48 protein-coding genes and 2 tRNA genes (2 of these 50 only partly in view) are annotated in these 57,671 nt (G+C 36.4%); 17 read left to right on the plus strand and 33 right to left on the minus strand.

Annotation, left to right across the window (positions count from 1 at the left end; translation table 11 throughout):
* Positions 1-1,120, minus strand: the 5' portion of a protein-coding gene (locus GGR42_RS07105; protein ID WP_167962290.1) for a c-type cytochrome. The gene continues 215 nt to the left of window position 1, outside the view; only the first 1,120 of its 1,335 coding nucleotides appear in the window; it begins with the start codon at positions 1,118-1,120; its stop codon lies beyond the left edge, outside the window.
* Positions 1,121-1,352: 232 nt separating this feature from the next.
* Here GGR42_RS07105 and GGR42_RS07110 point away from each other — a divergent pair, with 232 nt between their 5' ends.
* Positions 1,353-1,724 carry an SPOR domain-containing protein gene (locus tag GGR42_RS07110; protein WP_167962292.1) on the plus strand — a complete coding sequence of 124 codons (372 nt, stop codon included), beginning with the start codon at positions 1,353-1,355 and terminating at the stop codon, positions 1,722-1,724.
* Positions 1,725-1,766: 42 nt separating this feature from the next.
* Here GGR42_RS07110 and infB read toward each other — a convergent pair whose 3' ends face one another.
* The 3 genes from infB to rimP are packed head-to-tail and all read right to left on the minus strand — an operon-like array spanning position 1,767 to position 6,210.
* Entirely contained in the window at positions 1,767-4,460 is a 2,694-nt protein-coding gene (gene infB / locus GGR42_RS07115) for a translation initiation factor IF-2 (RefSeq protein WP_167962294.1), read from the minus strand.
* A gap of 43 nt (positions 4,461-4,503) precedes the next feature.
* Positions 4,504-5,736, minus strand: coding sequence for a transcription termination factor NusA (nusA, locus tag GGR42_RS07120; RefSeq protein WP_167962296.1), 1,233 nt, complete (start codon positions 5,734-5,736; stop codon positions 4,504-4,506).
* A gap of 12 nt (positions 5,737-5,748) precedes the next feature.
* Positions 5,749-6,210: a ribosome assembly cofactor RimP gene (rimP, locus tag GGR42_RS07125; protein ID WP_167962298.1), complete on the minus strand. Its 462-nt coding sequence runs from the start codon at positions 6,208-6,210 to the stop codon at positions 5,749-5,751.
* Positions 6,211-6,406: 196 nt separating this feature from the next.
* On the opposite strand from rimP, the gene GGR42_RS07130 reads away from it, so the two are divergent.
* Positions 6,407-7,675 (plus strand): cation:proton antiporter domain-containing protein, encoded by a 1,269-nt coding sequence (locus GGR42_RS07130; RefSeq protein WP_167962300.1) that lies wholly within the window; start codon positions 6,407-6,409, stop codon positions 7,673-7,675.
* A gap of 65 nt (positions 7,676-7,740) precedes the next feature.
* On the opposite strand, the gene GGR42_RS07135 is transcribed toward GGR42_RS07130, so the two are convergent.
* Together GGR42_RS07135 and GGR42_RS07140 are read right to left on the minus strand one after the other, a co-directional pair.
* Positions 7,741-8,022 (minus strand): hypothetical protein, encoded by a 282-nt coding sequence (locus GGR42_RS07135; RefSeq protein WP_209023934.1) that lies wholly within the window; start codon positions 8,020-8,022, stop codon positions 7,741-7,743.
* Between the two features lie 234 nt (positions 8,023-8,256).
* A tRNA-Gln gene (locus tag GGR42_RS07140) sits at positions 8,257-8,328 on the minus strand.
* Positions 8,329-8,521: 193 nt separating this feature from the next.
* Between GGR42_RS07140 and GGR42_RS07145 the strand changes: the two genes are divergently transcribed.
* The gene (locus GGR42_RS07145) at positions 8,522-11,860 is read left to right on the plus strand and encodes a glycosyltransferase family 117 protein (protein WP_167962302.1); all 3,339 of its coding nucleotides are present in this window, start codon (positions 8,522-8,524) and stop codon (positions 11,858-11,860) included.
* A gap of 28 nt (positions 11,861-11,888) precedes the next feature.
* On the opposite strand, the gene GGR42_RS07150 is transcribed toward GGR42_RS07145, so the two are convergent.
* The 3 genes from GGR42_RS07150 to GGR42_RS07160 all read right to left on the minus strand — a co-directional run bounded on the left by GGR42_RS07150 (position 11,889) and on the right by GGR42_RS07160 (position 14,284).
* Positions 11,889-12,185 (minus strand): thioredoxin family protein, encoded by a 297-nt coding sequence (locus GGR42_RS07150; protein WP_167962304.1) that lies wholly within the window; start codon positions 12,183-12,185, stop codon positions 11,889-11,891.
* A gap of 91 nt (positions 12,186-12,276) precedes the next feature.
* Positions 12,277-13,503, minus strand: a complete 1,227-nt coding sequence (locus tag GGR42_RS07155; RefSeq protein WP_167962306.1) for a metallophosphoesterase — start codon at positions 13,501-13,503, stop codon at positions 12,277-12,279.
* A gap of 58 nt (positions 13,504-13,561) precedes the next feature.
* Positions 13,562-14,284 (minus strand): copper homeostasis protein CutC, encoded by a 723-nt coding sequence (locus GGR42_RS07160; RefSeq protein ID WP_167962308.1) that lies wholly within the window; start codon positions 14,282-14,284, stop codon positions 13,562-13,564.
* Positions 14,285-14,317: 33 nt separating this feature from the next.
* Between GGR42_RS07160 and GGR42_RS07165 the strand changes: the two genes are divergently transcribed.
* Positions 14,318-15,310 (plus strand): isoaspartyl peptidase/L-asparaginase family protein, encoded by a 993-nt coding sequence (locus GGR42_RS07165; RefSeq protein ID WP_167962310.1) that lies wholly within the window; start codon positions 14,318-14,320, stop codon positions 15,308-15,310.
* 56 nt (positions 15,311-15,366) lie between these two features.
* On the plus strand, positions 15,367-18,198 hold the full coding sequence (gene polA, locus GGR42_RS07170; protein ID WP_167962312.1) for a DNA polymerase I: 2,832 nt from the start codon (positions 15,367-15,369) through the stop codon (positions 18,196-18,198).
* On the opposite strand, the gene GGR42_RS07175 is transcribed toward polA, so the two are convergent.
* From GGR42_RS07175 to GGR42_RS07205, 7 genes are all read right to left on the minus strand, one after another.
* Positions 18,195-19,325 carry a DUF4249 domain-containing protein gene (locus GGR42_RS07175; RefSeq protein WP_167962314.1) on the minus strand — a complete coding sequence of 377 codons (1,131 nt, stop codon included), beginning with the start codon at positions 19,323-19,325 and terminating at the stop codon, positions 18,195-18,197. The genes polA and GGR42_RS07175 overlap by 4 nt on opposite strands.
* 11 nt (positions 19,326-19,336) lie before the next feature.
* Complete coding sequence (locus GGR42_RS07180) at positions 19,337-21,751, minus strand: TonB-dependent receptor (protein WP_167962316.1); 2,415 nt, start codon at positions 21,749-21,751, stop codon at positions 19,337-19,339.
* A 15-nt stretch (positions 21,752-21,766) separates the two neighbouring features.
* Complete coding sequence (locus GGR42_RS07185; RefSeq protein WP_167962318.1) at positions 21,767-22,948, minus strand: DUF4249 domain-containing protein; 1,182 nt, start codon at positions 22,946-22,948, stop codon at positions 21,767-21,769.
* A gap of 200 nt (positions 22,949-23,148) precedes the next feature.
* Positions 23,149-25,545: a TonB-dependent receptor gene (locus GGR42_RS07190; RefSeq protein ID WP_245201408.1), complete on the minus strand. Its 2,397-nt coding sequence runs from the start codon at positions 25,543-25,545 to the stop codon at positions 23,149-23,151.
* A gap of 32 nt (positions 25,546-25,577) precedes the next feature.
* Positions 25,578-26,702, minus strand: coding sequence for a DUF4249 domain-containing protein (locus GGR42_RS07195; protein WP_167962322.1), 1,125 nt, complete (start codon positions 26,700-26,702; stop codon positions 25,578-25,580).
* 153 nt (positions 26,703-26,855) lie between these two features.
* The gene (locus GGR42_RS07200) at positions 26,856-27,356 is read right to left on the minus strand and encodes a lipocalin family protein (RefSeq protein ID WP_167962324.1); all 501 of its coding nucleotides are present in this window, start codon (positions 27,354-27,356) and stop codon (positions 26,856-26,858) included.
* 75 nt (positions 27,357-27,431) lie between these two features.
* A complete protein-coding gene (locus GGR42_RS07205) occupies positions 27,432-30,080 on the minus strand; it encodes a DUF5916 domain-containing protein (RefSeq protein ID WP_167962326.1) in 2,649 nt (882 codons plus the stop codon).
* 232 nt (positions 30,081-30,312) lie between these two features.
* Between GGR42_RS07205 and rplM the strand changes: the two genes are divergently transcribed.
* The 4 genes from rplM (at position 30,313) to tsf (ending at position 33,399) form a co-directional block, all read left to right on the plus strand.
* Positions 30,313-30,768 (plus strand): 50S ribosomal protein L13, encoded by a 456-nt coding sequence (gene rplM / locus GGR42_RS07210; protein WP_167962328.1) that lies wholly within the window; start codon positions 30,313-30,315, stop codon positions 30,766-30,768.
* The gene (rpsI, locus tag GGR42_RS07215; protein WP_167962330.1) at positions 30,768-31,154 is read left to right on the plus strand and encodes a 30S ribosomal protein S9; all 387 of its coding nucleotides are present in this window, start codon (positions 30,768-30,770) and stop codon (positions 31,152-31,154) included. The genes rplM and rpsI overlap by 1 nt, the downstream gene beginning before the upstream one ends.
* A gap of 240 nt (positions 31,155-31,394) precedes the next feature.
* Entirely contained in the window at positions 31,395-32,480 is a 1,086-nt protein-coding gene (rpsB, locus tag GGR42_RS07220) for a 30S ribosomal protein S2 (protein WP_167962332.1), read from the plus strand.
* A 94-nt stretch (positions 32,481-32,574) separates the two neighbouring features.
* Positions 32,575-33,399 carry a translation elongation factor Ts gene (tsf, locus tag GGR42_RS07225; protein WP_167962334.1) on the plus strand — a complete coding sequence of 275 codons (825 nt, stop codon included), beginning with the start codon at positions 32,575-32,577 and terminating at the stop codon, positions 33,397-33,399.
* 74 nt (positions 33,400-33,473) lie between these two features.
* Here the strand turns inward: tsf and GGR42_RS07230 are convergent, their stop codons facing one another.
* Positions 33,474-35,345 (minus strand): M61 family metallopeptidase, encoded by a 1,872-nt coding sequence (locus GGR42_RS07230; protein WP_167962336.1) that lies wholly within the window; start codon positions 35,343-35,345, stop codon positions 33,474-33,476.
* 157 nt (positions 35,346-35,502) lie between these two features.
* Between GGR42_RS07230 and pyrH the strand changes: the two genes are divergently transcribed.
* The 6 genes from pyrH to GGR42_RS07260 all read left to right on the plus strand — a co-directional run bounded on the left by pyrH (position 35,503) and on the right by GGR42_RS07260 (position 42,914).
* Positions 35,503-36,210 carry a UMP kinase gene (gene pyrH / locus GGR42_RS07235; protein ID WP_167962338.1) on the plus strand — a complete coding sequence of 236 codons (708 nt, stop codon included), beginning with the start codon at positions 35,503-35,505 and terminating at the stop codon, positions 36,208-36,210.
* A 41-nt stretch (positions 36,211-36,251) separates the two neighbouring features.
* Positions 36,252-36,809 (plus strand): ribosome recycling factor, encoded by a 558-nt coding sequence (frr, locus tag GGR42_RS07240; protein ID WP_167962340.1) that lies wholly within the window; start codon positions 36,252-36,254, stop codon positions 36,807-36,809.
* Positions 36,810-36,890: 81 nt separating this feature from the next.
* Positions 36,891-39,293 carry an efflux RND transporter permease subunit gene (locus GGR42_RS07245; RefSeq protein WP_167962342.1) on the plus strand — a complete coding sequence of 801 codons (2,403 nt, stop codon included), beginning with the start codon at positions 36,891-36,893 and terminating at the stop codon, positions 39,291-39,293.
* 82 nt (positions 39,294-39,375) lie between these two features.
* Entirely contained in the window at positions 39,376-40,809 is a 1,434-nt protein-coding gene (gene asnS, locus GGR42_RS07250; protein ID WP_317169689.1) for an asparagine--tRNA ligase, read from the plus strand.
* Between the two features lie 42 nt (positions 40,810-40,851).
* Positions 40,852-42,309 (plus strand): RNA polymerase factor sigma-54, encoded by a 1,458-nt coding sequence (rpoN, locus tag GGR42_RS07255; RefSeq protein ID WP_167962346.1) that lies wholly within the window; start codon positions 40,852-40,854, stop codon positions 42,307-42,309.
* Complete coding sequence (locus GGR42_RS07260; RefSeq protein ID WP_167962348.1) at positions 42,309-42,914, plus strand: phosphatase PAP2 family protein; 606 nt, start codon at positions 42,309-42,311, stop codon at positions 42,912-42,914. The genes rpoN and GGR42_RS07260 overlap by 1 nt, the downstream gene beginning before the upstream one ends.
* A gap of 15 nt (positions 42,915-42,929) precedes the next feature.
* On the opposite strand, the gene GGR42_RS07265 is transcribed toward GGR42_RS07260, so the two are convergent.
* From GGR42_RS07265 to GGR42_RS07310, 10 genes are all read right to left on the minus strand, one after another.
* Entirely contained in the window at positions 42,930-43,412 is a 483-nt protein-coding gene (locus GGR42_RS07265) for an ExbD/TolR family protein (protein WP_167962350.1), read from the minus strand.
* Positions 43,413-43,425: 13 nt separating this feature from the next.
* The gene (locus GGR42_RS07270) at positions 43,426-44,055 is read right to left on the minus strand and encodes an ExbD/TolR family protein (protein WP_167962352.1); all 630 of its coding nucleotides are present in this window, start codon (positions 44,053-44,055) and stop codon (positions 43,426-43,428) included.
* 142 nt (positions 44,056-44,197) lie between these two features.
* On the minus strand, positions 44,198-44,881 hold the full coding sequence (locus tag GGR42_RS07275) for a porin family protein (RefSeq protein WP_167962354.1): 684 nt from the start codon (positions 44,879-44,881) through the stop codon (positions 44,198-44,200).
* Positions 44,882-44,972: 91 nt separating this feature from the next.
* Complete coding sequence (locus GGR42_RS07280; protein ID WP_167962356.1) at positions 44,973-45,455, minus strand: ExbD/TolR family protein; 483 nt, start codon at positions 45,453-45,455, stop codon at positions 44,973-44,975.
* A 25-nt stretch (positions 45,456-45,480) separates the two neighbouring features.
* Positions 45,481-46,101, minus strand: coding sequence for an ExbD/TolR family protein (locus GGR42_RS07285; RefSeq protein ID WP_167962358.1), 621 nt, complete (start codon positions 46,099-46,101; stop codon positions 45,481-45,483).
* 15 nt (positions 46,102-46,116) lie between these two features.
* Entirely contained in the window at positions 46,117-46,557 is a 441-nt protein-coding gene (locus GGR42_RS07290; RefSeq protein ID WP_167962360.1) for a hypothetical protein, read from the minus strand.
* 24 nt (positions 46,558-46,581) lie between these two features.
* Positions 46,582-47,328, minus strand: a complete 747-nt coding sequence (locus tag GGR42_RS07295; protein ID WP_167962362.1) for a MotA/TolQ/ExbB proton channel family protein — start codon at positions 47,326-47,328, stop codon at positions 46,582-46,584.
* Positions 47,329-47,406: 78 nt separating this feature from the next.
* A tRNA-Ser gene (locus GGR42_RS07300) sits at positions 47,407-47,494 on the minus strand.
* Positions 47,495-47,561: 67 nt separating this feature from the next.
* A complete protein-coding gene (locus GGR42_RS07305) occupies positions 47,562-48,590 on the minus strand; it encodes an asparaginase (RefSeq protein WP_167962364.1) in 1,029 nt (342 codons plus the stop codon).
* A gap of 10 nt (positions 48,591-48,600) precedes the next feature.
* Positions 48,601-49,368 carry a TatD family hydrolase gene (locus GGR42_RS07310; protein WP_167962366.1) on the minus strand — a complete coding sequence of 256 codons (768 nt, stop codon included), beginning with the start codon at positions 49,366-49,368 and terminating at the stop codon, positions 48,601-48,603.
* Between the two features lie 37 nt (positions 49,369-49,405).
* Here GGR42_RS07310 and GGR42_RS07315 point away from each other — a divergent pair, with 37 nt between their 5' ends.
* Positions 49,406-49,864 (plus strand): retropepsin-like aspartic protease family protein, encoded by a 459-nt coding sequence (locus tag GGR42_RS07315; RefSeq protein ID WP_167962368.1) that lies wholly within the window; start codon positions 49,406-49,408, stop codon positions 49,862-49,864.
* A gap of 28 nt (positions 49,865-49,892) precedes the next feature.
* Here GGR42_RS07315 and odhB read toward each other — a convergent pair whose 3' ends face one another.
* Both odhB and GGR42_RS07325 read right to left on the minus strand, forming a co-directional pair.
* Positions 49,893-51,101 carry a 2-oxoglutarate dehydrogenase complex dihydrolipoyllysine-residue succinyltransferase gene (odhB, locus tag GGR42_RS07320; protein WP_167962370.1) on the minus strand — a complete coding sequence of 403 codons (1,209 nt, stop codon included), beginning with the start codon at positions 51,099-51,101 and terminating at the stop codon, positions 49,893-49,895.
* A 29-nt stretch (positions 51,102-51,130) separates the two neighbouring features.
* Complete coding sequence (locus tag GGR42_RS07325; protein ID WP_167962372.1) at positions 51,131-53,881, minus strand: 2-oxoglutarate dehydrogenase E1 component; 2,751 nt, start codon at positions 53,879-53,881, stop codon at positions 51,131-51,133.
* Positions 53,882-53,982: 101 nt separating this feature from the next.
* Between GGR42_RS07325 and GGR42_RS07330 the strand changes: the two genes are divergently transcribed.
* Positions 53,983-54,408, plus strand: coding sequence for an alpha-ketoglutarate decarboxylase (locus tag GGR42_RS07330; RefSeq protein WP_245201409.1), 426 nt, complete (start codon positions 53,983-53,985; stop codon positions 54,406-54,408).
* A 92-nt stretch (positions 54,409-54,500) separates the two neighbouring features.
* Here the strand turns inward: GGR42_RS07330 and GGR42_RS07335 are convergent, their stop codons facing one another.
* The 4 genes in view from GGR42_RS07335 to GGR42_RS07350 are tightly spaced (at most 33 nt apart) and all read right to left on the minus strand, a layout consistent with a single transcriptional unit that may run on beyond the window.
* On the minus strand, positions 54,501-54,857 hold the full coding sequence (locus GGR42_RS07335) for a hypothetical protein (RefSeq protein WP_167962374.1): 357 nt from the start codon (positions 54,855-54,857) through the stop codon (positions 54,501-54,503).
* A gap of 33 nt (positions 54,858-54,890) precedes the next feature.
* Positions 54,891-56,168: a metal-dependent hydrolase family protein gene (locus tag GGR42_RS07340; RefSeq protein ID WP_167962376.1), complete on the minus strand. Its 1,278-nt coding sequence runs from the start codon at positions 56,166-56,168 to the stop codon at positions 54,891-54,893.
* A 4-nt stretch (positions 56,169-56,172) separates the two neighbouring features.
* Positions 56,173-57,189, minus strand: a complete 1,017-nt coding sequence (galE, locus tag GGR42_RS07345) for a UDP-glucose 4-epimerase GalE (protein WP_167962378.1) — start codon at positions 57,187-57,189, stop codon at positions 56,173-56,175.
* 3 nt (positions 57,190-57,192) lie between these two features.
* A protein-coding gene (locus GGR42_RS07350) for a DegT/DnrJ/EryC1/StrS family aminotransferase (RefSeq protein ID WP_167962380.1) crosses the window boundary here: on the minus strand, positions 57,193-57,671 show its final stretch. It continues 670 nt past the right edge of the window; the window shows 479 of its 1,149 coding nt (coding positions 671-1,149); its start codon lies beyond the right edge, outside the window; the stop codon is at positions 57,193-57,195.

Genomic DNA, 57,671 nt, shown 5'->3' on the forward strand with positions numbered 1-57,671 from the left:
TTTGACACTCAATTCCAGCAACAGAAACATGTTGTGAATGATTGAAATAGGCAAAATCCGGTAAATTGTGAATCCTTACCCATTCAACAGCTTTAGACTCACCTGAATATTTTTGATTTTCTTCATCCCATCCCACGGCAGCGTACAATTTCTTGATCTCTCCAGTGTAAAAATCATTGGTATACCCATTCGCAATATCCTCCTTACTAGGCCCTTCAGGATTACCTTGATATTGATAAATAGATTTATGACAGTTCATACATACATTTAAAGCAGGTATACCCGAAGTCTTGGAAACCCTTGCCGAAGAGTGACAATATTTACACTCTATCTTATTATCGCCAGCATGCACCTTATGAGAAAAATGAATTGGTTGAACAGGTGCGTATCCTTGATCCACCCCAACCTGCATCATCCAACCATACGCAAAATAGGCACTTCCCAATAAAAGAAAAATAGCCGTAACCAATACCAAAAATTGGTTCTTCACAAAAGCTTTCCAAATAGGCAATCTTTTCTCCTTTTCTTTTTCCAAATCAACACCATTGGCCGCAGCAATACGCCTTAAGGTTTTGTTCACCAAAAACAGCATTAACACCAAAAGACCAAAAATAAGTGCCAAGGCCCCCAAAATCAATTCATTTGAAATCCCAGAAGACCCTGTGGTAGCAGAACCATTGACCACTCCCGTTGCAGCTGCCACTGGAGTAGCCGGCTCTGCAGCAGTATAAGCCAGAATATGGTCTATGTCCTCATTGGAAAGCGTAGGAAATGGCGTCATTGCCGCCTGATTATATTCATTGTACACCTTATTGGCGTAAGCATCCCCAGATTTAATTACTCCAGGACTATTTTTTATCCAGGCATTTAGCCATTCGCGATCCAATCCTTCATCTTCAGAAAGACGAGTTTCCACATTGCGCAAGGCCGGCCCTGTCATCTTACGGTCTAGTGAGTGACAAGCAGCACAGTTTTGATTAAACAATTGTTTTCCCTTAGCTGGATCTCCAGCAGAAGTAGCATCTTGCGCAAAAAGAGAGGCTGAGAAAAACAGCAGAAACGCTACTAAGTTGATACCTAAATTTTTAGAAATTTGATTGCGGTACGGAACCTTTTTCATATTAAAAATATTTCTATCGAAATCTTGGCACGATATTTTGTGTCATATAGATATTCAACACATTTCTCGTCGTTAAAATTGACGACAAAAGTACGACATAGACTTTATTTGGGAAATGTTAAGGGATTGATAATTTATAATTTATAATAATTCTAAATAGAGTTGGATTTATTGGTTTGAAAATTAAAAAATTACATTTGTAGCATCAATATTTTTTATTAAAAAAAGAAGAATGAAAACATTTATAAAAGTACTTGTAATTTGCTGTTTTACATCTTTTGGTTTGGCACAGGAAGGTGTTGTTACCATTGAGCAAGATGAAAAAATAGACAAACTATTGGACATCTATAAATCAGTCAACGAAAGCTCAGAACTATATAGAATACAGGTGTTTTTTGGTTCTCACAGTGGAGCCCAAGAAATTAAATCACAGGTAGAGATAGATTTTCCGGGATGGTACTCCAAAATAGATTTTGAATCTCCAAGTTATAGGGTTAGAGTAGGTCGTTTTTCTACAAAACTAGAAGCAGAGCGAAGGCTTATTGAGGTACGAAAAAAATACCCGAGTGCAATGCTCTTAAAACCAGAAAAAACGACCAAATAGGTCGTTTTTTTCTTTTATATCTGTAAGATTTATAATTAAACCTTATAATTTTTTCTTTACAGCAACTTCTTGGAAGGATTCAACAATATCCCCTTCTTTTATATCATTGTAGTTCTTAATCTGCAAACCACAATCATATCCTTTGGAAACATCTTTGACATCATCCTTAAAGCGTTTTAGGGAAGCAAGTTCTCCAGTATAAATAACTACACCATCACGAATAAGACGGATACTAGTATTTCTATATATCTTGCCACTAGTAACCATACATCCAGCAATGGTACCTACCTTAGATATCTTAAAGGTCTCCCTTATTTCTGCATTACCTGTAATCTCTTCTTTCATTTCAGGAGAAAGCATTCCTTCCATGGCATCCTTAAGATCATTGATTGCATCATAAATAATGGAATACATCCTAATGTCAATTTCTTCCTTATCTGCAATATCCCTAGCATTACCCATAGGTCTTACATTAAACCCAATAATAATGGCATCTGAAGCTGATGCCAACAACACATCGGACTCTGTAATCGCACCAACACCTTTATGAATAATATTTACTTGGATTTCCTCAGTGGATAGTTTTTGGAAAGAATCTGTCAATGCCTCAACAGAACCATCCACATCCCCTTTAAGAATCACATTCAATTCCTTAAAATCACCCAATGCTATACGACGGCCAATTTCATCCAGCGTAATATGACGTTGTGTACGAACTGATTGCTCTCGTTGTAATTGACCTCTTTTAGCGGCAATTTGCTTGGCCTCCCTTTCATCTTCCAAAACATTGAAGCGATCACCTGCTTGTGGCGCACCATCCAGTCCCAAAATAGAAATTGGTGTTGCTGGGCCAGCTTTCTTCACAATTTTTCCTCGCTCATCGTGCATGGCCTTCACCTTACCACTCGTGGTACCCGCTAAAACATAATCCCCTATTTCCAAAGTACCTGCCTGCACCAAAATAGTGGAAACATAACCTCTACCTTTATCCAAAAATGCCTCAACAACAGTTCCTGTTGCCAATCGTTCTGGATTTGCTTTTAATTCCAAGAGTTCAGCTTCCAACAGTACTTTCTCCAACAATTCTTTTACACCTTCACCTGTTTTAGCCGAAATATCATGGGACTGAATTTTACCTCCCCAATCTTCAACCAGCAAATTCATTTGAGCAAGACCTTCTTTTATTTTATCCGGATTTGCAGTAGGCCTATCTATTTTATTGATTGCAAAAACTATAGGAACACCAGCTGCTTGCGCATGACTTATGGCTTCCTTTGTTTGCGGCATTATGGCATCATCAGCGGCAATGACAATTATTGCAATATCAGTCACCTGGGCACCCCTGGCACGCATTGCAGTAAAGGCTTCGTGACCTGGAGTATCCAAAAATGTTATTTTTTGTCCATCCTGCAGTGTTACACCATACGCACCAATGTGCTGAGTAATACCCCCACTTTCACCCGCGATTACGTTCTCTTCTCTAATATAATCCAGCAAAGATGTTTTACCATGATCCACATGTCCCATTACGGTCACAATTGGAGCTCTTGGTTTTAAATCTTCAGGAGCATCTACCTCTTCAACAATGGATTCCTCCAAATCTGCTGTTACAAATTCTACTTCGTATCCAAATTCCTCAGCAACAATAGAAAGTGTTTCTGCATCCAAGCGTTGGTTCATGGTCACCATGATACCCAATGACATACAGGCAGAAATAATCTGAGTAGACGAAACCTCCATCATGGTCGCTACTTCATTTACAGTAACAAATTCAGTTACCTTAAGAATCTTACTTTCTAACTCTTGCTGTTCTAAGTCCTTCTCTGTTTGCTGCCTATGCTGATCTCTTTTATCTCTTCTATATTTTGCTCCCTTTCCTTTTTTGGATTTCCCTTGGAGTTTCTCTAAGGTTTCACGCACTTGCTTTTGCACATCTTCCTCCGAAGGCTCAACCTTGGGCGCAGACCCAAATCTAGGATTATTGCCTTTTCTTGCTCCAGGCCCCTTTCCTCTACCTCCACCAGCTTGTGGTCCAGTATTGCTAACTATTCTTCTTCTTCTTTTCTTCCTGTCACTATTAGCTTCTGCTGGCTTACCCTTGGGTGCTTCAACTTTCTTTTTAGGCTTTTCAAACTTAGCAAGGTCAATCTTGTCGCCCATTATTTTAGGGCCGGACAGCTTTTTGTACTTAGTTGTAAGGGTTTCCGTTTTGGGCTCTTCAGAAGCTGGCTCAACAACTTCCTTTTTAGGCTCTACCTTAGCTTTCACCACAGCTGTCTTACCCTCTTCTTTTGAAGGAGCTTCTTCTTTTTTGGCAACTTTCTTCTCCTCAGTTACTTTTTCCTCTTTTACAGGAGCAGCAACTTTCTTGGGGTTCAGGTCAATTTTACCAACAGTTTTAGGACCCGAAAGTTCAGCTTTAGCTTTTACTACTTCCTCAGCAGCAGCCCTTCTCTCTCTTGCTATTCTTCTTTCTTCTTGTTCCTCTTCCAGTTTAATCCTTATGGCTTCCTTCTCTTTCCTTTTTTCCTCACCTACTTCCTTGGACGCAACCTTCTTGCTCATGTCTGTTTGGAATTCATCCAAAAGCACTTGGTAAACTTCATTAGAAATTTTGGTAGTTGGCCTTGCCTCCACATCATGTCCCTTTGATGCAAGGAAATCCACTGCCCTATCCAATGAAATATTTAGCTCCCTAAGAACCTTATTAAGTCTTACCATTGCGTTTCCTGCCATAAATATCTATTCCTATTCAAATAATATGTTGCTAATATATAGCTTAATCTTCTAATTCTTCTTTTAGGATTCTAACAACTTCTATAATTGTTTCCTCTTCCAAATCGGTTCTTCTTACCAATTCATTCACATCTTGCTCTAATACGCTACGGGCGGTATCCATTCCAATCTTCTTGAATTCCTCTATCACCCACGCTTCTATTTCATCTGAAAATTCTGTAAGCTCAACATCTTCCTCTACACCTTCTCGGAACACATCAATCTCATAACCAGTTAATTGACCAGCCAATCTTATATTGTGCCCTCCTCTACCAATAGCTTTTGAAACCTCTTCTGGTTTTAAATAAACTTGGGCCGTCATTTTTTCATCATTCAATTTTACTGATGATACTCTTGCCGGACTCAATGCTCTTGTAACCAACAATTGCGGATTGTTTGTCCAGTTGATAACATCAATGTTTTCATTGCCTAATTCCCTAACAATTCCATGAATCCTTGAACCTTTCATACCCACACAGGCACCTACAGGGTCAATTCTGTCATCGTAAGAATCAACGGCAACTTTTGCTTTTTCGCCTGGAATACGAACTGCTTTTTTTATGGTGATCAACCCATCAAAAACCTCAGGGATTTCCTGAAAGAACAATTGTTCCAAGAACAATGGAGATGTTCTGGACATTATAATAGCAGGCTTGTTCCCTTTTAGTTCCACGCTTTCTATAATACCGCGAACATTATCTCCTTTTCGAAAAAAGTCGGCAGGTATTTGTTTATCCTTTGGAAGGATAATCTCATTCCCCTCATCATCCAATAAAATAATAGCCTTATGTCTAATATGATGAACCTCAGCAGTATATATCTCACCTTCTAAATCTTTAAACTGCTTATAGATGGTTGTATTGTCATGCTCATGGATTTTGGAAATAAGGTTTTGACGCAGTGCCAAAATGGCCCTTCTTCCCAGGTCGATTAATTTTACCTCCTCAGAAACATCCTCACCAACTTCAAAATCTGGCTCTATCTTTCGTGCTTCTGTTAATGATATTTCTTCATTTGGATCTTCCACCTCATCATCTTCTACAACAATTCTATTTCTCCATATCTCTAAATCCCCTTTATCTGGGTTAATAATGATATCAAAGTTATCATCCGAACCAAATTTCTTTTTTAGCGCATTTCTAAATACATCTTCCAAAATCGCCATAAGCGTTACTCTGTCTATGAACTTATCGTCCTTAAACTCGGAGAAAGATTCGATCAATGCAATATTTTCCATTTTGACCTACAATTAAAATTTTAATACAACTTTTGCTTCTTCAATATCAGAAATAGCAATTTCTTGTTTTTTCTGAACTGTAATTTTTCCTTTACCAACTGGCTTTGGCTCCCTAGATTTCCATTCCAATGTAATGTTATCTTCAGTAGCCGAAGTTAAGTTCCCCTCTAAACTTTTACCGTCTATCTTTACTTCTAATTTTCTTCCAATATTTTTTTTATACTGCCTTGGCAATATAATGGGCGATGTTGCCCCAGCTGAGGCTACTTCCAACGAGAAATCCTCTTCTTCCCTATCCAGGTTATGTTCAATAGCTCTACTAACGTTCATGCAATCTTGTAATGAGACCCCATGGTCGCCATCCAAAATTACTTTGATTTTATTATCCAAAGACATGGAAAAATCAATTAAAAAAATCGATTTATTTTCCGCTAAAGCGTCATTTAACAATGCCGTTACCTTATCCTTCAACATAACCTTGAATTACTTAAAAACACCCCCAAAACCGAGGTTATTGGGAATAAAAGAGGGGACATAATGTCCCCTCATGAATACTAACATATCCTTTCAGTGGCACAAAGATACAACTTTTATTTTTTTCCGCAACGCACACCTTCTCTAAAAAGATATGGGTATTTAATTGTATTTTGGAGTTTTAAACAAGCTAATTATGGAAATTCTATCATCATATAATGTTATTATTGCGGCCTCAGTTATAATTGTTCTTTCTTTCTGGTTTAATGGAATATCCAAAAAAACAAATATTCCTTCCGTTCTTATGCTTATTGTATTGGGTGTCATACTACAATATGTTCTTAAGTATTTTGTTCCAACAATGCCGGATTTGGATGGCACATTAGAGGTTTTGGGGATTGTTGGACTGATAATGATTGTTTTGGAAGCAGCATTGGAACTAGAATTAAAACGAGAAAAGCTGGTTCCCATTCTAAAATCCATGGCCATAGCCTTACTGGGACTTGTTGCTTCAGCATGGATAGCTGCCCTCATACTTTATCAATTTATCCCAAATATGACCATGCAGTCGGCATGGTTGTATGCCACTCCATTATCCATATTATCTAGTGCCATTATCATCCCTAGTGTTTCTGGTCTAAAGGAGTCCAAAAAAGAGTTCCATATCTATGAAAGCACTTTTTCTGATATTATGGGCATTATGATGTTTTACTTTTTAACATCAAGATTACACCCTACAGAAGGTTCAGGAGTAGCAGGTTTTGCAGGTACAACTTTGCTTACCATTGCAATTGCGCTCATTGCCAGTTATGCCATTATTTTGGTATTTCAAAAAATCAAAAGTCAGGCTAAACAATTTTTATTGATAGCCGTGCTGCTTTTGCTCTATGCCATTGGAAAAAAAATGCACTTGTCCTCCCTTATCATCATTCTTATTTTTGGATTGGTAATTGCCAATGTGAAATTATTCTTCCCAGGTAAAATGAAAGTTTTTTTAGAACATGATAAAATTAGTCAGATTTATCATGAGCTCCATATCATTACCCTGGAAACAGCGTTTGTTGTTCGCACTTTTTTCTTTGTGATTTTCGGGATTACGATTGCTATAACCTCTCTTTTTAGTTTAAGTGTGGCCTTGGTAAGTATATTGATCATTTTATCTATCTATGCCATTCGTTTTGTTCTGCTACGGACTTTCTTTGGCAAAGATATTCTCCCTCAACTTTTTATTGCACCAAGGGGCCTTATCACTGTATTGCTGTTCTATGCTATTCCACAGGAGGCGGAAATTGAAACCTTTGAATCTGGCATTCTCCTTTTTGTCATTATTGCCACTAGTTTAATTATGACTTGGGCCATGATTAAGGATAAAAAGAAAATGGGAAGCATGTTAGATGAGTTGGAAGAAGAATATGAAGCTAGGGAAGAAGCATATGAGGGTGAACCCACTTTGGAAGAAGAATAATCTCTTGTTAATAACGAAACCTATTCTTCAGAATTAAAAGAGCAAATACCTTACATCTTTTTTGGTTATTTTAATGCATTAAGACTATCCATTTCTTTCCTAAACCTTAAAATCATAAAGGAATCCAATTGCCTATTAATACTATCCCGTAAAACTCTCCAATTTCGGGAATTCATTTTTCCATTATATTCCGTAATCTTATTAAAATGCTCTTGATTGAACCTGTTGGCCCGCCAAGCATTTTCCGTGCTTTTCCTATGCTGCAAGTCTTGGAGGTAAATACCCACACCAAACCCAATAATAACAAGAAGCAGAATAATCTTGAGATTTTTAATGGTTAAATTCATAATACAAAACTTTAATTTTTCTGTGGGGTGCAGTTGGAAAAGACCATAATCCTAATAGGTCTATTTCTTTCACAATATATAAAACATCAGAATTTATATTACAAAAAGTGCGATAAACAGTATTTTTAATAGATTAAATAAATTCTTGCAAGCAGGATATTAAAAATATGGGTAAGACTTAATCATAATGCAAAAAAACCCGACATCAAAAAATGTCGGGTTTCTTATAACCTGTTGGCCCACAAGGACTCGAACCTTGAATGACGGTACCAAAAACCGGAGTGTTGCCAATTACACCATGGGCCAATACTATATTCGATACTAAAACCAGTTCAGCTTTCGAGCGTGCAAATTTAAAACAAAGTTTTATATGGGCAAATATTTTATTGCAATGATTTAAAAAATTAAAGACAAGTTACATGTTAAAGGTTTATCAAAATTCTATAGGCATATCTATTTTAATTAGTAAATTCGCCCCAAAGCACCAACAAAGCACTGCATGTTTTCAAAAAACTTCAAAAAATGGGACACCATCTTAGGATGGGTTGTTTTTTTTATAGCCCTTATCACTTACATTATTACCGTTGAACCTACAGGTAGTTTTTGGGACGCCGGGGAGTATATTGCCACCTCTGCAAAATTACAAGTGGGACATCCGCCAGGAGCACCTTTGTTGCAAATGATGGGTGCTTTTTTCGCCATGTTTGCCTTGGAGCCCAACCAAGTGGCTTTTATGGTTAATTTCCTATCAGGGGTATCCAGTGCATTCACCATTCTTTTTATGTTCTGGACTATTACCAATTTAACAAGAAAGTTGTTGTCCAAGGATGAAAAAATTACAAATAGCAAGGCCATTGCTATTTTGGGAAGTGGGCTTGTTGGTACATTGGCTTTTACATATTCCGATAGCTTTTGGTTCAATGCCGTGGAAACAGAAGTATATGCCATGGCCAGTTTTATTATGTCCCTACTTCTATGGATGGGACTTAAGTGGGCAGACAATTTGGACGACCCAAGAGGAAACCGTTGGTTAATCTTGATTTCTTTTGTGGTAGGATTAACATTTGGCATTCAATTTATGGGTTTTTTGGCGATTCCTACAATCGGCCTCTTGTTCTACTTTAAAAAATATAAAACCACTACTATAAAAAATTTCCTAATCGCCAATATAGCGGTTATTGCCGTGTTAATGTTAGTCTATAAATTTTCTTTGACCTATGTACTAAAACTTTTTGGCTGGAGCGAAGTTTTCTTTATTAACAATATTGGACTTCCCTTTAATTCCGGCACCTTGATAATGGGCCTTATTTTTGTTGCGGTCTTTTATTTTGGATTGCGCTATACCAAAAAGAACAATTACAAAACTGCTAACACCTTGGTGCTTTGTATTATGTTCTTGATTTTTGGTTTTTCCTCTTGGATCATGTTGCCCATACGTGCCAATGCCAATGTAGTTATTAATGAAAATGACCCATCTGATGCAAGATCTCTATTGGCCTATTACAACAGGGAACAGTATCCTGGTGTGGATAGTCCAATTTATGGCACATATTATTCCGATATGTTCGCCCCTTCCGGTGAAGATGTAGACGATAAACCCAAATACGAGAAAGATGAAGAATTAGGAAAATATGTAATAGTAAATCATTATAAAGACGCCATTCCGGGTCCCAATGAAAAACATAGAGGGGCTTTGCCAAGAATGTGGAGCGACCAAAATGCAGAAAATTACATGAAGTATTTTTTTCCTTTGGAGTTTAAAATAAAAGGTGAATACTTAAGTAACAATGACCTTAGGGGTGCTGTAAAACAATTTAAGGATGGTTATGCTAATGGCGAAATAGATACAGATCAGTATATTAAATTTTTACATGAATTCAGTGATTATATAGAAGTGTTACCACCTACTCTTGGGCAAAACATAAAATATATGTTCCAGTTTCAGTTTGGATATATGTACTGGCGTTATTTTATGTGGAATTTTGTTGGAAAGCAAAACGATGTCCAAGGTAGATATGATGACAATGGAAATTGGTTAAGCGGCATTGGTTTTGTGGACAACCTTCGACTTGGAAGTCAGGACAATTTACCTAGTGACATAAAAAATAGTAAAGGAAGAAACACTTATTTCTTTCTGCCCCTCATTTTGGGAATTATTGGATTAATTTTTCAGATATCCAAAAACCCCAAACAGTTTTGGGCATTGTTTATATTTTTTATGTTTACTGGAATAGCTATTCAATTTTATACAAATCCGGGTATTTTTCAACCAAGGGAAAGAGATTATTCTTTGGTTGGTTCTTTTTATGTATTTGCATTATGGATAGGCATTGGAGTTTATGGTCTGTTCGATGAATTCAGAAAATTTTTGACGCCAAAAATACTGGCCCCCATTTTAGTGGTGGTTTGTCTTTTGGCCGTTCCAGCAGTAATGGCCTTTCAAAATTGGGATGACCATGACAGATCTGACCGTTTTACGGCAAACTCAACGGCCAAAGCCTATTTGGATTCATGCCAAGAAAATGCAGGGGCAATTTTGTTTACTATTGGTGACAACGACACTTTCCCTCTTTGGTATGCACAAGAAATTGAAGGGTACAGAACAGACATAAGGATTGTCAATACAAGCCTTTTTGCTACGGATTGGTACATAGATCAAATGAAAAGCAAGGCCTATGAAAGCGACCCTATTCCTTCACAGTTGACCCATGAACAATACAGGTATGGCTCCAGAGATGCAATATACCTTCAAAGCCTAACGGATAGTAGGTGGGATATTAAAGATTTCATGAACTGGGTTGCAAGTGATAAGCCTCAGACAAAAATCAAACATATTATTCAACAAAATGGAGGGGATTTGAGCCAATATTCTGAGAGTTATCTGGATGTAGTTTTTTATCCTACCAACAAAATACGTATTCCCGTAAACAAGAAAAATGTTTTGGAAAGTGGTTTGGTCAAAGAAAAAGACTCGGCATCCATAGTTGAATTTATTGATATTGACCTTCCCAGCGCTTTACCAAAAAACCGAATTTTAATGTTGGACCTAATTGCCAACAATGATTGGAAACGCCCTATCTACTTCTCTGGAGGAAGTTTTGATAAAGCAGAATACATTTGGATGAAAGATTATTTACAATTGGATGGTCTGGCTTATAAATTGGTCCCAATAGAAACCAAGAACCAAAGTTCTTTTGAAATGGGAAGAATAGATAGTGACCTAATGTACAATATTGTTAAAAAATGGGACTGGGGGAATTCTGGCAGAAAGGATATTTACCACGATCCACAAACTAGAAGCCAAGGTTTATCCTTTAGAAGTAATTTGGCACGTTTGTCCGAAACATTGATCAACGAAAACAACATTGAGAAGGCCAAGGATGTCATAAACATAGCTATGGAGAATATGCCCTTGGACCAATTTGGTTTCTACGCCTTTGTAGAGCCCTTTGTGGATGGGTATTATAAAGTTGGGGAAACCTCCAAGGCCAGAGATCTTTTCGGTGGTTTAAAAACAAAATACCAAGAACGCCTTACCTATTATGCTGGTATGCCATTGGATGAGCAGTATGACAATATTGATGATATCATCACAGATATGGAAGCCTATAGACGAAATATTGATATTCTAATTAAAAATAGAGATCGGGACTTTGCCGAAAAAGAAACATTGATTTTTAATGAATTCATAGATAAGTTCAGTCACTTTTATGAGGGCAGTACATTGGAAGAAGAACTGTCTCCAACACCATTAAATGATCCAGATATGCAAGACTCAATGGAACTAGATACCATTCCCGGTGAACAACTGGACAGTCTTCTTGCTCCTGTAGAATAAGAAAAGCCGAGATTAAATCTCGGCTTTTTTATATATACTCATTTATGATACCCAGCAGTGTATTGGCGTCTTGTTCGCCACTTTGTCGCCAGACCATTTCTCCTTTTTTATAAATCATTAGAGTGGGCAAGCCTTTTACCCTTAAAGCTTGGGAAAGCTCTTTGTTCTTATCCACATCTATTTTAATTACTTTTCCCTTATCTCCCAAGGCAGCTGCAACATCCCTTAGTACAGGATGCATTGAAGTGGATTGTTCGTTCCAATCGGCATAGAAATCCAATAGTACAGGAACATTTAAATCAATTAATTCGCCAAATTTTGACATATATGAATCATTGTGTTACAGCCCAAAAATACTAAAAAATGTTAAAAAACAACCGATACTACAATTCCCACTGTGAAGTATTACGTTAAATTCACGTTAAAGATTTCTTTTTTAATGTTATCACTGTGATTTCCGGCCAAATTCCCACTCTCCCTGGATAACCTAAAAACCCAAAACCACGATTCACATTTATGTACTGACCCATTTCTTCATAAACACCAGCCCAGTACTTATAACGCCATTTAACAGGACTCCACTTTATCCACCCCGGTATTTCTATCCCAAATTGCATCCCATGGGTATGCCCGCTTAAAGTTAAATGATAATGATAGTCATCACCAATTACTTGATCCTCCCAGTGCGACGGATCATGGCTCAATAAAATTTTAAAATCGTTTTTATCTATATTGGATTTTGCCTTCTGTAAATCACCTGCTTTTTTAAATCCGCCCCTGCCCCAATTTTCCACACCTATTAAAGCCAATTTATCGCCACTTTTCTCTAAATATCTGCTTTCGTTCAATAAAAGATCAAAACCTATTTCTTTTTGTAATTTTTTCAATTCAATCAAGTTTTGACTCTTTTCCTCTTCAGTATCCCAATCCACATAATCCCCATAATCATGATTTCCCAATATGGAAAACTTCCCGTCTTTTGCATTAAGTTTAGAAAAAAGTGTTGCCCAAGGTTTCATCTCCTCCGCCTTGTTATTTACCATATCCCCTGTAAAAAAAAGCACATCACTTTTCTGTTCATTTATCAAATCTATGGCATAACTTATTTTTTCTTCATTATCAAAACTTCCACTATGGATATCTGAAATTTGGGTTATTTGGTATCCATCAAACCCATTTGGCAAATCATCAAACTCCAAATTATATTTTAACACTTTAAAATTATACTTGCCCCTATACATGCCATACAACAAAGCACTAAAAGGAAGCGCGGCAACCCCAAGGGCCACCATACTAAGAAATCTTCTTCTGGAAGGAATCGTGAACTCTGTATGCTTCCCGGAAATCCTGTAATATATAGCAGATAAAAATCTGAAAATGTCCTCTGAAAAAAGTAAAATTAGATTGATGGTCATAAATGCCAGAATAGCAACCAAAAATCCAAAAGCATAACTTTTTGGCCTACTTAACACCCTGCCTTCTTCGCCAATTGTAAACTGATATATAAAATTTCCAATAATCAACAGTGTAACGGCAACAAAAGTGTAGTACACCCATTGATGTTTTGTAACTGTCTTTAAGGCTTGGAGTGTATAAAAAGCAACCGCCAAATACACTACGATAAATATTACCCAACGCAACATATAATTCTCTTTTTACAAATATATTTCTTTAGAACCCAAATGTTGAACCACTTTATCTTTATTTAACTAAGTCACATATTTTCGCAACTGTGACTTCATTGGTCAATGCAATTTTGTCATCATTAATAAAAGAATGTGAATTCATTGAAATAACAGGTTTCCCTTCCAAAGTTTTGACAAAACTTGTCCCTGAAAGATGAATTGCCTTAAAACCTTTCTTTTTAAACTCCCGAGCATTGGTTTCATTTATTCCACCCCCAGGTAATATGACGCATAAGCTTGCCTTTTGTTTCAATTCTGACAAAAGATTTATTCCCTCAAGAGCCGATTTTTTTTGCCCTGATGTTAAAATATAATCCACTCCTATTTCTTCTAATTGCGCCAAAACCCTAAAAGGTTCCTTTACCCAATCAAAAGCCCTGTGAAATGTAAATTTCATTGTACCCGCCAATTCCTTTAAAATTAAAGTACGTTCATAATCCAATGTGTTGTCTTGGTGCAACACTCCAGAAACCACTCCATTGAAACCCAGTTTTTTGCAAAGTGAAATATTCATTTTCATTATTTCAAATTCTAGATCAGAATAAGTAAAATCTCCGCTTCTAGGCCTTATCAATACATGGCTTGGAATAATGAGTTTTTCCTTTGTCAATTTTAACACTGCATAAGAAGGGGTAATACCGCCGATACCCAGCTCAGAACAAAGTTCAATTCTGTCCGCTCCCCCGTTTTGGGCATTAAGAGCAGATTCCAAAGAATTGGCACAAACTTCTATAAGCATATTTCTTATCTTTAAACCATAAAGTTACGCATTATGCAAAGAAGAAAATTTCTAAAAAAATCTGCCATAGGTACGGCGGGTATTTTGTCTACCCCATTAGCAACTTCCTGTAAGGAAAATACACCCCCAACAACCACTATTGATACCTCCGAAGCTGTAAAACCTATTGTTATAGCCACATGGAATGTTCCCAATTCAACCAGCAAAGCATGGGACGTATTAAATGCAGGTGGAAATTCACTGGATGCAGTGGAAAAAGGAGTAATGGAAGAAGAAGCAGATGTTAGCAACCAATCCGTTGGCAAAGGTGGCCGACCGGATAGAGATGGCAATGTAACTTTGGATGCTTGTATAATGGACAAATATGGAAACTGTGGTTCCGTAGTATATTTACAAAATGTGACCCATGCGGTTTCCGTTGCCCGCAAAGTAATGGAGGACACACCCCATGTAATTTTGGCTGGCAAAGGTGCAGAACAATTTGCCTATGAGAAAGGTTTCCCTAAAGAAAATCTATTGACAGAGAAATCCAAACGAGAATGGTTGGAGTGGAAAAAAACATCCCAATACGAACCCATTATTAATATAGAAAACCATGATACCATAGGCATGCTGGCTATTGATGAAAATGGTGATATTTCCGGTGCTTGCACTACCAGTGGCATGGCCTATAAAATTGGGGGCCGAGTGGGTGATTCCCCCATTATAGGTGCCGGGCTTTTTGTTGACAATGAAATTGGAGCGGCCACAGCAACCGGAGTTGGTGAAAAAGTCTTGAAAACGCTTGGAAGTTTTCTAATTGTGGAATTGATGCGACAAGGAAAATCTCCCCAAGAAGCCTGTGAGGAGGCGGTAAATAGAATTGTCACAAAAGATAAAGATTATAAAAATTTCCAGATTGGATATATTGCAATCAATAAAAAAGGTGAAACAGGGAGTTACTGTGTACAACCAGGATTTACCTATAGAAAATATTCAAAAAATGAGCATAAAAATGTTCCTTCGGGCTCTTTTATCACTTCGTAAAACTTTAGAAAGGTGGATATTCTTTGTATGTTTGAAACCCTTCAATAAAATTTAAAATGGCAGAACAAAAAAGACTTTTTTTACTGGATGCTTACGCCCTTATTTTTCGTGGTTATTATGCATTTATCAAAAACCCAAGAATAAATTCAAAAGGGATGGATACTTCCGCCATTATGGGGTTTACCAATTCACTTTTTGATGTTATTCGTCGTGAAAAACCAGACCATTTAGCAGTTTGTTTTGATAAAGGGGGCAGTGCAGAACGTACTGAACTCTTTCCAGAATATAAAGCCAATAGGGATGAAACCCCCGATGCCATAAAAATTGCCGTTCCCTTTATTCAGGAAATATTAAAAGCCATGCAAATTCCTGTCGTGGTTTTAGAGGGTTGGGAAGCGGATGACATTATTGGAACCTTGGCAAAACAAGCCGAAAAGGAAGATTACAAGGTGTATATGGTTACCCCAGATAAAGATTTTGGACAATTGGTTTCTGAAAATATTTTTATGTACCGCCCCGCACGTATGGGGAATGGTATAGAGATATGGGGAATTCCAGAGATACAAGACCGTTTTGGTGTTGAAAGACCAGAACAAGTAATAGATTATCTGGGCATGATGGGTGATGCCAGTGATAATATTCCAGGGCTTCCAGGAGTGGGGGATAAAACTGCCAAGAAATTCATAGCGGAATTTGGTGATATGGAAGGTCTTTTAGCGAATACTGATAAGCTAAAAGGAAAAATGAAGGAAAAAGTAGAAGAGAATGCCGAGCTGGGAAGATTATCCCGAAAACTGGCAACCATTTGTACTACTTGTGATGTGACTTTTGATGCCCAAGATTATGAACTATCCGAACCAGATGCCAAAAAAGTACAGGAGATTTTTGAAGAATTGGAATTTAGAAGGCTTAAAGATCAGTTCTTAAAATTATTCTCAGGAGAAGCGGTAGTTCCTCAGCAAGAAACAGCTCCAAAAGTTTCCAAAAAAGAAGCTAGCCAAGCAGGTAGTGGTCAATTTTCATTGTTTGGCAGTACTGGAGAAGCAAGTAAACCAATGGAAGCGATTTCTAGTAGAAATACCGCTAAAACTGTTTCCCATGTATACCAAAGTGTTGCGCCAGGAATGGCAATGAAACTTTTTGTGCAGAATTTAATGAAGCAGACTTCTGTTTGTTTTGATACGGAGACTACCTCTTTAAATCCAATACAGGCAGAATTAGTTGGCATAGCATTTAGTTGGGAAACTGGCAAAGGTTTTTATGTTCCTTTCCCTGAAGAAAAAGATAAAGCCCAAGAACTTATTGAGCAATTACGTCCGTTTTTTGAAGCTGAAAACATTGAGAAAATAGGCCAAAATTTAAAGTATGATGTCAAAGTTTTACGCAAATATAATCTCAATATAAAAGGCAACTATTTTGATACCATGCTGGCACATTATTTAATAAATCCCGATATGCGTCATAACATGGATGTCTTGGCAGAAACCTACCTGAATTATACTCCTATTTCCATTACAGAATTAATTGGTAAAAAAGGTAAAAATCAATTAAATATGCGAGATGTTCCTTTGGAACAGCAAACTGAATATGCAGTTGAAGATGCAGACATCACGTATCAATTGGCGCAGCATTTTAGACCAGAATTAGCGGAAGCCAAAACAGATGTCCTTTTTAATGATATTGAAGTGCCTCTTTTAAGTGTTCTGGCCGATATGGAATTGGAGGGCATTAATCTGGACAAAGCATTTTTACAATCCCTATCTGCCGATTTAGACAATGATATTGGCACATTGGAAGCTAAAATCTATGAGGAAGCTGGAGAACAATTCAACATAGCATCACCCAAACAATTGGGTGAAATCCTTTTTGAAAAGTTAAAATTGGTGGACAAGCCCAAAAAGACAAAAACCGGGCAATACTCTACTGCGGAAGATGTTCTATCCTATTTAGCAAAGGACCATCAAATTATAAAAAATGTCTTGAATTATCGTGGCCTTTCAAAATTAAAGAGCACATATGTAGATGCTCTGCCTGAACAAATAGAACCTTCAACAGGTAGAGTGCACACAGACTATATGCAGACTGTTGCAGCCACAGGAAGATTAAGTAGCAACAACCCTAACCTTCAAAATATTCCCATTCGTACAGAACGTGGCCGACAAGTGCGAAAAGCTTTTGTTCCCCGCAATGATGAATATACCTTGCTTGCGGCAGATTACTCGCAAATAGAACTTAGAATTATAGCTGCTTTAAGTGAGGAAGATACCATGATTGAAGCCTTTAAAAATGGTGAAGACATTCATGCTTCAACTGCTTCTAAAGTTTTTAATGTTCCTATTTCTGAAGTAACCAGAGAACAGCGAGGCAATGCCAAAACTGTGAATTTTGGAATTATCTATGGTGTTTCGGCTTTTGGATTGAGCAATCAGACCGATTTGTCACGTGCTGAAGCCAAGGAATTAATTGACACCTATTACAAAACCTACCCAAAACTAAGAAATTACATGAGCGAATTGGTAGATTTTGCACGGGACAATGGGTATGTACAAACAGTTTTAGGACGTCGCCGATATTTAAAGGACATCAATGGAAGCAATGCCATTGTTCGTGGGGCAGCAGAACGAAATGCTGTAAATGCACCCATACAAGGAAGTGCAGCCGACATTATTAAAATTGCCATGATCAATATTCATAGAAAACTTACTGAAGGTAATTACAAAACAAAAATGCTTTTACAAGTGCATGATGAACTTGTTTTTGATGTATACAAACCCGAACTGGAAGAAATGAAAATTCTAATAAAATCTGAAATGGAAAATGCTTATACATTGGCTGTTCCCTTGGATGTAGAATTGGGTGTGGGTGATAATTGGTTGGAAGCACATTAATCCAACCAACCTTCGGGGCGTATGGAAGTTCTGTATAAGCTTTCCTCACATGGAATGGACAAAGTCAGGGGGTCAGGCACAACAAATCCTGGTCCTCCCTCAGAATTACCAAAGGGAACATATCTTTCCAACCGTAATTCCTTTATGTCCGACCTATCAATAAAAATCGATTTTGTAGACGAAGCTGCTACCGTGAACCTACCTAAAACTACTTCGTTGGCATCATTTGGATTATACAAATTTCCTATTAATGCGGCAGGCGTTGGTGCATTAAACCCTCCACTATTATCTATAATATCTTTTAAAGTTTTATAATATTTGTAGGCAGAAGATGACAATGAAAACTGCTGTATCTCCACCACAATGTTCTCTTTTGTATATAATGGAATATTGGCTATTGAAAGATTATTCACCAATTTTCCATCAACAAAATCATCTGTAAATATTTGAATGTTCGCATTATACCTAATACGCCAGCATTTGGAATCACATAGATAGCTAAAATATGGAACTAATGTATAGCCCGAATGCGGTTCACATATACCATTTCTAAAATAAGTCCCTTCATCACAATTTGCGCAAATGGTTATAGGCTCATACGAACGAAAACGCCAATAATAGTAATTTTCCATCTCCGAAGGATCCTCAAAACTAATTAAAACAGAATGACCGGGAATAAAACTTTCAAATGCCTCACTAAAAAAAAGTTCAGTGTCATAAGTTGCATTTATTTCTAAAATATCAACTGGAACAGTAACTTTTTCAGGAGTAGATTGGAATTGCCTTCCATCTGATAATAAAACTTGCATTTCCCATGTTTCACCTTCTAAAACCACAAAATCATTTGGGGGTATGTAAGTATCCGTATCCAGAACCAAATCAACCTGCTCTGCCGTATCAACATTTCTAAAAGAAACCTGTGCATCATCAATAAGAGTATTTTTACGAATCCCAAATTCGGTATCTGAAGTAGTAATGGTAACTTTAGAAAGTCCCGTAATTGTAGATGCCAATCCTTCAATATAAACGAGTCCATCTATATATTCAAATTCTGGAGCTACTGGGTCTGAGCAACCCGCCAATAAAAAGATACTTAAAAAAATCCTGAATGTCCTGATTGTTTGCATTGCCCCATAGATTAATCAAACACAAAATTATAAGTTAAAGAGAAAAGAGGGCTGTTCATTACAGATAGTTCATATGAACCTAAAGGGCTTCCCAAAAATATTTCAGAATTCTCTGGCCCTGTTCTCTGTGCATAATACAGATTAAAAGGATTTCTTCTACTATATAGGTTATACACCGTAAAGGTCCAATCCCCGACCCATTTTCGGGTCAAATTTTTTCCATATTTAATTTTCCAGGAAAAATCCAAACGGTGATACGGTCGTAATCTTGCGTTGTTACGTTCAATAAAAATGGGGACATTAATATTCTCCAAAGCAAAAACACTATTGGCCACTGTATATGGCCTTCCTGTCTGTCCAGTAAAATTAAAGCTGAACACATGGTTTTTTTCTCCTTCAAAATTTACTGTTGCATTTAAAACATGGGGTCTATCAAAATCGGATGGGTACCATTCGTTATTATTTACCCGGTCTGCCAATCTTTCATTTTGGGAACGTAAGAAACTTCTGGACCAAGTATAATTAAACCAACCATTGAACCTGCCTTTTGTCTTTCTAAAACTAAATTCAACACCATATGCTTCTCCTTGACCTTGTACCACATCCCTTTCTAAAAATTCTTCCAGAAAAAAATCCGCGCCAGGTTTATAGGTAAGATTGTTTCTGGAATCCCTATAATAACCCTCGATTCCCAACTCAATAAGGTCATTGCTTAAGTTTTTATACAGTCCCAAACCGTAGGTATCACTAATTTGCGGTTTTATATTGGCATCGGAGGTTTTCCATCTAGATGTTGGCAATGGAGTAGTGCTATTGTAGACATTCTGCAAATATTGATTCACCCTTGCATAACTAGCCTTCAACGAAGTACTTTCATTGAACTTATAACTAAGTCCCAATCTTGGTTCCAGCCCATCATAAGATTTCACCTTTTCCCCTTTATCAAAAAACTGAGTATCTAAAATTGTACTCCCCGTTTGATCAAATTGAGCCAATGTATAGGGCCCTACAAACATAAAATGTGTAAATCTTAGTCCTCCAGAAAGTGAAAGATTATCAAGAGGATTCCAGTTAACATTTGCATATCCGGAAAATTCATAGCTAGTTTCCGAACTTAATTCTACAGGATTGATGCTATTACCTGCACCTGGGTCTAAAGTACCTGGAAATATTTTATATTGGTTCGCCTGAACACCCAGATAATAATCCACTTCCGAGCTAATATCTTTTGACAACTCAGATATAAAACTTAGATAATTGATCCTAGATTCAAATTCAATTTCATTATCATTGTCAACTTCTGGGAAAATAGTTTTGGGAGTATACTGACTTGCTACAAATGTATTTCTTAGATTGGTTCCAGAATCAAAATTATGCAGCCAATTTAAAGTGCCATTTATGGTTTTAAAATCATATTGATTGTTTTCCGCATTTATATTTTCAATTTTGGATATTAAATCCAATTGATAAAAATCCTTGCTATAAAAACCAGTTAAAGATATTTGGTCTTTTTCTGTAGGCAAGTATAATAGTTTCATTGTGCCATCATAAAATCTTGCTTTTGTGTTTTTTAACCTTTCGGAAACTAGAGGCAGCAAAAAATCCGTTAATCCCGCCCTAACACCGGCAATGAGTGTTAATTTCTCTTTAACGATAGGGGTTTCCACAGTTAATCTACTGGAAACCAAACCCAATCCACCAGATAGTTTAAATTTATCTACATAAGGGTTTTTAACTTTCACGTCCAATACGGAGGCCACTCTACCTCCAAAACGTGATGGAATATTTGCCCTATACAAATCTACAGATGATAGAACATCCGGTGTAAAAACGGAAAAAAGACCAAATAAATGAGTGGGGTTAAAGACAGGAGCATGATCGAACAAAATTAAGTTTTGATCCAAAGAGCCTCCTCTGACTGATAGTCCATTACTGATTTCCCCCGCACTATTTACTCCTGCAAGCAAAGTCATTCCTCGTAATACATCGTATTCACCAAGTGCGGCAGGTATTTTTTTTAGGTCCTGGGACTTTAATTGCAGAACCCCCATTTGGGGAGACTCAACATTATCATTGATTCTTTTGGCACGAAGAATGACTTCTGACAGCTGTTCTTCTTTTTCAAAAAGTTCAATTCTTAAAAATCTATTTTCGTCCAATAAAACGGTCTGTAAGTTATCTTCATAACCAATATAGGACACTGTAATTCTATAGGTCTCTACTGGCAGTTCAATAGAAAAACGACCGTCCATATTGGAAATACCCCCACAATTACAAGGCTGTATAAAAATATCGGCATTTTCCAATGGTATTCCTGTTAGTTGATCAAAAATTTGAAAGGATAAAATGTTTTCCTGGTTTTGCCCTAGAGAATAATTACATATAAAGAAAAAAATAAGAATCGAAAGCAGTTGGTTATTTTTCATTTGGTCTGGTATTGCTTAATTTTCTATCCAGCCCGGTGGAACAATGGCCGTTCTATATCTTCTTTCACTACAAGGTGCAGATGTTACGGGACTACAATCTCCAAAGGGACAAGTTCCTGGGGGACAGGTTTCACATCCTTCAAATTTTAACGGTTCCCTAGTTTCTATGGGCAGTTCCGATATATCTGTTCTATCTATAAAAATATATGCAGTGGATGTTGATGCTGCAGTAAATCTTCCAAAAATAAAATCTTCACTATCATTTGGACTATATATATTCCCAATAAGTCCAGCAGGAGGTGGTGCATTAAAACCACTGTTATTATCAATAATGTCCTTTAAAGTTTTGTAATAATCATATGTAGACAATGGCAAAGAGAACTGTTGTACCTCTACTACAACATCTTCCTTTGTATAAAGTAAAATATTGGCTATAGGCATTTGATTTACACTGTTACCATCACTAAACTTATCCGAATAAATAGTAATGCTTTCTGGGAAACGTATTTTCCAACAATCCGATTCGCAAGAATAATCGTAATAGTTTCTTGCATCAGAACCCGTAGGAGGAGGCATTGCATATGGATTGGTCACACAAGCATCATTCCTAAACACACTTTCATAACATTTCTCGCAAAAATCAAGATTTTCAAAAGACCTAAATGACCAATAGTAATAGTTTTCCTTATCTGCAGGATCATCAAAACTAACCGATACCTGATGTCCTGGAACAAATTTGTTTGTGCTTTCCCTATATAATAATTCTGGATTGTATTGAGCTATAATATTTTTTATTTCAACTGGCTCAATAACCGTGTCAGGCTCAGATTTATACATTCGGCCATCTGCCAATAAAATTTCAACTTCCCAAGTCTGTCCAACGGAAACCACAAAGTCATCTGGTGGCACATACGATCCTAGCTCCTCTGTTAAAACAACTTCTTCCCCTGTATTACTATTTACAAATGAAACAGTTGCCCCTTGGAGAAACTTTGTTCCATACACACCAAATTCAATAACAGATTCTGTAATAATTACAAATGAGGCCCCAGATGAGGTTGATGCAAAACCTTCTACAAAAAGAAGTCCTTCTTTAAATTCAAATTCCGGAGATACTGGGTCTATACAATTGTTAGAAAGAAAAAGAAATGAAAGGAAGAAAAAAGCTTTTACAAAATCAAATTTTCTATGCAACATATTCTAGACTATAAACTCCTTAAATATAGCACTTTAAAATAACTATACTGTCCAAAATTTGTATGATTTTTTCTATTTATATATCAACAAAGAAATTGAAATCCTTAGAATTCACAATTTAACTCACCATTTAAAGTTTTAGATTTACAAAAGAAGGTTAGATTACATTGGGTATTTTAATTGACCATAAACGCATTGATTTACTGAAAAACAAAATTATAGGTCAATGCAAATAATGGACTATTAAGAATGGACAACTCATAAGAGCCAAGTGGACTTCCCAGAAAGATATCCGAATTTTCATCACCAACGCGCTGGGTATAATAACTGTTAAAAGGGTTACGTCTACCATAAAGGTTATAAACCGTAAAGGTCCAGTCCCCTATCCATCTTTTATTCTCTTTTTTTGAATATTTCACTGTCCATGAAAAATCCAATCGATGGTATATTGGTAATCTTGAATTATTCCTTTCCAAATAAATGGGAACGTTTTTATTTTCAATTTCTACATAGCCCGTTGGAATTGTATATGGTCTTCCCGATTGCCCCGTAAAATTAAGACTTACCGTATTATACTTGTTGCCCTCAAAATTAACTGTAGCATTGAGCACATGTGGCCTTTCAAAATCCGAGGAATACCAATTATTATTATTGATTCGGTCAGTTAAATTTTCACTTTGCGAGCGTAAAATACTTTTGGACCAGGTATAGTTAAACCATCCATTGATTCTTCCTTTTGGCTTTTTAAAACTAAATTCAACACCATACGATTCTCCAAGCCCCTGTATAATATCTCGCTCCAAAAATTCTTCAAGAAAAAAATCGGCTCCTGGCTTGTAGGCCAATACATTTTTAGTATCTCGATAATACCCTTCTAACCCAAGCTCAACCGTATCATCCCCCAAATTTTTATAAACACCAAAACCATAGGTATTACTTTTCTGTGGTTTAAAATTTGAATCGGACATTTTCCATCTGGAAGTTGGCAAAGGCGTTGTACTATTATATACATTTTGCATATATTGGTTGACTTTGGCATAACTGGCCTTTAAGGATGTACTGTTATTCAACTTTAGATTGATTCCCAATCTGGGTTCCCATCCAGAATACGATTTTACCTTGTCTCCTTTGTCAAAAAATTGGGTGTTAGTTACTGCCTCGCCAGTTTCGTCAAACTGGGCCAAAGTATAAGGTCCTACCAATAAAAAATTGGTGAATCTAATTCCTCCGGACAAGGATAAATTTTCCAATGGACTCCAATTAATATTTGCATAACTAGAAAGTTCGTAACCAGTCTCAGAAGTAAGACTAACGGGAAGCACACTATTACCCGCTCCTGGATCCAGGCTTCCTGGGTCTATTTTATATTTATTTGCCTGAATACCCAAGTAGTAATCCAATTTTTCATTAACATCTTTTGAAAATTCGGATGTTAGACTTAAATAATTAATTCTGGATTCATATTCAATTTCGTTATCACTGTCCACTTCTGGAAATATTGTTTTTGGATTGTAGTCACTGGCCACCAAAATTGTCCTTAATCTACTCTTCTCATTTATGGAATACAGCCAGTTAAGCGTGCCGTTTAAGGTCTTAAAATCATACTGATTATTCTCTGCATTGATGTCATCCACTTTTGATATTAAATCCAATTGATAAAAATCCTTACTATAAAATCCTGTAAAAGAAATTTGATTGTTCTCAGATGGCAAATACATCAATTTTATGGTTCCATCATAAAATCTGGCTTTGGTATTTTTTAGTCTTTTGGAAACAATGGGCAATAAAAAATCCGTTAAGCCTGCCCTACCTCCTGCTATTACCATCAATTTATCCTTTATAATAGGGGTTTCAATAGCAAACCTACTGGAGACCAAACCAACACCTCCGCTCAATTTAAGCTTGTCAACATAAGGATTTTTTACCTTTATATCCAATACCGAGGTTATTCTTCCTCCATAACGCGAAGGAATGTTTGCCCTGTATAGCTCTACTGATGACAAAACATCGGGTGTAAAAACTGAAAAGAGACCAAATAAGTGGGTTGGGTTAAAAATGGGGGCATAATCGTACAATATTAGGTTCTGATCCAAAGAGCCCCCCCTAACAGACAGTCCATTGCTTACTTCGCCTGCATTGTTTACACCGGCAACTAAGGTCATTCCCTTGAGCACATCAAATTCTCCTACAGCGGCTGGCAACTTTTTAAGTTCTTGGGTGCTTATTTCTAAAGCGCCCATTTGGGGAGATTCTATATTGCTTGTAAGGTTTTTTGCCCTTACAATAACTTCTGACAACTGCTCTTCTTGTTCATATAGTTTTACACTTACAGATAAGTCTTTATCCAATACAACGCTTCTTACATCTTCTTTATACCCAATGTAACTCACTATAATCTGGTACCTATTTTCAGGAAGGTTAAGGGATAGCAGTCCATCTCTATCGGTTATTCCACCACAATCGCATGGTTGTATAAAAACATCTGCGCTTTCCAATGGTTTACCAGTGGTAAAATCAACAATTTTAAAGGTCAACTTATGCTCGCTATCTTGCCCCAAGCCAAAATTGAAGCTTAAGACACAAATTACAAGCAACAAAAAATTTGTTCTAAATATAAATTTATGTATCATCATTCTATCCAACCTTGGGGAGCAGTCCCTGTTCTATATCTTGTTTCTTCACAGGGAGCAGTTGTAGTTTGGGGATCGGGGCTAATACCATATTCCTCATAATTCCCAATAATAAAATCCTCTAAAGGGGATTCCTGTATATTTCCTCTTTCGATAAAAACTGTTTCCACTACAGCAGCAGCAGCCGTAAACCTACCCAATACATACTCCTCTCCATCATTTGGATTAAAAATATTACCAATTAAAGCCGCAGGGGGTGGAGCATTGAACCCACCATTGTTATCCAATATATCTTTTAAAGCTTTAAAATATTTATGAGCAGACGGAGATAAAGAAAACTGCTGGATTTCTACTAGAATATTTTCTTTTGTATATAAAGGCACATTAGCCACTGAAAGTTTATTTACAGATGTTCCATTTACAAATTCATCTGAAAATATTTGAACATTTTCACTATATCTTATTCTAAAGCACTCACTACTGCACGCATAGGAATAATAAGGAGGTCTAGCTATAGTTCCTGTTTCGCACACTCCATTTCTCAAAACACCATCGTAACAAATATCACAATCAGTAATATGCTCATATGAACGAAACCTCCAATAGTAAAAGTTGGTATCGTCCATGGGGTCGTCAAAATCCACCTTAACGGAATGGCCAGGAATATAATTGTTTTCTGCTTCACTAAAATAAAGATCAGTTACATAGTCAGCAGATATTGCGGAAATAGCTACCGGTGCAGCAATTCTTTCGGATAGTGAATGATATTCCCTACCATCTGCCAATGTAATGTACAATTCCCATGTTTCTCCAACCTCAGCAGAAAAATCTGTGGGAGGCAGATATGCACCTTCATCTTCAATAAGATTTACCAAAGTATTGGTTTCAGGATTTCTAAAGAAAACAGTAGCTCCCTCTTGAAATATATTTTTGTATATTCTAAATTCTATTCTAGACTCATATACAGAAACAAAAGAAGCTCCTGGAGAAGTGGAAACAAGAGCGTCCACGTAAATAATACCTTCCTCGAAGGCAAATTCAGGCTCTACAGGATCAACACATCCAAATATAAGACAGGATAAAAAAACTGAAATAAGAAACTTGACCTTCGTAATTTTAATCACACTATCAATCTAACATTATGCCTTCTAAAGGTATTTGAACAAGAACTATGAACCATCATTGTTTTTAGAGTTTTATGAAAAAATTAACATTACGATAAAAATGAAGACCCCTCCAAATTAATGGAAGGGTCTTTGTTTTTTTGTTTGAAACAGTTAACGCTTTGTAAAAACAATATCTGCTCCTGTAAAATTATCTTCACTTACTTCTTCTCCAGCTACAATTAATGTTCCTCCATTTAATTGAATAGTGCTCATTTGCTCCACTCCATTCCCATCAATTACCGTAAGTTGATTACCTTCCAGACTCCATGTTGTGGTTTCTGTTTCAAAAGTGTCCGGACATGGAATTGATAATCCATTACCTTGAGAATTTAAATCTACTTCAACATTGTTTACCCCATTTCTAGTTGACAGTGTTCCATTTTGTTCAAACACAAGTGATACCACGCCGCAATTTTGCGCCACTAGGACATCAACAATACCAGCTGCAAACAACAGATCGTCATCGGTACTACCTTCGTCAACTCTTAATTCTGCTATATCCCATGTGCCAACAATGGAATTTTGTTGTTCATCGTTTGTAGCGTCCTTATCCTTGGAACAGGAAAGCAATATAGTCGAAGCTACAAAAAACAACATTAGGTTACGTTTCATACTATTTGTTTTAGTTTGTTTAACAAAGTTAAAACGAAAAAACCTTAAACATAGTATTAAGACCCTTTAACTGTGTTATAGCACAAAACGGTATGTGGCCTTTATCAAAAAGATATTCTGTGGTTTTTGGTCTCCCAAAATGTTGTTTTCCAAACTTCTAAAAAGCTCTTCCTGTGGGTCTGCGTTTTGGGATACATCTTGCGACCATACCAAGAAAATCTCGGAACCTGGAATATATTCCCAACGGACCACCAAATTTGAACGAAACTGAACAAATGAAAAATCTGGATTGTCAAAACTAAAATCGGTAACATCATCCAAATCTTCATCAACATTGTACACTTCATCTATGAAAAAAATTTGATTGTCATTATATAAGGAAAATCTATCTGTAAACTCTTTCGCCAAAGGGTCTGTTATAAATTTAAAATTGGAGTATCTTCCTCTAGAAATAAATGGCTGCCCCCAATATTGAATGGAAAGATTGGGGTTAATTGTATAATTCAATCTAAAAGACATACTCAAGGTCCTTTGCTCAATTTCTCCATTTAAGTACCTTGTATTTCCCCCTACATCTATATTATCAATAAATTGCAATTTGTCATTATTGATTCCGTAGGAAGGAAAAGCGGATATTCGCAATGCATTGGTAGGCTGGTAACTAACCCCAAACTCAATATTATATGTGTTATATGAATTATGTCCACCAAAACTTCCATTGTGGAAAATATTGAACCTTACTTTTTTTCTATTATCCGTGTTTATCCCATTCCAAAAACTTATTCCTCTGGAATATCTTAGACGTGGCCCTCCTCTAAGAGCCGAATTGGAGTAGTTAATCGGCATATAATTAAATCCAGCATTGGTGAACCAGTTATTTTTCCAGTTTTGCCAGCTATTGGTATTAAACTGCAGTAAATTATGATTGCCCCCAAAATCCCATGCAGTCCAATGGTTATAATTTACTCCTACTCTTCTAAATGTACTATCGGGTTTTTGAGTTTGGTAACCAATCCAGGTATAGTGGCGAATGTCATCTGCCCTACGCTGAAAGCCTATATCGTTAAGTTCTAACTCTGGAGAGCGCCATGTTGCCCCAGATTCAAACTTCCATCTCCCATCAAGATTTCCAATTTGCACATTTCCACCTGTTCCGGTAAGTGAGGTTTTCTCTTCATCGACCTCCAAATAATCTGCATCTACTCTTTGAAATAAATGAGTAATAGATTCCTGCGTGTTCTGGATTGCCTCTTCCGTACCCTTAACATGGCTCCAATTAATATTTCCACCTACATACCATGCCCTTTCATTCCATTGGTGCTTAAAATCAAATCCGCCTGTATAGGCAGATTCATGAAGAAAGTCTATATTCTCAGTTAAATCTTCCCTATTAACGGCAGTAAACATACCTCCTAAGAATGTGTTTCTATTATTAAAATCTTTTTGAAGGCGGCCTACAAAATAATTGGTCAAAGGTTCAACGACTTCCTTTCTCCTGTTTCCATTGTTGTAAATAGCAGCATACCTTTTGGCAGTAACACTTTCCAAAATTCCAATGGACCAACCATCCTTTGTCTTTCCACTAAACTTGGCCGCCCCAATAATAGGCGTATTATCTGGTTGATCAACAAAATCATCATCAACGGTAGAAACACCACCTTGTGGACTACGACCTATTCTACGAGAATAAAAAACATTGTCAGAACCAAATGTATTTCCTGCTTGAGAACTAGAAACCCTATAATCAAAAATATTGCTGTTCTCAACAAAAAATGGTCTACGTTCATTAAAGAAGATTTGAAAACCGTCAAGAGCTATTGTAGAAGGATCTGCTTCAACTTGGCCAAAATCTGGGTTTACCGTTAAATCCAAGGTCAAGTCATTAGTGATTCCTATTTTAGCATCTAATCCACCATTCAAATCGAACTCATTACCATCCCTAAAAGGATTTCCCTCTTCCCCTTCATAGGTTTCAAATTTGGATACCGTATATGGCTGGATTTCCAATTGCTTTTGTGGTTCAATATTAAGTAGTCCTTGTAATTCTCCGAACTCGCTCACAAACCCAGCCACTTCTCTAGGAATGCGCTGCCAAACATAACGTTCTTCCCCCCTAAACAGTTTACGCATGACCTCCAGTCCCCATGATTGCTCCTTCGATTTTCCAAATTTTAACTGACTTAGTGGAATTTTCATTTCCGCTGTCCACCCCTCCAAATCCACATTGGTCTTTGTATACCATATCGGGTTCCAACTTTCATCGGAATTGTTTCCATTATTGGTGGAAAATTCGTCTCCTTTAACACCCGCTGCTGTTACTATAAAATTAAAGGAGGTACGTTCATCATTATAACTATCAATAAAAATACCAACCCAATCCCCCTGAAAACCATCCCGGCGAGATAATCTTCTTTCTATTTTATCTGGTTGGGAGTCATAGCACCTAAAAGCAACATATAGGTTTTTATCATCATATAGTATCTTAAACTTGGTTGTTTCAGTTGGTGCTGTATTTTCATCTGGCCGCATCTCTATGAAGTCCCCTGCCCAATCCACAATATCCCAACCAGCATCATCTAACAACCCATCAATTACTGGTGCTTTGGCTTCATTTAAAGAACTGGTGGTGTAAACTCTTTTAGGTACTACAATGGTAGAGTCTTGTGCTTTTATGGAATTCCAAAAAAATAAAATAGCACAGACAATAAGAAAGTTGGTTCTCATGCTGTTGTTTTAGATTGATTGATGTAAAGACTTTCAACATCCAGAACAGTTACACTTCTTCCATATTTTTAATTTTTTTTTAACATTTTCAACCCATATCTCTTCCCGCTTTTTTGAATAAGAAAAAAATCTGAAAATATTCGAGAATAAGCATTTGTATTTCAAGTTAATAATTGTACATTTGCACCCCGTTTATCGGGATTGAAGTGTTTAATCAATAAAACTAATAGTAGTGGATACATTAAGCTACAAGACAATTTCAGCCAATAAAGCAACTGTAGATAAGCAGTGGCTATTGGTTGATGCAGAGGGACAAACATTGGGACGTCTTGCTTCTAAAGTTGCAAAATTACTTAGAGGAAAGCACAAACCAAACTTTACACCACATGTAGATTGCGGTGATAACGTAGTAATTGTCAATGCAGAAAAAATAAATTTATCCGGAAACAAGTGGGAGGCGAAAACTTATGTTCGCCACACGGGTTATCCTGGTGGTCAAAGATTTCAGACTGCTGTTGAGATGAAGGACAAATATCCAGAACGAATTATAGAGAAATCTATAAAAGGAATGTTGCCCAAAAATAAATTGGGTGCAGAATTGTTCAGAAACCTTAGAGTGTATGTTGGTGTAGAGCATGGTCAAGAAGCCCAAAAGCCAACGGTAATAAACCTAAATGAATTTAAGTAATGGAAGTGATTCATAAAATCGGCAGAAGAAAAACAGCTGTTGCACGTGTCTATGTTACACCTGGAAAAGGGAACATAACTGTTAATAAAAGAGATTTGGCAGATTATTTTTCTACTGGCACTTTACAATATAAAGTAAAACAACCTTTTGCCCTTACCAACAACGAGGATAGCTACGATGTAAAAGTCAATGTTTATGGTGGTGGAATCACAGGACAGGCAGAAGCAGTTCGTTTGGCCTTGTCCAGAGCAATGTGTGAAATAGATGAAGAAAACAGATTAGCTCTTAAACCAGAAGGTCTTTTAACAAGAGATCCAAGAATGGTGGAACGTAAGAAATTCGGTCAGAAAAAAGCCCGTAAGAAATTCCAGTTCTCTAAACGTTAATATATATACTGAACTAAACTCAGTATTTGAAAATAAAAACCCCGAACTTGTTTTGGGGTTTATTAATCCAAGTTCATTGAAAGCTCCCGAACTAATGAAGGAGTTAAATTTTAAACCATGTTGTCGTTGTTCCAAAAAGAAAATCTTTTGGGAACTAGTTTAGCATCTAAATGGTAAAGGCCAATGAAAATTGCCACTTTGTCATTGCTAATTCAACGGAACGTAAACTAAGTACAAAAAATGGCAAGTAAAACAGAAGTAAAAGAATTATTAGAAGCAGGTGTGCACTTTGGCCACCTAACAAGAAAATGGAATCCCAATATGGCTCCCTATATCTACATGGAGCGTAACGGAATCCACGTTATCAATCTCTACAAAACCGTTGCGAAATTAGATGAAGCCAATGAGGCTCTTAAAAAAATCGCAGCATCCGGAAGAAAAATTCTTTTTGTAGCTACCAAAAAACAAGCAAAAGATATTGTTGCCGAAAAAGTGGCAAATGTAAATATGCCATACATCACAGAAAGATGGCCTGGAGGTATGTTGACCAACTTTGTTACTATCCGTAAAGCTGTTAAAAAAATGGCATCTATAGATAGAATGAAAAAGGATGGCACATTCCTTACTCTTTCCAAAAAAGAACGTCTACAAGTAGACCGTTTACGTGCTAAACTGGAAAAAAACTTAGGTTCAATTTCTGAAATGACGCGTTTACCTGGCGCACTATTTGTTGTAGATACCATGCGTGAGCATATTGCCGTAAAAGAGGCCCAAAAATTGAACATTCCAATTTTTGCCATGGTGGATACCAACTCCGACCCTAGACCAATTGATTATGTAATCCCTTCCAATGATGATGCATCAAAATCCATTGCTGCAATTATCTCAGAAGTAACCAATGCTGTTGCGGAAGGATTGGCTGAAAGAAAATCTGATAAGCAAACTGAAGGTGATGCCACCAAAGCTAAAAAAGAAGCTCCAAAGGCAAAAGAAGTTGAAGCTCCAAAAGCTAAAGACGAGAAAAAAGATGTGGCTCCAAAAAAAGAAGCTAAAGTTGTTTCGGATGATTTAACAAAGGTTGAAGGTGTAGGCCCTAAAGCTGCCGAAGCTTTAGTGAATGCAGGTATTGAAACCTACGCTAAATTAGCAAAAGCCAATGCTGATTCTGTTAAAGAAATTCTTACAGAAGCTAGCTCTAGAATGGCACACCTTGATCCAACTTCATGGCCAAAACAAGCACAAATGGCTGCTGATGGAAAATGGGACGAGCTTAAGGAATGGCAGGATAATACCAAAGGAGGGGTTGAAACCTCCGAAGAGGAATAGATTAAATCATAAATTAAATATTAATTTAAAATTATCTTAAACTAACATAGGGAACAACCTATGTAATTTAGGGCAATATTAAAACTTAAATAAGATGGTAAAAATTACCGCCGCAGACGTAAACAAATTAAGAAAAACCACTGGTGCAGGAATGATGGACTGCAAAAAAGCCTTGGTTGAAGCTGAAGGGGATTTTGACAAAGCAATTGAAATTCTTCGAAAAAAAGGACAAAAAGTAGCTGCCAAAAGAGCGGATAGAGATTCTTCTGAAGGAGCTGTTATTGCAAAAGTAAATGCAGAAAATACCAATGGAGTTATTGTTTCGTTAAATTGTGAAACTGACTTTGTTGCTAAAAACGAGAGTTTTGTAACCTTAGCTACAGAATTGGCTGAACTTGCTTTAGGGTTTAGCAATAAAGAAGATTTCTTAGCAACTGATTATAAGGGCGTAACTGTACAAGATAAGCTTGTTGAACAAACAGGTGTTATTGGAGAAAAAATCGAAATAGGTGCTTTTAAAACTTTATCTGCTCCATTTGTAGGTTCATATATCCATGCCGGTAACAAAATTGCTACTTTAGTTGGCCTTTCTGCTGCTGTTGATGGTGCTGCAGATGCGGCAAAAGATGTAGCCATGCAAGCCGCCGCTATGAACCCTGTTGCTTTGAACGAAGACGGTGTTGATCAGTCAGTGATCGATAAAGAAATTGAAATTGCCAAAGACCAATTGAGACAGGAAGGAAAGCCAGAAGCTATGTTGGATAATATTGCCAAAGGAAAGATTAAGCGTTTCTTTAAGGACAATACCTTGGTAAACCAAGATTTCATAAAAGATAGCAAGCAGAGCGTTGCCCAATATGTTAAATCTATTGACTCAAACCTAGAAGTGACAGCTTTTGAGCGTGCTGCTTTAGGGTAAGGGTTTTAAAAATAAATACATAAAAAAGGGCTTTCTAAATAGAAAGCCCTTTTTATTTTTGGGATAATTCCTTATTACCCTTTTAACCAAGCTTCTCTGAGTTTAGTTTGCTTTTCATTTGGAGCTTCAACAGGGATTATTGTTTCAACATCCAAAATTGGAGTGCCAGCTTTTCCACTTAACACTATTTCTTCTTCTCCCCTTTTTATAACTACACTTATTTCCGTATCATTTGTCCAACCAAAACTTTGTCCAATAATTGGACGTATGGCCTCTAAATCTATAGATGTACCATTAATTTCTTTTATGACATCACCACCTTCCATTCCCAAATCAGTAAAAAAGCTATTCAGTGTTATTCCCTTTCTAACAAAAATAGCATTGTCATTGTTCTGATCCACATCTATAAAAGGAATGTCTCCATTTAAAAAATATCCGCTCTGTTCTTGCAGGGTAGATGTAGACAATCCAACAATGTCTAAATACTTTTCATAATTTATTGGAGTGTCCCCAATAACGTGAGTGTCAAAAAAACTTCTTACCTCTGGGTAGGTCAACACAGCAATCTCATCAATTAATTTATCATCCTCAAACGGACTATTTTCCCCATACTTTTTGGAAAGTTCCTTCATTAGCCACAAAACATTTTTTTCTCCATTACTCAAATCCCTCAAAAGAATATCAAGTGACATATTGATCAAGGCACCCTTTTCATATACATTGGCATAATTGTCCTTATATGGATCAATTAAAATGTTTTTGCTCATTTGGGTAAAAGACATGGCATCATCAAAAGATTTAGAATTATTTATTTTACCCATAATACGAGAATAGAATTCTTTTTCATCTATCAATCCCTGCTGAATTTGAAAAAGATTGGCAAAATATTCCGTTGTTCCCTCATACATCCATAAATGCTGGGACATTTTTGGGTCGTTAAAATCAAAATACTGTATCTCCTTGGAGTGTACGTTCAATGGAGTTACAATATGAAAAAACTCATGGGAAACAACATCTACCATAGCTTGCTCCAACCGCTCCTTTGGCATGGCCTCTGGCAAAACAACTACCGTAGAAGTGTGGTGCTCCAATGCGCCAAAACCTGAAGCATCGGTTTCCTCCAAAGTTGAAAGATAAAGTAGAATATTATACTCCTTTGTAGTGTTGATCTCTCCTAGAAAAGCTTTTTGCGCACTCATCATCTTTTCCATTCTATCCCTTAAGCTAGCAGCAGTATAGGTGTTATTAGGTGAATAGACACTAAGGTTCACCGTTATATCGTTTATCTGAAAAGATTCCGCTCCTCTTTTGGAATACATAATTGGGTTATCTATAACCTCAAAATAACGTTTAGCTATAAATGTATCCACAGTAACATCCTGCTTATCCCCTCCTCTTTTAACCAAAGAAGTTGTTGGTTTTAATTTATTGGATTTAGTAATTGTAATTTCATAGGAAACTTCTTTTAAATCATCAAAATACCCCACAAAACCATGCAAGTTCAACATGTAGTTTTCTCCAGCATTAATATTTGTGCCCGCAGGTGAAAACACAGCATCCTCAACCTCCGACTCTGTATCATATGTATCATTCACCATATAAGCCACTTTATCAAGATTTTTTCCATTGGAAATCACCCAAGTATTATCATCCCTTTTTGCAGCGGGGAGTTCTTTGCCATCATAATCCAAGGCTTTAAAAGCATCTATATACTTTCCATAATTATCTTCGCTGTATGTACCTGGAACTGTTTTTGGAATGTAGAACAGAATCTCATCTTTAGTGAAAGCTCCTGGATTTATCATAACATTCACTTTATCATCCACAATATTTAACAAATCAATAGTTGTTAATACCGGTGTATTTTCCGCGGTAACAATAGATTTACTAGCTCCACATGCATACAACAAGAGGATTGTTAGTACCCCTATGGTGAATTTTTTCATTATTTAAATTTTTTTCGTGTTTATTATCTACAAGAATATAAAATATAATTAAAGTTCATACTGCCATTAAGAAATAATTAGTGAATACTATATACAGTCTCTAGGTTTTCCCATAAATATTTTTGACTATTTTTGTTTCGGTTTTTAAAAAGACAAAATGCAATACAAAAGAATACTTCTAAAACTTAGTGGTGAAGCCTTAATGGGAGAAAAACAATATGGTATTGATGCCAATCGTCTTTCAGAGTATGCCAGTGAGATAAAGGAAGTAGTGAATAAAGGCATAGAAGTAGCTATTGTAATTGGAGGAGGGAATATTTTTCGAGGTCTCGCAGGGGCAAGCAATGGAATGGATAGGGTACAAGCAGATCATATGGGTATGCTGGCGACCGTTATAAATGGTCTTGCGCTGCAAAGTGCATTGGAAATACAAGGTGTACAAACACGATTGCAGTCAGCCATAAAAATAAATGAAGTTGCTGAGCCTTTCATTAGAAGAAGAGCTATGCGACATTTGGAAAAAGGAAGAGTAGTGATTTTTGGGGGAGGAACTGGTAACCCATATTTTACTACAGATTCGGCGGCAGTTTTAAGAGCTATAGAAATTGAGGCCGATGTAATCCTAAAAGGCACTAGGGTGGACGGTATTTATACATCTGACCCAGAAAAAGATAAAACCGCAACTAAATTTGATACGATTTCTTTTAAAGAAGTCCTTACAAAGGGTCTTAAAGTGATGGACACAACGGCATTTACCTTGAGTCAAGAAAATGAGCTTCCCATTGTAGTTTTTGATATGAACAAAAAAGGAAACTTATTAAAAATAATATCTGGAGAAACAATTGGAACCACTGTTAACCTATAGCTTTGGTACAATTTGTGTATCCACTTTTTTAAATTACGCATATGAACGAAGACATTAAATTTATATTGGATGCCACCAAAGAAGGTATGGAGCATGCCATGTTACATTTGGAAAAAGCATTTATTAAAATTAGAGCGGGAAAAGCCAGCCCTATTATGCTGTCAAGTGTTATGGTTGAATACTACGGCTCACAAACACCTTTATCACAAGTAGCCAACGTAAATACTCCTGATGCTAGAACTATTTCCGTACAACCATGGGAAAAAAGTTTGTTGCAAGAAATTGAAAAAGCCATTATGAATGCCAACCTAGGATTTAACCCTATGAACAATGGTGAAACGATAATCATCAATGTTCCACCTTTAACCGAGGAAAGAAGAAGGGAATTGGTAAAACAAGCGAAAGCCGAGGCCGAACATGCCAAAGTAAGTATCAGAAATGCCAGACAGGATGCAAATAAGGAAATTAGAGCTTTGGAGGACGTTTCAGAAGATTTACAAACAAATGGAGAAGTAGACGTCCAGGCGCTAACGGATTCTTATAGTAAAAAAGTGGATGAAGTATTAAGCGTTAAGGAAGCAGAGATAATGAAAGTTTAATTATAATGTCTTCTTATTTTATAATTGGTTTCTAGGAACACTACCAATCATTTTCTACCTTTGCCCGCGAAATAAATTAACATGGTAACCAAGCTTACCCAAGGTTTTTGGGCCACGACTGCTAGAACAATCCTTAGAAACAGAATCCTAATTTTAATTGGGATTACAGCCATAACTGTATTCTTGGCATTACAATGGAAAAACATGCGTTTTTCCAGTTCTGAAGCTAATCTGCTACCTGATGACCACCCTATAAATATAGAATACCAATCTTTTTTAAAAAGTTTTGGAGAAGAAGGGAATGCCATAGTACTTGCAATACAAGACACTGCCTTATTCTTACCAGAACAATTTAATCGATGGAACAAATTAAGCAAACAACTAGGAGCATTCCCAGAAGTTGATGTTGTTCTTTCAACCGACAATCTTAAAGAGCTTGTAAAAGACAATGATAAGCAGGAGTTTACATTAGAGCCATTTATAAAATCCACTCCAAAAACTAAAAAAGAAATAGATAGCCTTGTCAATCATTTATTTAAGGACTTACCCTTTTATGACAACTTGCTATATAACAAAGAAAGTGGCACAATACGTACAGTAATGTATTTGGACAAGGATATTGTCAACACTTCTGTCCGAAAAGATTTTGTTTTAAAGGACCTCACCAGTTTAGTCAATTCTTTTGAGGAAGAAACAGGGATGGATGTAAGGGTCTCTGGAATGCCCTATATACGCACTATGAACTCCCAAAATATTATTGATGAAATAGGGAAATTTATCTTAGCTGCATTAGGGGTAACCTCTTTAATTTTCTTTTTCTTTTTTAGAAGTTTCCGAGCAACGTTCATATCAATGTGTGTGGTAATCATTGGGGTAATGTGGGCCTTTGGAATTTTAGGATTGTTAGAATATGAAATTACGGTTTTAACCGCATTGATTCCTCCTTTGATTATTGTCATAGGGATTCCCAACTGCATTTTCTTGATCAACAAATATCAGCAAGAGGTAAAAAAACATGGAAATCAGGCACTTTCACTTCAACGTGTAATTTCCAAAATTGGAAATGCAACGTTAATGACCAACGTAACAACAGCTTCAGGTTTTGCAACTTTTATCATTACGGATAGTAAGCTATTGACCGAATTTGGAATTGTTGCATCAATAAATATTATAGGAATCTTCATTCTATCATTATTGATTATTCCAATTGTTTATAGTTTTATGTCGCTCCCAAAAACAAAACACCTAAAGCATCTAAATAAAAGATGGATAGACGCATTTGTTAGCTGGATGGAAAAAATTGTTAGAGAGAGAAGAATTACTATTTATGTTACTTCACTCATCCTACTTATATTAAGTATTATAGGTATTTACCAAATAGATGTCTCAGGAAGCCCCATAGAGGATATGCCAAAAAAGGCAGATTTTTTTAAAGATATCCGCTTCTTTGAAAAAGAGTTTGATGGCATAATGCCTGTAGAAATTGTAGTCGACACCAAGCGAGAAAAAGGGGTCTTGAAACCTGCTACCCTAAGAAGAATGAATGATTTAGGAGAAGTAATAGAAGAAATCCCTGAATTGTCCAAACCTATATCTGTGGTCAACTTGGTTAAATATTCCAAACAGGCCTTTTATAATGGTATTCCAAAATATTATCAACTTCCTACAACCCAGGAAAATAATTTTATCATGGATGTTGCACGGAAATCATCAGAGAACAGTAATCTCTTGGAAAGCTTTGTTGATAGCATAGGGCAAACCGCCAGGATTACAACATACATGAAGGATGTGAAAACAGATCGCATGGAAGAAATTGAAAAACGTCTTCAAGAAAGTATTGATAAAATTTTTCCATCAGAAAGGTACAATGCATTTATTACCGGAAAAGCACTTCTTTTTTTAAAAGGAACAAAATATCTAGTAAAAAATTTGGTATTGTCATTAGCCTTGGCGATAGGGCTAATAGCTCTTTTTATGGCCTATCTTTTTCGTTCTTTTAGAATGATAATTATATCATTGATTCCAAATTTATTACCACTTGTAATTACTGCCGGGGTTATGGGCTTCGTAGGTGTCCCCATAAAACCATCGACCATTTTGGTATTCAGTATTGCGTTTGGAATCTCAGTGGATGATACCATACACTTCCTAGCTAAATATAGACAAGAACTTACAGAAAACAAATGGCGTGTAAAAGTGTCCGTCTATAATGCCTTACGAGAAACTGGTGTGAGTATGTTCTATACGTCTATAGTACTTTTTTTCGGCTTTTCAGTGTTTACAATTTCTAATTTTGGAGGCACTGTCGCTTTAGGGTCCCTAGTATCGGCAACACTACTTTTTGCAATGCTGGCAAATTTAATTTTGTTGCCATCCCTTTTATTATCCTTGGAAAAAAGTATAGCCAATAAACAAGTACTTAAAAAACCGCAAATAGACATTCTTCCAAAAGACGAGTTAAATAACGGTCAAAACATTAATTAATATGGATTAATCGTGCCAATGTATCTATCCTTTTTTATCAAAAAGGCTATCTTTGGCATTCAAATTATTGAAGTAATCTATGATAAAATCATATCCAATTAAAGAGCTACTTTCCAATGTTCCAATACTACATGAAGTTGTGGTAAATGGGTGGGTAAAAACCTTTAGAAGCAATAGATTTATTGCCCTAAATGATGGTTCAACCATTAATAACATACAATGTGTAGTAGATTTTGAACAGTTTGACGAAGAATTACTTAAGCAAATTGCAACTGGTGCTGCGTTAAAAATATCTGGTACTTTGGTAGAAAGCCAAGGAAAAGGGCAAAACGTAGAAATCCAGGTAAAAGATATTTTTGTTCATGGAAGTGCCGACCCTGAAACCTACCCTATTCAACCCAAAAAACATTCTTTGGAGTTTTTAAGGGAAAAGGCACATTTAAGAGTTCGCACAAATACATTTGCGGCAGTAATGCGCGTGCGTTCTGCATTGTCATTTGCCGTTCATCAATATTTTAGGGATAATGGTTTTTATTATGTACATACTCCTATAATTACCGGTTCGGATGCCGAGGGAGCGGGTGAAATGTTCAGGGTTTCTACTTTGGACCCTAAAAATCCACCAGTGACGGAAGAAGGAAATGTAGATTACAAAGAAGATTTCTTTGGCAAGGAAACCAATCTAACTGTTTCGGGACAATTGGAAGCAGAAACCTATGCTATGGGATTGGGAAAAGTATATACTTTTGGTCCAACTTTTAGAGCGGAAAATTCAAACACATCAAGACATTTGGCGGAATTTTGGATGATTGAACCAGAAGTGGCATTTAACGATTTGGATGCCAATATGGACTTGGCGGAAGATTTTATTAAAAATGTAATAAACTATATCCTAGACAATTGCAAGGAAGACTTGGAATTTTTGGAAAAACGCTTATTGGATGAGGAAAAATCAAAACCCCAGATAGAAAGAAGTGAAATGGCGCTGTTGGAAAAACTTAGGTTTGTTTCTGAAAACAACTTTAAAAGAGTATCCTATACTGAGGCTATTGATATTTTAAGAAATTGCAAACCCAACAAAAAGAAAAAATTCAAATATTCAATTGATGAGTGGGGTGCCGATCTACAAAGTGAGCATGAGCGCTTTTTAGTTGAGAAACACTTTAAATGTCCCGTTATCTTATTTGATTATCCAGCAAAAATCAAAGCATTTTATATGCGTTTAAATGAAGATGGCAATACCGTACGAGCCATGGATATTTTATTTCCTGGGATTGGAGAAATTGTAGGTGGCTCTCAAAGAGAAGAACGGTTGGATGTCTTAAAAGAAAAAATAGAAACTCTAGGGATAGACGAAAAAGAGCTCTGGTGGTATTTGGACCTTAGAAAATTTGGAACGGCTGTCCATAGTGGTTTTGGCCTTGGTTTTGAAAGGTTGGTTCTTTTTGCAACAGGAATGGGCAACATAAGAGATGTGATTCCATTTCCCAGAACCCCGCAGAATGCAGAGTTTTAATCTTATTTCTTTAACTTTATAACAAGTAAAGAATAACCCCATATGCTTAAACAACACTTACAGTTTAAACTATCGCAAAAATTATCTCCTCAACAGATTCAGTTGATGAAGTTAATTCAATTGCCAACTCAGGCATTTGAGCAACGTTTAAAGCAAGAGTTGGAAGAAAACCCTGCATTGGAAACAGGCAAGGAATCTAGTGACACAACTGAAGATGATTTTGAGGACTCCTATGACGCCGAGACAGACAATGAGAGTATTAATGCAGAAGATATCAATATTGATGATTATCTAAGTGATGATGAAACTCCCGACTATAGAACCCAATCCAATAACTATAGTCCCGATGATGACGAAAAAAGTATTCCCTATGCTGCGGGTACTTCTTTCAACCAATTTCTTTTAAATCAATTAAACACTGTATACCTAAACGATCAGGAATGGTCCATCGCTGAGTTTTTAGTAGGAAGTGTAGATGAAAGCGGATATATACGTCGTCCCATTTCAGATATTTTGGATGATTTGGCTTTTACACAAAATATTATTGCAGAGGAAAGCACAATTAAAAAAGTTTTAAAAGTAGTACAAGAACTGGACCCACCAGGTGTGGGCGCTACCAGTTTGGAAGAGTGTCTAATTATTCAATTAAAAAGAAAGGAAGTCACGCCAAGTATTGAATTGGCAATCCTCATTTTGGAAAAATCCTTTGAGCAGTTTACAAAGAAACACTATAAAAAGCTCATTCAAAAGCACAGTATAACTGAAGATGAGCTTAAAGATGCCATCTCTGAAATTGAAAAATTAAATCCCAAACCAGGAGGCTCCTATGCGGGGAACAATAGAATTATTGAACACATTGTTCCTGATTTTTCAATAAAAATAGTTGAGGGTGAGCTGGAGCTGACCCTAAACGGTAGAAATGCTCCAGAACTTCATGTTTCAAGAGAGTATAACAACATGTTGGAGGGATATAAAAACTCAAAAGAAAAATCCAAGTCCCAAAAGGATACAGTAATGTTCATAAAACAAAAATTGGATGCCGCCAAGTGGTTCATTGACGCAATTAGACAAAGACAGCAGACTCTTTTTATTACTATGAATGCAATTATGCAGTATCAAAGAGAATATTTTCTAACAGGAGATGAACGAAAATTACGCCCAATGATACTAAAAGATATTGCAGACACTATTCACATGGACGTGTCTACAGTATCCAGAGTCGCCAATAGTAAATATGTTGACACGCCTTATGGTACAAAGTTGATAAAAGAATATTTTTCAGAGTCCATGAAAAATGAACAAGGAGAAGATGTCTCTACAAAAGAAATAAAAAAAATATTGGAAACCGTTATTGGTGAAGAAGTGAAGAAAAAACCACTGACGGACGATAAGCTAGCAGCCATTTTAAAGGAAAAAGGATATCCAATTGCCAGGAGAACAGTTGCCAAATATAGGGAGCAATTGGGAATTCCCGTTGCTAGATTAAGAAAGAAAATATAATGCGGGTTTTTCTAAAACTCATATCGTACATTTTTCACCCCCTCTTTATTCCTATTGCCGGCACACTCATCTATTTTACTCTTACCCCAAAATACAGCCCATTAGAATTACAAAGTGGAAATATTCTTCCCATTTTTATTCTTACCGTTATAATTCCAATTATCTCTTTTTTTATTTTAAGAAATGTAGGACTGGTATCGACGGTCTTTATGCCAGAAATTAGGGAACGTAAATATGCCTTTTATATAAGTATTTCCTTGCTTCTTTTAATTTTGATAAAAGTAATACCCAATAACTACATTCCTGAACTCTATAATTTTTTCTTAGGTCTGTTATCTGCAACTTTTGCTTCTTTGCTGTTGCTTTTTTTTAAGTTTAGAAGCAGTATGCACTTAATGGGTATGGCAAGTATATTAATGTACGTAATTAGCTTGAGTATTCATTTTGAAATTAATGTGACTATAGCCATAGCTATCATCACCCTAATAACTGGATTGGTTGCCACCTCAAGAATATATTTAAATGCACATACCAAACCAGAGATTTTGGTTGGTTTCTTTCTTGGGTTGATTTCCCAATTACTTACCATTAAATTTTGGTTGTAACACGCCTCTCATACTTCATTCAATGTTTGCAAAAGCATCCCCTTGATAGGTAGTATAATTAATTTTCAGTGCATTCACTTTTCTCAACTCCTGTTTAACATCAGAAATCAAACCCACATTGGCGTTTTTGTCTATTTTAAGGGCTGTTGTCATAACATTTCTTATATTCTCTGGCATTTTGGCTTTTGTACTTAAAATGTAATCTCCAACTTCAGAAACCTTAATAAACTTATCGTTTGCTTGTATTCTTGGTTCTGATCCCCATATTTTTTGAAATTCCTTGGTGGGCTTACCAATATATAAATAGATAATTCTATCTTTCTTCTCCAACTTCTTAGTTTCTGAAGCATTCGGCAAGTTATTTTCTATTTTTAATGTATTGTCCTTCATAACTGTAACAGTCATAAAAAAGAATAAGAGCATAAAAACAATATCAGGTAAAGATGCAGTAGAAACTTCAGGCAAATCATTGTTATTTCTTGTATTAAATTTTGACATGGCAGGATGATTTTTAATTATTTTTTTCAGTTATAACTTCTGCATCAACTATATTCAAAGGATATAATAGCTGGATTTTATTAATCTTCTCCCTTAATTCCAACTTAACAAGAAAAGAGATATTCGGTTTTTGATAAAGGCTTTCCATATCTTTAAGACTCATATTGAACAATCGCATTGATTCTCTGTTTCTCAAATAATTATACGCAGCTATCACTTCATTTTGAATAGATATATATGCTCCATAGCTAGTTTCCCTATTACTGGTTATAGATATAACAGCTTTTTTAGGGTTATCAGAAGATTTTGAACTTCGCTTTCCCAAACAATAGCCACAAAAATCCTTATCTGATGTCAAGGCGCCTCCATTGTCAATAAAATTGATGGCTGTCTGTTGAAGTACATCTGGCTCTATTAAAACATCATCAACCAACAATTTTCCTTGGCTATCAAGAAAAATTGAAAGAACATTTTTCTTTAATCTATCCATAATTGCTGTATCCTTATTAATCCTTGGCAGCATTCTGTCTAATCCTTCATCAACTTCGATAACCGTTGTTACCAAGAAAAAAATTAGTAATAAAAATGCAATATCCGCCATTGAACCTGCATTAACTGTTGGCATTCCCGTTCTTTTACTCATAATTTTAAGTATTTATGGTTTATTAAAAAAAGAATGGAAGTTGGTATATGTCAATTGTAATCCGCACTTTATCCAAAAAGCACTCAACAAACATATATCAATAGTTATGCCAAAAAAATGTTAAAAAACTGAAGAATATTTGCTATAGAATATAAAAAATAATGCCTATACGCAAGGGTTTAACATCCAGGGACTGCCCATCAATAAGATTCACCTTCTCATCAAATAAAGTATTCAATGCATAATAGGCCTGAAAATTAAAAGTATTGTATCCAAAATTAAAGGTTAGTCCATAATTAAATTGTCTAACGTCAGAATTAGAAAAAGATAGTTTAGTAGAGTCGGAGATAAACTTGGATCTAGCCCCTATTACGTATCCAAACTTAATCCCAGTATAAATCCTCCAAAATTTATAATCCGTTGCATTAGAGGTGCGCCATCTAAACTCTATTGGTGCCTCTATTAAATGAGTCTCTATTTTATTCCGTTTAAAATCAACATTATCCTCACTTAACAATACCCTATATTCTATTTCATTATCAACCTCTTCTGCCTGTATATTAGTATAATATGAGTTTACTGCATATCCCAATCCAATTCCAAAACCTACATTTCTTTCCGTATTTAATGGAATATCCTTAATAAAACCACCTTGCAAACCATAAGAAAAACTTCTTTGACTTGCTCCTTCTGGTTTATCCAACAAAAAATTATAAGTAATTCCCAGATAAAACTGATCTTCTAAGTATTTAGAGTCCTCAAAATTTGACTGGGACCAAGCAAAGGGTGCTATACATAAAAGAAATATAAAAGCTATTCTGTGCATAGAATAAAGGTAATCTAAAAACTTTTTTTACAAAAAAAAGCCCCAAATATAAATTTGGAGCTTTTACTGTTTTAAAAACTTTATACTTTGTCTATTTCAAATTGTTAAAAGCATCACCTTCATAAGTGGTATAGTTTACTTTTAACGCATTTACTTTACGAAGTTCTTGTTTAATATCTGATATAATACCCATGTTAGCTTCTTTATCTACCTTTAGGGCTGTGGTCAAAACGTTTTGAAGCTCTTGGGGTTTTTTGGCTCTTTCTGCCAAAATATAATCTCCTACTTCATTTACATTGGCAAACTTATCATTCAACTGAATCTTAGATTCCGTACCATATTGTTTTTGATACTCAGTTGTAGGCTTACCAACATAAAGATAGATTACACGATCCTTCTTCTCCAGCTTTTTGATTTCAGTAGCATTAGGCAAAGTATTTTCCACCATAATGTCACTATCTTTCATCACAGTAACCGTCATAAAGAAAAACAGAAGCATAAATACAATATCTGGTAAGGAAGCAGTAGATACCGCTGGTATATCTCCATCCTTTTTCTTTGCAAATTTTGACATATTTTTTTGTTTTAACTCTTTAAACTTAATTTGTGGATGTCTCTGCTTCAGATAATTTCTGAGGGAACAAACCTTGTATATTTGTTACTTTGTCCTTCAATTCATCCTTAACGGACGATTCCGTTTCTGGATTCAAATACAAAGCCTCCATAGCGGTATAATCCATCCCATATAAACGTTGCGCTTCCCTATTACGTAATTCATTATATGCAGCTACCAACTCATTCTGTACCGTGATATATGTGCCGTACCTAGTTTCACGATCATTCTTTAATGAGATAATAGCCTTTGATGGGTTATCCGAAGACTCTGCATCCCTTTTTCCCTTACAGTAATTACAATACTCCTCACTTCCGGATGGTGCTCCTCCATTGTCCAAAAAGGCAATAGCCTTTTCCCTTAAATCTTTAAGGTCCGTCAACTCCTCTTCTACCAAAAGCTGTCCATTTTTATTGATATTAACAGTAAAAATGTTTTTCTGTCTAATAATTGGAGGATTTTCTGGCGGCTCCATTGGAGGCAACATACGATCTAATCCAGCATCTGTTGCAATAGTGGTTGTCACTAAGAAAAAGATAAGTAAAAGAAACGCTATATCTGCCATAGAACCCGCATTTACCTCTGGTGCTCCTGCTCTTCTTGCCATAATTTATAGGTTTTTTTATTTACTGAACATTCTTTTGATTCCTGGTACTATCATTGCCAATACAGCTATAATAGTCAAAATAAAGAAAACATTCAGTCCCATTCCAATTTTCTTTACTGTACTTTCCGTGGTCATGGACATGTATTCATCCGCAACATCTGTTCCGCTTGCCAAACCATAAGAAATTCCCACTATCAACAATAGACCACCAATGATATAAAGCGCTTTTTTAAGACTTCCAGGTGTTGAAAACAATCCCTTAAAGGCAAAAAACAAGCTAGCAATAACAGCTATGGCTAACAATAAATATGTTAATATGAACATAAAATTCATGGCCCCACTATTGATTGCCTCTGTTGGATTTGCCTCCGACAATTCCCTAGATGGAAGCATAAACCAGAGCACAACCCCAATTAAGCTGAGCACCACTAATCCTATTTTTAAAAATTTATGCATAATACTATGTATTTTAAGTCCGACTTATTTTTTGTGATCCACCAACATATCAATCAAAGAGATTGATGAATCTTCCATATCATTAACAATACTGTCAATTTTTGCAATGATGTAGTTATAGAAGATTTGAAGTATGATGGCCGTAATCAAACCAAATACCGTTGTCAATAATGCAACCTGGATATCACCTGCAATAAGTGATGCACTTAAGTTACCCACAGCAGCAATTTTTTGGAAGGCCTGAATCATACCAATTACAGTACCCATGAAACCAAGCATTGGTGCAATGGCGATAAATAAAGACAACCAAGAAACATTTTTCTCCAACTGTCCCATTTGAACACCTCCATAGGCAACAACAGCTTTTTCAGCAGATTCAACACTCTCGCCAGCTCTGTCCAATCCCTGATAAAAGATAGAAGCAACTGGTCCTTTTGTATTTCTACATACTTCTTTTGCAGCTTCTACACCGCCAGAGGCCAATGCATCTTCAACTTGCTGCTTTAATTTAGAAGTATTGGTACTTGCTAAATTTAAATATATAATTCTTTCAATAGCTACGGCCAAACCAAGTATTAAACACAAAAGAACGATACCCATGAACCCGGCACCCCCCTGTATAAACTGTTCCTTAAGAATTTGTGTAAAACCTTTTTCAGCTTCTGGTGCATCTTGAACGAACAAGCTTACCGCAGCAACTTTCGCACTTACCATATTTGTACCTGCTACAAACGCCCCAGCAACAGCTAGGCTTGGGAATAATTTTTTCATTTTTTCAAACTTAAATTTAGTTAGTTAATAGGGTTAAAGATAAAAAAAAATCGCAATTAAAAAATTAAAACTTACTAGCAGAGAGGAAGGGATTCGAACCCTCGATACACTTTTGGTGTATACACACTTTCCAGGCGTGCGCCTTCGACCACTCGGCCACCTCTCTAATTATACCGTAATGGTCGCCCAATAAACAAAAAAAAAATTAGTTAAAGAAATTTGAGGAGTTAATTTTAGCGCATTTCTCCACGGAGAGATGTTTCAAATATGGTTTTAAAGGAGTTAGCAGAAATATTTGTTCCCAATAGGTACATGAGCTTTGTAATAGCAGCCTCTGTCGTAATATCCTTGCCATTAACTATTTGCATATTTCTTAGTTCAATACTGGTTTCATACTGCCCCAAAATAACACTCCCACCAGAGCATTGTGTAACATTTATAATGTGAAGTCCTCTTTGTATCGATTTTTTTAATTCTGAAACCAACCATTCCTCTGTTGGAGCATTTCCAGCTCCATATGTTTCCAAAATCAAGGCCTTTAGATTGGGGATATTCAAAATACTTTGTAATACATCATTATTAAGCCCCGGAAAAAGTTTTAAAATTGCCACATTATTATCCAATACCTTATGAACAACAAGTTTTTTATTTCTCTTTGGCTGCCATAAGAATTCTCGATTCACTTTTAGATGCACTCCAGACTCTATTAAGGCCGGATAATTTAAAGATGCAAATGCCTCAAAATGTTCAGCGTTTATTTTGGTCGTCCTATTGGCACGATACAATTTATACTCAAAATAAAGACCTACTTCTCGTATAACGGCTTTTCCATTTTCCCTCAATGAAGCTATTTGTATACTGGTTATTAAATTCTCTTTAGCATCCGTTCTTAAATCACCTATTGGTAACTGCGACCCTGTAAAAACTACTGGTTTATCCAAATTCTCCAACATATAGCTCAATGCCGAAGCCGTATAGCTCATTGTATCGCTACCATGCAGCACAACAAAACCATCGTAGTTTGTATAATTTTCTTCTATAATTGTTGCAAGAGTTACCCAATGGGTTGTATTCATATTGGAGGAATCAATAGGGTTATCAAAAGAAACACTATCAATATTACAGGCCAATTGATTTAGTTCAGGAATCCTTTTAAGAAGTTTACTAAAATCAAAAGCTTTTAAAACCCCTGTTTCGTATTCTTTTACCATACCAATGGTACCACCGGTATATACAAGAAGAATATTCATTGGTTTTTTCATAATACCTTAATTATATACCAAATACCTCTTTTGAGTTTTTCGTAGTTACATGTGCAATTTCTTCAATTGATTTTTCATAGATAACGGAAAGCTTTTCCAATACGTTTGTAATATATCCACTTTCATTTCTTTTTCCTCTATAAGGCACTGGCGCCAAATATGGAGAGTCTGTTTCCATAACAATATGCTTTAAATGGATTTGATTTAAAAAAGTGTCTATTTTACCATTCTTAAAAGTAACCACTCCGCCAATACCCAATTTCATATTATAGGAAATAGCTTTTTGAGCTTGCTCCAAGGTTCCAGTAAAGCAATGAAAAATTCCAAATAAGTCTGTTCCTTTTTCTTCTTCCAACACTTCAAAAATCTCATCGAACGCTTCTCGACAATGTATAACAATTGGTAGTTTATACTTTTTGGCTAGATTAATTTGGAACTTAAAAGCTTCTCGTTGTTGTTTCAAAAAAGTTTTGTCCCAATACAAATCGATACCTATTTCTCCTATAGCAAAAAACTTTCTGGACTGTAACATTTCTTCTACATGCGCAAGCTCCTCTTTATAATTTTCTTTAACATGGGTTGGGTGAAGCCCCACCATTAAAAACACATTCTTTGGAAATGCTTTTTCCAATTGAAGCATGGCAGTTGTATATGTTGAATCTATTGCTGGAATAAAAAAACGTTCTACCCCTATATCAATCGCGTTTTGTATTACAGCATCCCTATCTTCATCAAAAGCTTCACTATAAAGGTGCGTATGTGTATCCGTAATCATCATAGCGCAAAAATAGGTTTATCTTTGATAAAAAAGATACATGCCCATCCTCAAAAAGTTTTTAAAAAAGAAAAACTACATTAGAATTCCTTTGACACTAACCGCCACCAATCATTTTGAAATAGAAGCAAAAATAAATGGCGTAACTGGGAGGTTCATTTTGGACACAGGAGCGTCCAACACCTGTGTGGGATTAGATAAGCTAAAATTCTTCAATTTAAGCTCCAAGGAATCAAAAGTAAAAGCTGCCGGAGCTGGGGCAACAGATATGGAAACACAAATATCTACCAAAAATCTTATTGAAATTGGCAAATGGAACAAGAAGAAATTAAAAATTGTTCTTTTTGATTTGGTTCATGTAAATACTGCACTTACAACCCACAATGCATTACCAGTTGACGGTATTATAGGTGCCGATGTTCTAAAAAAAGGAAAGGCCATTATTGATTATGGCAAATGTCATGTATATCTAAAACAAAAAAGCCCTAGGAAAACCTAGAGCTTTTTATAATTTGTCTTTTTAAGCCTTAAAGTTCCAAGGCCTTTTTAACTTCATTATCCATTAATAGTTCTATTGGATTTTCCAAGGCCTCTTTTACAGCCACTAAAAATCCTACAGATTCTTTTCCGTCAATAATTCTATGGTCATAGGAAAGTGCTACATACATAATGGGTGCAATTACAATTTCCCCATTTCGTACGATAGGTCTTTCTACTATGTTGTGCATCCCTAAAATAGCACTTTGCGGAGGGTTAATAATTGGGGTTGACAACATAGATCCAAACACACCACCATTAGTGATCGTAAAAGTTCCCCCTGTCATTTCATCCACGGTAATTTCTCCTTCTCTAGCTCGTATTGCCAAGCGCTTTACTTCAGCTTCCACACCTCTAAAAGATAAATCCTCAGCATTTCTAATAACAGGCACCATTAATCCTTTAGGGCCAGATACAGCTATACTAATATCAGAAAAATCAAAGGTTATCATTTCCTTTCCATCTATCATGGAATTTACTGATGGGTATATTCCCAAAGCCCTTACAACAGCTTTGGTGAAAAACGACATAAACCCTAAACTTACCCCATGCTTTTCTTTGAATTTTTCTTTATACTGTTTTCTCAATTCAAAAATGGGCGACATATCCACTTCGTTAAAAGTGGTCAACATAGCCGTTTCATTTTTAACCGATACCAGACGTTCTGCCACTTTCCTACGTAACATGGAAAGTTTGGAACGGGTCTCACCTCGTGCACTACCAGTAAGTGACCCCATAGAAGGCACTGCTTTTACAGCGTCATCCTTGGTTACACGACCATCCCTTCCTGTTCCAACAATAGTTGAAGAATCCATTCCTTTCTCTGCCAATATTTTTTTAGCGGCGGGAGAAGCAGTGCCAGTGGCATATGTTTGAGATTTGGCTTCAACAGGTTTTGGAACTTCCGGTTTTACTTCTTCTTTCTTCTCCTCTTTAGGTGCGGTTGCCCCTTCCGGCTTTTCTGCACTTGTATCAATTAGGCACACAACAGCCCCTACAGCAACTGCATCTCCTTCTTCAGCTTTTAAAGTAATTACTCCACTTTCTTCTGCTGGAAGCTCCAAAGTTGCTTTGTCTGAGTCAACCTCGGCAATGGCCTGGTCCTTCTCTACATAATCCCCATCTTCTACCAACCAAGTTGCTATCTCTACTTCCGTAATTGATTCTCCCGGAGAGGGAACCTTCATTTCTAAAATCATTCTTTAGATTTTTATAATAACTAATTTATTTAAACAGTATCAAAAACATTATTGATTACTGCTCTTTGTCTCTTTTTGTCCCTTGCACTGGAACCTGGCGCAGGAACCGATGCATATTCTCTTGCCGCAACTTCCAACTTCACCAATTCAAAACGTTGAAGCATAAAACTCCAAGCCCCCATATTTTTAGGCTCTTCTTGGGCCCAAACATATTTTTCCACATTTGGGTACTTGTTGATGACTTCTTGCAACTTATCGTAATGCAAAGGAAATAACTGTTCTATTCTCACAAGAGCAACATCATTTCTTTCCAAATCCTCCCTTTCTTCCAACAAATCATAATAGAACTTTCCTGTACAGAAAACCAGTTTTTTAACTTCTTTAGGTGCAATGTTATCATCTATAACCTCTTCAAACTTACCGGTTGCCAAATCTTTTAAAGATGAAACAGCCTTGGCATGCCTTAATAAACTTTTTGGTGTAAAAACAATCAAGGGTTTTCTAAAATTTCGTTTCATTTGTCTTCTCAACAAATGAAACATATTGGCAGGCGTGGTACAGTCTGCAACAATCATATTGTCTCTTCCGCACAATTGCAAATACCGCTCTATACGTGCAGATGAATGTTCTGAACCCTGTCCCTCATATCCATGTGGCAAAAGAACAACAATTCCATTCTGCATTTTCCATTTATCCTCTGCAGCGGAAAGATATTGGTCAAAAATAATTTGGGCTCCGTTACTAAAATCTCCAAATTGGGCTTCCCAAATTGTTAATGTATTGGGGTTCGCCATTGCATAACCATAATCAAAACCCAGAACACCATATTCTGACAATAAAGAATTATAAATATACATTTCCCCTTTATTGGCAGGATTCATATTTAAAAGATTGATACGCTCCTCGGAAATTTCATCTCTCAAAATAGCATGGCGATGGCTAAATGTCCCACGTTCCACATCTTGCCCAGAAATTCTAACATTAAAGCCTTCTTCCAACAAACTTCCATAGGCCAATGTTTCTGCCATGCCCCAATCTAAAATATCGGTTTCAAAAACCATTTTGGCTCGTCCATCCAAAATTCGTTCCGCCTTGCGAACAAATTTCACTCCTTCTGGCACAGTGGATATAACTTTCGCTATATTTTTTAAGTGCTCTTTTGGATAAGAACTATCAACAGCTAGCAGCATGCCTTCCAAACCCTGGCGCTCAAAATCCGTCCATCGCTCCTGCATAAACTCACGTACTCGTGAAGAATCAGATTTTTTGGATTTTGCATATTCCCTTTCCAAAACCGCCTTAAAATCCTCAACTATTTTTTTAGAATACGCTTCATCAATAGCACCCTCAGCAATTAATTTATCTGTATAAATTTTTAGGGGATTTGGATGTTTAGCTATGGCTTTATATAATTTTGGTTGGGTAAACCTAGGCTCATCCCCTTCATTATGACCATACTTTCTATAACCCAATAAATCAATGAAAATATCCCTTTTAAATCGCATTCTGTAATCCACGGCCATTTCAATAGCATGAACAACGGCCTCCACATCATCTGCATTTACATGTAAGACTGGTGATAATGTTACTTTTCCAACATCAGTACAATACGTACTGGAACGTGCATCCAAATAATTGGTAGTAAACCCTATTTGATTATTTACAACAATGTGAATGGTTCCTCCTGTTTTATACCCGTTCAATCGGCTCATCTGAACAACCTCATAGGCAATTCCCTGCCCAGCAATTGCAGCATCACCATGAACAACAATTGGCAAAATCTGTGAATCATCGCCATTGTAATCATTATCAATTTTCGCTCTGGTAATTCCCTCAACAACCGGCGCAACTGTTTCCAAATGTGATGGATTCGGCACCAAATTCATTTTAATGGCACGACCATTTTGATATGTTTTATCGAGTGTAAAACCAAGATGATACTTTACATCCCCATCAATATTTTCCTCTTCAAAATCCTTTCCTTCAAACTCACTAAAAAGCTCGTGCAATGGTTTTCTGAAAATATTCACCAAAGTACTCAACCTTCCTCTATGCGCCATTCCCAGAACACATTCCTTTACATCATAGTCTATTACAGAATTAAACAATGCCACACTAATAGCAGGAATTAAGGACTCCCCACCCTCTAAAGAAAATCGTTTTTGACCAACGTACTTGGTCTGCAAAAAGCTTTCAAAAGTTACTGCTTGATTAAGTTTAGAAAGTATGTACTTTTTAGAATCTGCGGAATACTCAGGATGGTTGTTGTTCTTATGTAATCGCTGTTGCCACCAATTAACAATTTCCGGTTTTCTGATATACATATATTCCACTCCAATGGAATCACAATACACCTGATTAAGATGATCTATAATATTGCTCAATGTGTTGGGGCCAATCCCAATAATTTCCCCTGCATTAAAAACGGTTCCCATATCTTCTTGGGACAGGCCAAAGTTTTCAATTTCCAAGCTTGGAACATACTTACGTCTTTCCCTTACCGGATTGGTCCGGGTAAATAAATGCCCTCTACTTCTATAGCCATTTATTAACTTAACAACTTGAAATTCCTTTTGAACCGATTCTGGAACGGCAATATTTTGCCCATTTGCCTGAGAAGGAATATCCAATTCGTCCAAAGATGTTTCCAAACCAAAATCATATCCCTGAAAAAATGCGCGCCAACTAGGCTCTACACTATCCGGGTCTGTTAAATACTTGTCATATAATTCTGCGAAAAAGGAAGTATGCGCAGCATTTAAGAAGGAATATTTATCCATGAACTACTATATCGGTCAATTGAACAAAATTTCATCAAAAATACAACTTTTAGACTTTCTAAGTGTATCTTAGAAGCCATTAATGGATAAAATTAACGATAATGTTCAGATTCTTATCAAACAATCACAAACCCTTCGTTTTAAGTCTTTTTTTTACATTCATTGGTACCCTTGGGAGTGCCCAAAGCGGTAATTTTTGGGAGAAAGTCCATTATGGAGGTGGTTTAGGTCTTGGTTTTGGAAATAATACGTTTAATCTGAGTGTATCTCCCAGTGCTATTTATCAAGCAAATGAGCAATTTGCTTATGGCGTAGGACTCAACTATACTTACTATAAATTCCAAAATTTTAAAATGCAGGCTGGCGGAGCAAGTCTTTTGTCACTTTACAACCCCATAAGACCCATACAATTATCTGCTGAATTTGAACAATTGTTGGTTAATAGAAAGTTTGAAGTCTCAAACGGAACTAATTCTGAAACTTACTGGTCTCCAGCACTTTTTTTAGGAGCAGGATATTCCAGTTGAAATGTAACGGTCGGTTTAAAATATGATGTTTTGTATAACGAAGAAAAAAGTATTTATGCTGACGCACTGATCCCCTTTGTTAGGGTCTATTTTTAGGAGGTATATTTGGATTTGTACCATACTTTTTGAAATTCTCTTTTTAAGATTAAAAAAGTGATTTCTTCCGAAACATCCACCGCATCTATAGATGTGATTTTTTTTACCGTTTTTTCAGAGACATCAATTACATATAAAAGATTAAGGTATTCTGTGAATTTTTCCAGAATTAAATAATATACCTTTTCGTGCAGTAATGTTTTCAATCCCTTTGGATTGAATTCTTTAGAAAAATCAACTTGTATGTTTGCCAGCTGAAAATCCTTGTTTAACTGGTCTATAAGTTTTTCATATAGATGTTCATTCTTTGAAGCTTTTAGCAATTCAAGGCTATTAGAAAAATCCAGTTTCATAAACTATTTACGAGCAAATTCAGGAAATTGATTTTACAGGTTTTTGTATACTTTCCCTTCTTTCATCACAAAAACAACATTTTCCAATGTAGAAGCATTTTCAAGGGGGTTATCTTCTACGGCAATAATATCTGCCAAAAAACCTTCTTTTAATTGACCCAATTCTTTTTCCATTTCCAAAAGTGTGGCATTGATTAATGTAGCCATCTTTAGTGATTCTTTCAAAGGTATTCCAGATTCCAATAAATAACCAAACTCAATAGCATTTGTCCCATGTGGAAACACACCGGCATCCGTTCCAAAGCCCATGGGAACACCCTTTTTATAGGCTTTTGCCATTGTTGCTTGGTGAATTGGCCCAATCTCTAAAGCTTTCCTTGCTACCACAGGGGGGAAAAAACCTGGCACTTTGGCCTTTTCCGCCACTTGCCTTCCAGCACTTATAGTTGGGATCAAATAGCAATTATGTTCAATCATTAAATCCATGGTTTCCTCACTCATAAAAGAACCATGTTCAATCGTATTAACACCACCAAGAACTGCCAATTTCATTCCTTCATCTCCATGAGCATGCGCAGCAACGGTAAAACCATAGTTCTTTGCCGTACTTGTAACAGCCTTAATTTCTTCTAGAGTAAATTGTGGGTTATGACCACTTTTGGCCACACTCATAACACCTCCCGTAGCCGTTATTTTAATTAAATCTGCCCCATTTTTATAACGCTGTCGCACTGCCTTTTTTGCATCCTCGGGAGAATTCACCACTCCCTCTTTGGGACCTGGGTCACCCATTAAATCTTTCTTCATACCATTTGTGGGGTCTGCATGACCACCGGTAGTGGCCAATGATTTTCCTGATGTAAAAATGCGCGGCCCATCCACTACACCCCTATTAATGGCATTCCTCAAAGCAATATTAACTCCGGAGCCACCCAAATCCCTAACTGTTGTAAACCCGGCCATTAAAGTCTTTTTGGCATTAAGAGCAGATTCAAAAGCAACATCAGCTTCATTATTGGTAAATCTCTTGATGTATGACTGCGGATTGAATTCCGATTCCATATGAACGTGCATATCTATAAGACCTGGCAGTACCGTTTTAGTTTTCAAATCGATTACCTCATCAATATCTGAACCAGAAATATATCCACTTTGAATGCTCTTTATTTTATTTCCAGAAACTACAATTGTTTTTTCTGCCAACTTTTTTCCAGAAACGACATCTATAATGCTCCCACAATGCAAATAAACATCTTGTCCACTCAACACAATGGTAAAAAACAGTCCAATTACTACCAATAATTTTCTCATACTACTATTTTCTTATTTTTTGTTCCCAGTCCCAAGCAGATTTCATTGCTTCATCCAAAGTAGATTTAGCTTTCCAACCTAAAACTTCATTAGCCTTTGTAGTGTCCGCATATGCACTTATTACATCACCAGGTCTTCTGTCCACAATTTTGTAATTCAATTTTTTATTCGAAACTTTCTCAAAACTATTCACCACTTCCAAAACCGAACTTCCTTTACCAGTTCCAAGGTTGAAAACTTCATAATTTTCTTTGTTCTTATTCTCTAGAAGTCTTTGCAACGCAGCAACATGTGCCTTTGCCAAATCTACAACATGGATATAATCGCGAATACATGTACCATCCTGCGTTGGGTAATCATCTCCGAAAACCGAAAGCTGTTCTCTAAGTCCAACAGCAGTCTGAGTAATAAAAGGCACAAGATTCTGTGGCACCCCAATAGGCAGTTCTCCTATTTCCACACTTGGATGGGCTCCCATAGGATTAAAATATCGAAGGGAAATCGCTTTAATTTTTGGTGTCACTTTACATGTATCCCTAATGATTTCTTCCCCTATTTGCTTTGTGTTTCCATATGGTGATTCAGCTGGTTTTACAGGCGCATCCTCTGTAATGGGCATTTTATCTGCTTGGCCATATACTGTACAAGAAGAGCTAAAAATAAAATTGGAAGTTTTCAATTTTGACAACTCTTGAAGCAAGTAAACCAACGTGCCCAGGTTATTTTCATAATAAAGCAAAGGGTTTTCAACACTCTCGCCAACGGCTTTTGAGGCAGCAAAATGTATCACACCTTCAATATCTTGATGCCTTTTAAAAAAATCTTGGACTTTGTCTTTTTCTCTTAAATCCAACTTTTCAAAAGTAGGAGCCTTCCCAGTAATGGCCATAATACCATCCAAAGACTTTTTTGAAGAGTTAGACAAATTATCAATAATAACAACTTCAAAGCCTTCATTTTGAAGTTCAACCACGGTATGGGAGCCAATAAAGCCTGCGCCTCCAGTTACAAGTATTTTCATCCTCTATTCAATAAATTTAATAATAGTTTCAGTAATATAGTCTATCTGCTCATTATCCAACTCTGTATGCATTGGCAATGAAATTACTTCCTTAACCAATTGATTGGTCACTTCAAAATCAACTTCATGATATCGCTCATCCTTATAGGCTTTCTGACTGTGTAAAGGAATGGGATAATACACTCCACATGGAATTCCTTTTTCGTTTAAATGGTCTACAAGTGCATCCCTTTTTCCGTTCAAAACTCTTAATGTATATTGATGAAAGACATGACAATTACAATTACTTCCTTCAGCTGTACAACAACTGGCCAATTTTGGTGTCAAAATATTTGGTTGGCCTTCCAATGCCTTGGAATATTTCAATGCCGCTTCCCTTCTTTTTTTGTTGTATCCATTCAATCTTGGAAGTTTTGCCCTTAAAACAGCTGCCTGCATAGAATCCAACCTAGAATTCACCCCTACTACATCATGGTAATAGC

It is taken from the genome of Saonia flava (genome assembly GCF_011927795.1).
GTDB classification, from domain to species: Bacteria; Bacteroidota; Bacteroidia; order Flavobacteriales; family Flavobacteriaceae; genus Saonia; species Saonia flava.

Bases quoted from the DNA above. Each gene is read 5' to 3' on its own strand.
- rimP (WP_167962298.1), bottom strand. From the start codon at position 6,210: ATGTTGAAGGATAAGGTAACGGCATTGTTAAATGACGCTTTAGCGGAA.
- GGR42_RS07160 (WP_167962308.1), bottom strand. From the start codon at position 14,284: ATGCTTATAGAAGTTTGTGCCAATTCTTTGGAATCTGCTCTTAATGCC.
- GGR42_RS07175 (WP_167962314.1), bottom strand. From the start codon at position 19,325: ATGCAAACAATCAGGACATTCAGGATTTTTTTAAGTATCTTTTTATTG.
- GGR42_RS07200 (WP_167962324.1), bottom strand. From the start codon at position 27,356: ATGAAACGTAACCTAATGTTGTTTTTTGTAGCTTCGACTATATTGCTT.
- infB (WP_167962294.1), bottom strand. From the start codon at position 4,460: ATGGCAGGAAACGCAATGGTAAGACTTAATAAGGTTCTTAGGGAGCTA.
- tsf (WP_167962334.1), top strand. From the start codon at position 32,575: ATGGTAAAAATTACCGCCGCAGACGTAAACAAATTAAGAAAAACCACT.
- GGR42_RS07155 (WP_167962306.1), bottom strand. From the start codon at position 13,503: ATGTTGCGTTGGGTAATATTTATCGTAGTGTATTTGGCGGTTGCTTTT.
- GGR42_RS07205 (WP_167962326.1), bottom strand. From the start codon at position 30,080: ATGAGAACCAACTTTCTTATTGTCTGTGCTATTTTATTTTTTTGGAAT.
- GGR42_RS07275 (WP_167962354.1), bottom strand. From the start codon at position 44,881: ATGCACAGAATAGCTTTTATATTTCTTTTATGTATAGCACCCTTTGCT.
- rpoN (WP_167962346.1), top strand. From the start codon at position 40,852: ATGCTTAAACAACACTTACAGTTTAAACTATCGCAAAAATTATCTCCT.
- GGR42_RS07310 (WP_167962366.1), bottom strand. From the start codon at position 49,368: ATGATGATTACGGATACACATACGCACCTTTATAGTGAAGCTTTTGAT.
- GGR42_RS07325 (WP_167962372.1), bottom strand. From the start codon at position 53,881: ATGGATAAATATTCCTTCTTAAATGCTGCGCATACTTCCTTTTTCGCA.
- galE (WP_167962378.1), bottom strand. From the start codon at position 57,189: ATGAAAATACTTGTAACTGGAGGCGCAGGCTTTATTGGCTCCCATACC.
- GGR42_RS07295 (WP_167962362.1), bottom strand. From the start codon at position 47,328: ATGAAAAAATTATTCCCAAGCCTAGCTGTTGCTGGGGCGTTTGTAGCA.
- rpsI (WP_167962330.1), top strand. From the start codon at position 30,768: ATGGAAGTGATTCATAAAATCGGCAGAAGAAAAACAGCTGTTGCACGT.
- GGR42_RS07340 (WP_167962376.1), bottom strand. From the start codon at position 56,168: ATGAGAAAATTATTGGTAGTAATTGGACTGTTTTTTACCATTGTGTTG.
- GGR42_RS07245 (WP_167962342.1), top strand. From the start codon at position 36,891: ATGGTAACCAAGCTTACCCAAGGTTTTTGGGCCACGACTGCTAGAACA.
- GGR42_RS07280 (WP_167962356.1), bottom strand. From the start codon at position 45,455: ATGTCAAAATTTGCAAAGAAAAAGGATGGAGATATACCAGCGGTATCT.
- GGR42_RS07150 (WP_167962304.1), bottom strand. From the start codon at position 12,185: ATGTCAAAATTTGGCGAATTAATTGATTTAAATGTTCCTGTACTATTG.
- GGR42_RS07185 (WP_167962318.1), bottom strand. From the start codon at position 22,948: ATGTTGCATAGAAAATTTGATTTTGTAAAAGCTTTTTTCTTCCTTTCA.
- GGR42_RS07305 (WP_167962364.1), bottom strand. From the start codon at position 48,590: ATGAAAAAACCAATGAATATTCTTCTTGTATATACCGGTGGTACCATT.
- GGR42_RS07230 (WP_167962336.1), bottom strand. From the start codon at position 35,345: ATGAAAAAATTCACCATAGGGGTACTAACAATCCTCTTGTTGTATGCA.
- GGR42_RS07145 (WP_167962302.1), top strand. From the start codon at position 8,522: ATGTTTTCAAAAAACTTCAAAAAATGGGACACCATCTTAGGATGGGTT.
- frr (WP_167962340.1), top strand. From the start codon at position 36,252: ATGAACGAAGACATTAAATTTATATTGGATGCCACCAAAGAAGGTATG.
- GGR42_RS07130 (WP_167962300.1), top strand. From the start codon at position 6,407: ATGGAAATTCTATCATCATATAATGTTATTATTGCGGCCTCAGTTATA.
- odhB (WP_167962370.1), bottom strand. From the start codon at position 51,101: ATGATTTTAGAAATGAAGGTTCCCTCTCCGGGAGAATCAATTACGGAA.
- GGR42_RS07290 (WP_167962360.1), bottom strand. From the start codon at position 46,557: ATGCATAAATTTTTAAAAATAGGATTAGTGGTGCTCAGCTTAATTGGG.
- rpsB (WP_167962332.1), top strand. From the start codon at position 31,395: ATGGCAAGTAAAACAGAAGTAAAAGAATTATTAGAAGCAGGTGTGCAC.
- GGR42_RS07330 (WP_245201409.1), top strand. From the start codon at position 53,983: ATGTTCAGATTCTTATCAAACAATCACAAACCCTTCGTTTTAAGTCTT.
- GGR42_RS07315 (WP_167962368.1), top strand. From the start codon at position 49,406: ATGCCCATCCTCAAAAAGTTTTTAAAAAAGAAAAACTACATTAGAATT.
- GGR42_RS07110 (WP_167962292.1), top strand. From the start codon at position 1,353: ATGAAAACATTTATAAAAGTACTTGTAATTTGCTGTTTTACATCTTTT.
- GGR42_RS07335 (WP_167962374.1), bottom strand. From the start codon at position 54,857: ATGAAACTGGATTTTTCTAATAGCCTTGAATTGCTAAAAGCTTCAAAG.
- pyrH (WP_167962338.1), top strand. From the start codon at position 35,503: ATGCAATACAAAAGAATACTTCTAAAACTTAGTGGTGAAGCCTTAATG.
- polA (WP_167962312.1), top strand. From the start codon at position 15,367: ATGGCAGAACAAAAAAGACTTTTTTTACTGGATGCTTACGCCCTTATT.
- GGR42_RS07180 (WP_167962316.1), bottom strand. From the start codon at position 21,751: ATGAAAAATAACCAACTGCTTTCGATTCTTATTTTTTTCTTTATATGT.
- GGR42_RS07265 (WP_167962350.1), bottom strand. From the start codon at position 43,412: ATGTCAAAATTTAATACAAGAAATAACAATGATTTGCCTGAAGTTTCT.
- GGR42_RS07270 (WP_167962352.1), bottom strand. From the start codon at position 44,055: ATGAGTAAAAGAACGGGAATGCCAACAGTTAATGCAGGTTCAATGGCG.
- GGR42_RS07260 (WP_167962348.1), top strand. From the start codon at position 42,309: ATGCGGGTTTTTCTAAAACTCATATCGTACATTTTTCACCCCCTCTTT.
- GGR42_RS07285 (WP_167962358.1), bottom strand. From the start codon at position 46,101: ATGGCAAGAAGAGCAGGAGCACCAGAGGTAAATGCGGGTTCTATGGCA.
- GGR42_RS07135 (WP_209023934.1), bottom strand. From the start codon at position 8,022: ATGAATTTAACCATTAAAAATCTCAAGATTATTCTGCTTCTTGTTATT.
- nusA (WP_167962296.1), bottom strand. From the start codon at position 5,736: ATGGAAAATATTGCATTGATCGAATCTTTCTCCGAGTTTAAGGACGAT.
- GGR42_RS07165 (WP_167962310.1), top strand. From the start codon at position 14,318: ATGCAAAGAAGAAAATTTCTAAAAAAATCTGCCATAGGTACGGCGGGT.